Source organism: Serratia inhibens, assembly GCF_003591175.1.
GTDB classification, from domain to species: domain Bacteria; phylum Pseudomonadota; class Gammaproteobacteria; order Enterobacterales; family Enterobacteriaceae; genus Serratia; species Serratia inhibens.
In genome coordinates this window covers 458,610-516,280 of record NZ_QYYG01000002.1, presented here as the reverse complement: position 1 = coordinate 516,280, position 57,671 = coordinate 458,610, and the positions used below count along the sequence as shown (strand labels likewise).

General features: G+C 57.4%; 49 protein-coding genes (1 of these 49 only partly in view). 27 read left to right on the top strand and 22 right to left on the bottom strand.

Going from position 1 to position 57,671, the window contains the following annotated elements; all coding sequences use genetic code 11:
• Positions 1-35: 35 nt before the first annotated feature.
• Positions 36-608: an elongation factor P-like protein YeiP gene (gene yeiP, locus D4100_RS11480; RefSeq protein ID WP_006317872.1), complete on the bottom strand. Its 573-nt coding sequence runs from the start codon at positions 606-608 to the stop codon at positions 36-38.
• Between the two features lie 129 nt (positions 609-737).
• Positions 738-1,982 carry a tryptophan permease gene (gene mtr, locus D4100_RS11475; RefSeq protein ID WP_006317871.1) on the bottom strand — a complete coding sequence of 415 codons (1,245 nt, stop codon included), beginning with the start codon at positions 1,980-1,982 and terminating at the stop codon, positions 738-740.
• 283 nt (positions 1,983-2,265) lie between these two features.
• Here mtr and D4100_RS11470 point away from each other — a divergent pair, with 283 nt between their 5' ends.
• Positions 2,266-2,520, top strand: coding sequence for a YkgJ family cysteine cluster protein (locus D4100_RS11470; RefSeq protein WP_006317870.1), 255 nt, complete (start codon positions 2,266-2,268; stop codon positions 2,518-2,520).
• A gap of 6 nt (positions 2,521-2,526) precedes the next feature.
• Here the strand turns inward: D4100_RS11470 and setB are convergent, their stop codons facing one another.
• The 4 genes from setB to D4100_RS11450 form a co-directional block, all read right to left on the bottom strand.
• Positions 2,527-3,705 (bottom strand): sugar efflux transporter SetB, encoded by a 1,179-nt coding sequence (setB, locus tag D4100_RS11465; RefSeq protein ID WP_119804506.1) that lies wholly within the window; start codon positions 3,703-3,705, stop codon positions 2,527-2,529.
• Between the two features lie 164 nt (positions 3,706-3,869).
• Positions 3,870-6,350 (bottom strand): trimethylamine-N-oxide reductase TorA, encoded by a 2,481-nt coding sequence (gene torA, locus D4100_RS11460; protein ID WP_119804399.1) that lies wholly within the window; start codon positions 6,348-6,350, stop codon positions 3,870-3,872.
• 12 nt (positions 6,351-6,362) lie between these two features.
• Positions 6,363-7,523 carry a NapC/NirT family cytochrome c gene (locus D4100_RS11455; protein ID WP_006317867.1) on the bottom strand — a complete coding sequence of 387 codons (1,161 nt, stop codon included), beginning with the start codon at positions 7,521-7,523 and terminating at the stop codon, positions 6,363-6,365.
• A gap of 258 nt (positions 7,524-7,781) precedes the next feature.
• Positions 7,782-8,222: a nucleotide triphosphate diphosphatase NUDT15 gene (locus tag D4100_RS11450; RefSeq protein ID WP_119804398.1), complete on the bottom strand. Its 441-nt coding sequence runs from the start codon at positions 8,220-8,222 to the stop codon at positions 7,782-7,784.
• Positions 8,223-8,469: 247 nt separating this feature from the next.
• On the opposite strand from D4100_RS11450, the gene fruB reads away from it, so the two are divergent.
• From fruB to fruA, 3 genes are read left to right on the top strand one after another with little or no spacing between them, the layout of a single operon-like run.
• Complete coding sequence (gene fruB, locus D4100_RS11445) at positions 8,470-9,603, top strand: fused PTS fructose transporter subunit IIA/HPr protein (RefSeq protein ID WP_119804397.1); 1,134 nt, start codon at positions 8,470-8,472, stop codon at positions 9,601-9,603.
• Positions 9,600-10,541 carry a 1-phosphofructokinase gene (fruK, locus tag D4100_RS11440; protein WP_006317856.1) on the top strand — a complete coding sequence of 314 codons (942 nt, stop codon included), beginning with the start codon at positions 9,600-9,602 and terminating at the stop codon, positions 10,539-10,541. Before fruB ends, fruK begins: the two co-directional genes overlap by 4 nt.
• Positions 10,542-10,552: 11 nt before the next feature.
• Positions 10,553-12,241 (top strand): PTS fructose transporter subunit IIBC, encoded by a 1,689-nt coding sequence (fruA, locus tag D4100_RS11435; RefSeq protein WP_065506371.1) that lies wholly within the window; start codon positions 10,553-10,555, stop codon positions 12,239-12,241.
• 60 nt (positions 12,242-12,301) lie between these two features.
• Here the strand turns inward: fruA and nfo are convergent, their stop codons facing one another.
• Both nfo and D4100_RS11425 read right to left on the bottom strand, forming a co-directional pair.
• Positions 12,302-13,141, bottom strand: a complete 840-nt coding sequence (gene nfo, locus D4100_RS11430; RefSeq protein ID WP_006318074.1) for a deoxyribonuclease IV — start codon at positions 13,139-13,141, stop codon at positions 12,302-12,304.
• 108 nt (positions 13,142-13,249) lie between these two features.
• Positions 13,250-14,329, bottom strand: a complete 1,080-nt coding sequence (locus D4100_RS11425) for a YeiH family protein (protein WP_006318073.1) — start codon at positions 14,327-14,329, stop codon at positions 13,250-13,252.
• 317 nt (positions 14,330-14,646) lie between these two features.
• Here D4100_RS11425 and yieE point away from each other — a divergent pair, with 317 nt between their 5' ends.
• Both yieE and D4100_RS11415 read left to right on the top strand, forming a co-directional pair.
• Positions 14,647-15,519 carry a DNA-binding transcriptional regulator YeiE gene (gene yieE / locus D4100_RS11420; RefSeq protein ID WP_006318072.1) on the top strand — a complete coding sequence of 291 codons (873 nt, stop codon included), beginning with the start codon at positions 14,647-14,649 and terminating at the stop codon, positions 15,517-15,519.
• A gap of 216 nt (positions 15,520-15,735) precedes the next feature.
• Positions 15,736-17,214, top strand: a complete 1,479-nt coding sequence (locus tag D4100_RS11415; RefSeq protein ID WP_006318071.1) for an amino acid permease — start codon at positions 15,736-15,738, stop codon at positions 17,212-17,214.
• 92 nt (positions 17,215-17,306) lie between these two features.
• Here the strand turns inward: D4100_RS11415 and D4100_RS11410 are convergent, their stop codons facing one another.
• Complete coding sequence (locus D4100_RS11410) at positions 17,307-18,404, bottom strand: GGDEF domain-containing protein (protein WP_119804396.1); 1,098 nt, start codon at positions 18,402-18,404, stop codon at positions 17,307-17,309.
• A 357-nt stretch (positions 18,405-18,761) separates the two neighbouring features.
• Between D4100_RS11410 and D4100_RS11405 the strand changes: the two genes are divergently transcribed.
• Both D4100_RS11405 and D4100_RS11400 read left to right on the top strand, forming a co-directional pair.
• Entirely contained in the window at positions 18,762-19,844 is a 1,083-nt protein-coding gene (locus tag D4100_RS11405) for a FecCD family ABC transporter permease (RefSeq protein WP_006318069.1), read from the top strand.
• The gene (locus D4100_RS11400; protein ID WP_006318068.1) at positions 19,841-20,629 is read left to right on the top strand and encodes an ABC transporter ATP-binding protein; all 789 of its coding nucleotides are present in this window, start codon (positions 19,841-19,843) and stop codon (positions 20,627-20,629) included. The genes D4100_RS11405 and D4100_RS11400 overlap by 4 nt, the downstream gene beginning before the upstream one ends.
• A 118-nt stretch (positions 20,630-20,747) precedes the next feature.
• Here D4100_RS11400 and D4100_RS11395 read toward each other — a convergent pair whose 3' ends face one another.
• From D4100_RS11395 to puuR, 5 genes are all read right to left on the bottom strand, one after another.
• A complete protein-coding gene (locus D4100_RS11395) occupies positions 20,748-22,739 on the bottom strand; it encodes a ligand-gated channel protein (RefSeq protein WP_119804395.1) in 1,992 nt (663 codons plus the stop codon).
• A gap of 252 nt (positions 22,740-22,991) precedes the next feature.
• The gene (locus D4100_RS11390) at positions 22,992-23,987 is read right to left on the bottom strand and encodes an ABC transporter permease (protein WP_004947008.1); all 996 of its coding nucleotides are present in this window, start codon (positions 23,985-23,987) and stop codon (positions 22,992-22,994) included.
• Complete coding sequence (locus tag D4100_RS11385) at positions 23,984-25,495, bottom strand: sugar ABC transporter ATP-binding protein (protein WP_119804394.1); 1,512 nt, start codon at positions 25,493-25,495, stop codon at positions 23,984-23,986. The genes D4100_RS11390 and D4100_RS11385 overlap by 4 nt, the downstream gene beginning before the upstream one ends.
• Positions 25,496-25,617: 122 nt before the next feature.
• Entirely contained in the window at positions 25,618-26,898 is a 1,281-nt protein-coding gene (locus D4100_RS11380; protein WP_119804393.1) for an NAD(P)/FAD-dependent oxidoreductase, read from the bottom strand.
• 34 nt (positions 26,899-26,932) lie between these two features.
• On the bottom strand, positions 26,933-27,490 hold the full coding sequence (gene puuR / locus D4100_RS11375; RefSeq protein WP_006318064.1) for an HTH-type transcriptional regulator PuuR: 558 nt from the start codon (positions 27,488-27,490) through the stop codon (positions 26,933-26,935).
• 394 nt (positions 27,491-27,884) lie between these two features.
• On the opposite strand from puuR, the gene D4100_RS11370 reads away from it, so the two are divergent.
• A complete protein-coding gene (locus tag D4100_RS11370) occupies positions 27,885-29,303 on the top strand; it encodes a glutamine synthetase family protein (RefSeq protein WP_006318063.1) in 1,419 nt (472 codons plus the stop codon).
• A gap of 533 nt (positions 29,304-29,836) precedes the next feature.
• Positions 29,837-31,204: an APC family permease gene (locus tag D4100_RS11360; protein WP_006318060.1), complete on the top strand. Its 1,368-nt coding sequence runs from the start codon at positions 29,837-29,839 to the stop codon at positions 31,202-31,204.
• Between the two features lie 52 nt (positions 31,205-31,256).
• Here D4100_RS11360 and sbcB read toward each other — a convergent pair whose 3' ends face one another.
• The 3 genes from sbcB to D4100_RS11345 all read right to left on the bottom strand — a co-directional run bounded on the left by sbcB (position 31,257) and on the right by D4100_RS11345 (position 33,257).
• Positions 31,257-32,684, bottom strand: a complete 1,428-nt coding sequence (sbcB, locus tag D4100_RS11355; RefSeq protein ID WP_006318059.1) for an exodeoxyribonuclease I — start codon at positions 32,682-32,684, stop codon at positions 31,257-31,259.
• Positions 32,685-32,784: 100 nt separating this feature from the next.
• Positions 32,785-32,973, bottom strand: coding sequence for a DNA polymerase III subunit theta (locus D4100_RS11350; RefSeq protein WP_006318058.1), 189 nt, complete (start codon positions 32,971-32,973; stop codon positions 32,785-32,787).
• A gap of 74 nt (positions 32,974-33,047) precedes the next feature.
• A complete protein-coding gene (locus tag D4100_RS11345; protein ID WP_006318057.1) occupies positions 33,048-33,257 on the bottom strand; it encodes a hypothetical protein in 210 nt (69 codons plus the stop codon).
• Positions 33,258-33,514: 257 nt separating this feature from the next.
• On the opposite strand from D4100_RS11345, the gene D4100_RS11340 reads away from it, so the two are divergent.
• Positions 33,515-34,624, top strand: a complete 1,110-nt coding sequence (locus D4100_RS11340) for an SDR family oxidoreductase (protein ID WP_119804391.1) — start codon at positions 33,515-33,517, stop codon at positions 34,622-34,624.
• 58 nt (positions 34,625-34,682) lie between these two features.
• Here the strand turns inward: D4100_RS11340 and D4100_RS11335 are convergent, their stop codons facing one another.
• A complete protein-coding gene (locus D4100_RS11335; protein WP_043912249.1) occupies positions 34,683-35,429 on the bottom strand; it encodes a S24 family peptidase in 747 nt (248 codons plus the stop codon).
• A gap of 221 nt (positions 35,430-35,650) precedes the next feature.
• Here D4100_RS11335 and D4100_RS11330 point away from each other — a divergent pair, with 221 nt between their 5' ends.
• The 3 genes from D4100_RS11330 (at position 35,651) to tmaR (ending at position 38,061) form a co-directional block, all read left to right on the top strand.
• Positions 35,651-36,418 (top strand): N-acetylmuramoyl-L-alanine amidase, encoded by a 768-nt coding sequence (locus D4100_RS11330; protein ID WP_006318054.1) that lies wholly within the window; start codon positions 35,651-35,653, stop codon positions 36,416-36,418.
• Between the two features lie 96 nt (positions 36,419-36,514).
• On the top strand, positions 36,515-37,582 hold the full coding sequence (locus tag D4100_RS11325) for an FUSC family protein (RefSeq protein ID WP_006318053.1): 1,068 nt from the start codon (positions 36,515-36,517) through the stop codon (positions 37,580-37,582).
• A gap of 161 nt (positions 37,583-37,743) precedes the next feature.
• On the top strand, positions 37,744-38,061 hold the full coding sequence (tmaR, locus tag D4100_RS11320; RefSeq protein WP_006318052.1) for a PTS system regulator TmaR: 318 nt from the start codon (positions 37,744-37,746) through the stop codon (positions 38,059-38,061).
• Between the two features lie 97 nt (positions 38,062-38,158).
• On the opposite strand, the gene D4100_RS11315 is transcribed toward tmaR, so the two are convergent.
• Entirely contained in the window at positions 38,159-38,947 is a 789-nt protein-coding gene (locus tag D4100_RS11315; RefSeq protein ID WP_119804390.1) for an ABC transporter substrate-binding protein, read from the bottom strand.
• Between the two features lie 38 nt (positions 38,948-38,985).
• A complete protein-coding gene (locus tag D4100_RS11310) occupies positions 38,986-40,155 on the bottom strand; it encodes a M20 aminoacylase family protein (RefSeq protein WP_119804389.1) in 1,170 nt (389 codons plus the stop codon).
• Between the two features lie 139 nt (positions 40,156-40,294).
• Here D4100_RS11310 and D4100_RS11305 point away from each other — a divergent pair, with 139 nt between their 5' ends.
• Positions 40,295-41,248, top strand: a complete 954-nt coding sequence (locus tag D4100_RS11305) for a LysR family transcriptional regulator (protein WP_006318049.1) — start codon at positions 40,295-40,297, stop codon at positions 41,246-41,248.
• A gap of 125 nt (positions 41,249-41,373) precedes the next feature.
• Here D4100_RS11305 and D4100_RS11300 read toward each other — a convergent pair whose 3' ends face one another.
• On the bottom strand, positions 41,374-42,150 hold the full coding sequence (locus D4100_RS11300) for an NAD(P)-binding domain-containing protein (RefSeq protein WP_119804388.1): 777 nt from the start codon (positions 42,148-42,150) through the stop codon (positions 41,374-41,376).
• Positions 42,151-42,256: 106 nt separating this feature from the next.
• Positions 42,257-43,714, bottom strand: coding sequence for an efflux transporter outer membrane subunit (locus D4100_RS11295; protein ID WP_119804387.1), 1,458 nt, complete (start codon positions 43,712-43,714; stop codon positions 42,257-42,259).
• Between the two features lie 89 nt (positions 43,715-43,803).
• Here D4100_RS11295 and D4100_RS11290 point away from each other — a divergent pair, with 89 nt between their 5' ends.
• From D4100_RS11290 to D4100_RS11235, 12 genes are all read left to right on the top strand, one after another.
• The gene (locus D4100_RS11290) at positions 43,804-44,418 is read left to right on the top strand and encodes a TetR/AcrR family transcriptional regulator (RefSeq protein ID WP_006318021.1); all 615 of its coding nucleotides are present in this window, start codon (positions 43,804-43,806) and stop codon (positions 44,416-44,418) included.
• Positions 44,419-44,494: 76 nt separating this feature from the next.
• Positions 44,495-45,604 carry an efflux RND transporter periplasmic adaptor subunit gene (locus D4100_RS11285; protein WP_119804386.1) on the top strand — a complete coding sequence of 370 codons (1,110 nt, stop codon included), beginning with the start codon at positions 44,495-44,497 and terminating at the stop codon, positions 45,602-45,604.
• On the top strand, positions 45,601-48,690 hold the full coding sequence (locus D4100_RS11280) for an efflux RND transporter permease subunit (RefSeq protein WP_006318017.1): 3,090 nt from the start codon (positions 45,601-45,603) through the stop codon (positions 48,688-48,690). Before D4100_RS11285 ends, D4100_RS11280 begins: the two co-directional genes overlap by 4 nt.
• Positions 48,691-48,928: 238 nt before the next feature.
• Complete coding sequence (locus D4100_RS11275) at positions 48,929-50,167, top strand: multidrug effflux MFS transporter (protein ID WP_065506370.1); 1,239 nt, start codon at positions 48,929-48,931, stop codon at positions 50,165-50,167.
• A gap of 311 nt (positions 50,168-50,478) precedes the next feature.
• Entirely contained in the window at positions 50,479-51,573 is a 1,095-nt protein-coding gene (locus D4100_RS11270) for an ABC transporter ATP-binding protein (protein ID WP_119804385.1), read from the top strand.
• 4 nt (positions 51,574-51,577) lie between these two features.
• The gene (locus D4100_RS11265) at positions 51,578-52,228 is read left to right on the top strand and encodes an ABC transporter permease (RefSeq protein ID WP_119804384.1); all 651 of its coding nucleotides are present in this window, start codon (positions 51,578-51,580) and stop codon (positions 52,226-52,228) included.
• Positions 52,225-52,932: an ABC transporter permease gene (locus D4100_RS11260; RefSeq protein ID WP_004946936.1), complete on the top strand. Its 708-nt coding sequence runs from the start codon at positions 52,225-52,227 to the stop codon at positions 52,930-52,932. Before D4100_RS11265 ends, D4100_RS11260 begins: the two co-directional genes overlap by 4 nt.
• A 34-nt stretch (positions 52,933-52,966) precedes the next feature.
• On the top strand, positions 52,967-53,851 hold the full coding sequence (locus D4100_RS11255) for an ABC transporter substrate-binding protein (RefSeq protein WP_119804383.1): 885 nt from the start codon (positions 52,967-52,969) through the stop codon (positions 53,849-53,851).
• Positions 53,848-55,392 carry an HAL/PAL/TAL family ammonia-lyase gene (locus D4100_RS11250; protein ID WP_119804382.1) on the top strand — a complete coding sequence of 515 codons (1,545 nt, stop codon included), beginning with the start codon at positions 53,848-53,850 and terminating at the stop codon, positions 55,390-55,392. The genes D4100_RS11255 and D4100_RS11250 overlap by 4 nt, the downstream gene beginning before the upstream one ends.
• A complete protein-coding gene (locus D4100_RS11245; protein WP_119804381.1) occupies positions 55,389-56,591 on the top strand; it encodes a CaiB/BaiF CoA transferase family protein in 1,203 nt (400 codons plus the stop codon). The genes D4100_RS11250 and D4100_RS11245 overlap by 4 nt, the downstream gene beginning before the upstream one ends.
• 15 nt (positions 56,592-56,606) lie before the next feature.
• Positions 56,607-57,500, top strand: coding sequence for a 3-hydroxyacyl-CoA dehydrogenase family protein (locus D4100_RS11240; protein WP_006317081.1), 894 nt, complete (start codon positions 56,607-56,609; stop codon positions 57,498-57,500).
• On the top strand, positions 57,497-57,671 hold the beginning of the coding sequence (locus tag D4100_RS11235) for an enoyl-CoA hydratase-related protein (RefSeq protein ID WP_119804380.1). The gene runs 626 nt beyond the window's last position; only the first 175 of its 801 coding nucleotides appear in the window; the start codon lies at positions 57,497-57,499; the stop codon falls past the right edge of the window. The genes D4100_RS11240 and D4100_RS11235 overlap by 4 nt, the downstream gene beginning before the upstream one ends.

The following is a 57,671-nucleotide window of genomic DNA, read 5'->3' as shown; positions in this document are numbered from 1 at the left end:
GTAGCCAACAACGCTGCAGCGTGAAAGACGAAGGGCTAGTCTGCGCGGCTCATATAGCGACGCTCTGCAATATGAATGCGGATTTTGTCACCGGCGCTGAGGTATTCCGGCACATGAATGGTCAGGCCGGTCGCCATGGTGGCCGGCTTGTTGCGGGCGCTGGCGGAGGCGCCTTTGATGCCCGGCGCGGTGTCGACAATTTCCATATCCACGGTCTGCGGCAGTTCCAGCGCCAGCACCTGGCCTTCCAGCGTCAGCACCTGCATCCCCGGCAGGCCGGCTTCAGGAATAAACAGCAACTCGTCTTCGATCTGGTCTTTCTTGAAGATGTACGGGGTGAAATCCTCGTCATCCATGAACACGTATTCTTCCCCGTCGATATAAGAGAAGTTCACCTTGCGGCGCGACAGCGTGATGGTGTCCAGAATATCGTCGCCCTTAAAGCGCTCTTCTACCTTCAACCCGGTACGGACGTCGGAGAAGCGCATTTTATATAAAGTGCTGGCGCCGCGGGCGCTTGGGCTTTGCACATCGATGTCTTTCACCAGCAGCAGTTTGCCGTTGTAATTGATCGCCATGCCGCGCTTAATTTCGTTAGCCTTTGCCATATAAAGTAACCTGCAATGAAGAGTATTTGAGAAGTTGCGACAAGTTACTCGCGCCGCCGATTTCAGGCAAGCAGATCGCGCAAAAACAGTGACGGAAAGGGGATGACGAACGCCATCCCCTGAGCGGATTTACTGGAATACCGGCAGCAGGCCGAGCAACGCCAGCAAATGAGCGGAGGCGTTGATAACCCCGAACAGAATGATGAACAGGATCATGCCGTGGCCGCCAGGCGCGCGATACTGCGCCTGCGGGAAGCGGCGGCGGCTGGCGCGCGCCAACATCGCCGGCACGATCACCGCCCAGATGGTGGCCGCCAGCCCGGCGAAGCCGATGGCGTACAGGAAGCCGTTCGGGAACAGCAGGGCGGCCAGCGTTGGCGGCGCGAAAGTCACCAGCGCGGTTTTGCTGCGCCCGGTAGTGTCATCGCTGAATTTAAAGAAGTCCGCCAGATAATCGAACAGGCCAAGCGATACCCCAAGGAATGAACTGGCCAGCGCCATATAAGAGAAGGCGTTCAGCAACTGGCCAACGGCCTGGCTGCTGGAAACATTGCCCATTTGCTTGAGCAGGCTGCCGATATTGCCGCCCTCGGCAATCACCTGTTTGAAGGCGTCGCGGGCGATGTTGCCCTGAATCACATACTGCCACAGGATATAGATCGCCAGCGCCAACAGCGTGCCGTACACCAGGCTGCGCACCACCGCGCGGCTGTCTTTTTGGTAGTACTTCACCAACCCCGGCACGTTGCCGTGGTAGCCGAACGACGTCAGCAGATAGGGCAACGCCGCCAGTGCATAAGGCAGATAGCTGGCCTGGTCATCGCCGCGGTTGAACAGTACCGCCGGTTGTACGTGGGTGAACATATCGCCCACCGACATCACAAAGGTGATCACCATCCCGCCGATCAGAATGGTGCTCAGGCGATCGACGGCGCGGGTGGACAACCAAACGATAAACGCCACCACGATGGCAAACACCAATCCGGCGGTGGTTTGGCCGACGCCGACGATGCCTTCCAGCGTATGGGCGATGATCGAACCGCCGGCGGAAATGTAGGCGTAGGTCAGGATGTACAGCACAAAGGTAATGGAAATGCCGTTAATGGCGTTCCAGCCTTTGCCCAGCAGATCTTTGACGATGGTATGGAAGCTGGCGCCGCTTGGGTAATGCAGCGTGGCTTCCAGGATCATCAGGCCGGAAATCAGCATGCAGGCCCAGGTATAAATCAACAGCGCCACGGAGCCGCTGAACCACACGCCAGAAGTGACGATGGGAATGGAGAACATGCCGGCGCCGACGGCGGTGCCTGCAATGATCATCGCGCCGCCGAGTACCGAAGGGCGGGCTAGCTTCTGGATGGTGTCCGTGGACATTTTTGCTCCTGAGTGGCCGCATCGGCCGTGGGTTCTTTTGTACTAGCTCAATGGTACATGTGCGATTGGCGCATGTAAAGCCGTGAATATGCTTGTTTCATGCATTAATTGGCGTTAATTGGCCCATTTTTGGCGTATTTTTGGCCTGCGCGCAAATGGCCGGTTTGTGGCTATGGAGGTAGGGTGTAAAGATTCGCGAGCATAACCGGATTATGCTGGCGGCGGATGAGCCGTGCTGATATTGTCGCGCTTCAATTCCGCCAGCCCACCGGGAGACTCGCTGATGGACTGTCGTACCGACTGTGGCGCCTGTTGTATCGCGCCTTCAATATCCAGCCCCATTCCCGGCATGCCCAACGGCAAGCCCGCCAATACCCGCTGCATTCATCTGAGTGAGCAACTGCGTTGCGGCCTGTTTCACTCGCCGCTGCGGCCCAAGGTGTGCGGCAGCCTGCAGGCCAGCCGCGAGATGTGTCATGATCATCGCGACCAGGCATTGATCTATCTGATCAAGCTGGAAGCGGATACCGCGCCCTAAACACCGTTAAGCGTCTTTAAGTTTCCACAGGCACAGCACCGCGCCGACAACCATCGCCAGCGCGGAATAAAACACCGCGTGATAACTCCAGATCTCCGCCACCACGCCGGCGACAGAACCGGCAATAATCCAGCCCACGCGCGTGGTGTTGGTAAACAAGGTGGTGGCTGCACCCGCCTGTCCGGGCATCAAATCCTGGAAATAGAGCATGCCAATCCCCGCCAGCACGCCAATAAACGCCGCGTTAAGCAGTTGCAGGGCAATCAATTGCCAGCTGCCGGTGATAAACAACAGCCCGAAATAAAACAGCAGGCCCGCCACCACCGCGCAGCGCATCAAGAAGCGCTTGCCGAAGCGTTTGGCCACCATACCGGCAATCAGCATGGTCGGTATCTCCAGCCCGGCTGCCGTGCCCATCAGTATCCCGGCCAGCTTTTCCGACAGTTGCAGCTCGTGCACCATATACAGCGGCATATTAATCAAATACATGCCATTTGCGGTCCACATAAAGGTGCAGGCCATAAACAACAGCAGTGTATCGCGGCGGTTCTGGCGCGGCGCCTCCAGCGTGGCACGGGTTGTCACCTGCGTTTTGCGCATCGACGGCAGCATTTTCCATACCAGTACGCCGCACAGGATAAATGCAGCCGCTGCCGCCAAATACATCACCTTAAAGCCAAAACCCAATGCCAGCGCGAAGGCGATAGGTGGGCCTATTACCCAGGCGAGGGAAACCTGGGCGCGCAGAATCGAACTGAACATCACCGCCTCACGGCCGGTGCGATCGGCGTGTTCGCGTGCCAGGGCAAACATTTGCGGGTTGGCGGTGGAGCCGAAACTGGTCAGCATCACACCCACGATCAGCAACAGGTAATAATTGCGGTTCCAGGCGAACAGCACGCAACCCAGCGCGCCGAGCATGCAGCAGAGGAAAATCAGCGATTTGCGATCGCCTTTTTGATCGGAGCGGCGGGCGAGAAACTGGCTGACCAGAATGCCGATGACGGCGCTGCCGGTGAAAAACAGGCCCACCATCGAAGGTCGCGCCTGCACTTCCGTCGCCAGAAACAGGCTGAGCGTGGGCGTTTGTAAAGCACCGGCAATCCCGGTGAGAAAAGCCACGACGAGAAAGGCCAGCGAAGTGAGATCGGGCGAGCGTCGCGTTACCGCAGTAGATGTAGGCATAGAGATCAGCAAAGGGTCGGAATAAGGAGGTCGGGTGAATAATACGCCCATTTTTCAAGAAAGAACAAAAAAAACAAAAAGCGGTTTCATTCTGCTTAACAGTGAAAAGCGATTATCCGCATAAGCTTAAAAAAGGGCGACGTCGCCGCCGCCCTGTCTGGCGTTTACGCGCCGGCAGGCACGGCGTGTGCGGTGTTTTTCAGCACCGGGCCTTGATACTTCTCAATCTGCAACTGCGCCATTTGCCCGCAATTGCCCTGCGCGAGGCTGGAGGAACCCACGTCGAAGGTCAGGCAGTTGACGTTGCCGTTTTTGCACAGCGACCCCGGTTGGGCAGGATCGGCCGGATCGAACCAGGCGCCTTCGCTGATGCGCACCACGCCGGGGCGCACGTCTTCGCTGACCACTGCACCGACCAGGATCTGGCCGCGATCGTTAAATGCCCGCACCAAATCGCCATTGGCGATGCCACGCGGTTGGGCATCCTGCGGGTGGATCACAATAGCTTCCCGATCCGCTACCGCATATTTTTTGCGCAGCGGCGTGTTGTCGAGTTGCGAATGGAGTCGGTTGATCGGGTGCGCGGTATTCAGCGACAGCGGGTACTTCACCGCTTCCGGCCCGCGATACCATTCGTGAGGCGGCATCCAGGTCGGGATACCCGGGCAGTCCTGATACTTCATTTTGGCGATGGCGTCGGAGTAGATCTCGATTTTTCCGGACGGTGTGCCCAGCGGATTAAGCAGCGGATTTTCGCGGTAGTCGGCGAAGCGCACCCATTGGGTATTGGCCTCGGGCACCAGGAAACGCACATAGTTGTTGGACTGCCAGAACATGTCGAACGGCGGCAGGGCCACCCGGGCGGCGCGCGCCTGGGTTTTCATGTCGTCGTACATACCTTTGAGCCATTGGGTTTCATCTTTGCCTTCGGTAAAGGCATCCTGAACCCCCAGCCTGGCGGCCATCGCCGCGAAGATATCGAAATCGCTGCGCGACTCATGCTGCGGCGGCACGCACTGGTGCATCGGGAACACGTACAGCTGCGAGTAATCGCCGCCCATTTCCAGATCGTTGCGTTCATAGCTGGTGGTGGCAGGCAGCACGATATCGGCGTGCCTGGCGGTGGCGGTCCAGTAAGGTTCATTCACCACTATGGTATCCGGCCGCTGCCAGGCCTTGACCAGGTTATTGGTGTCCTGATGCTGGTGGAAGGTGTTGCCACCCGCCACGTACACCATTTTCACCTCAGGGTAGGTAACCTGCGCGCCATTGAAGTTAATGGTCTTGCCGGGGTTGGCCAGGCATTCGGCGATGCGCGCCACCGGAATTGGTGCAGGGGAGTTCTTCGGTGAGCTGCCGGCGGAAATACCGGCAATAATGCCGCCTTTCGCCGTCGGGCTGCCGCCGGAGGAGTAGTGATAGCTGAAACCAAAGCCGCCGCCCGACAGGCCAACCTGGCCGAGCATGGCCGCTACCGTGACCAACAACCAGTGTTGCTGTTCGCCATGATGCTGACGCTGAATGCCCCAGCCGCCCATGATCATGGTGCGGTTTTTTGCCATGTCACGCGCCAGTTGGCGCAGTACTTCGGCGTCTACGCCGCAAATGTCCGCAGCCCATTCGGCGGTTTTCGGCGTGCCGTCGCCTTCGCCCAGCAGATAGGCCTGGAACTTGTCAAAGCCGACGGTGTAGGTTTTCAGGAAATCCGGGTTATGCAGTTTCTCGGTCAGCAACGTATGGGCGATGCCGATCAGCATGGCGCTGTCCGTATAAGGACGTGGGGCGATCCACTGTGCGCCGACAAATTTGGCGCTGTCGTTGTGCACCGGATCGATGCTGATGACGCGAGTGCCTTTTTTCTTCAATGCCTCAAAACCGGTCTGGCCGTAGTGATCCGGCACGTTCCAGCTGTTTTTCAGCGTGATCATCGGGTTACAGCCCCACATCACCACCAGTTGACTGTTTTCAATCACGTTGGGCCAGGCGGTTTGCTGTTCGTAAACTTCCATCGAACCCACTACGTGCGACATGATCACCTGCGCCGCACCGGTAGAATAGTCGCCGGCATAGCCGAGGAAGCCGCCGGTCAGGTTCATCAGGCGTTGCAGCAGCGTGCGGCTGTTGTGCAACATGCCGACGCTTTTCCAGCCATAGGAACCGGCGTAGATGGACTGCGGGCCGTGGTCTTTCTGTAAACGGGTGATTTCGTTGCAGACCAGCTCAATCGCCTGGTCCCAACTGACGCGCACCCATTCGTCGCGCCCGCGCAGTTCAGTGCGGCTGCCGGGGCCGCCTTCCAGCCAGCTTTTACGCACCATCGGGTATTTGACGCGGTTTTCGGCATGCACCTGGAAGGGCGCCATGGTGATCAATTCGTTCGGATAAGGATCGTCTTTCACCGGCTGTACGCCGATCATTTTGCCGTCCTGCACTATGGCTTCGAAAGCACCCCAGTGTGCGCCGGTCAGAATGCCTTTTTGCGCCTGGCGCAATACCACAAATTGCGGTAGCGCCTGGCTGATGGCTTGCGCCAACGCAGATTTGGGCCACAGGCCCGCCAGCAGAGGTGCGGCGGCCAGCGCGGTGGCGCCGGTCAGGAAGCGGCGGCGGCTCATTTTTAACGCTTGTCGTTGATGGTTGCTCATTGCGCTTCTCCCTTAAAGCTTGGCTGGTGCGGCAGGCGTCATGTCGCTGGCGTGTTTTTGCACGTACTGCGTCAGAACGCGCAGTTGTTCCTGCGTCAGCGAGGTGCGTGGGGCCATGCCTTTAATCACGCCGATCCACTGGTTGGCATTGAAGCGATCGAGGGCGGTCAGGCCGTGACAGCCGGTGCAGTTGGCCGACATCATATCCGCCGTATAGCGCCAGATTTTTTGCTGATCGTCGATCAACTGCTTGCGTGGCAGCCAGACCTGCAGTGAAACCTGATGCCACACCAAACCGGTTTCGGTGTCGGTCAGTGTTTTGCCGGTTTTCAATAGCTTACGAGCATCTTCACCCAACAGCACGCTGAGGATGCGCTTGCCTTGTGCGGCATAAAACACTTCGCTCACACCGTCTTGTTGCCAGCCGGAGACGTTGGCCAGCACTTTGTCGCCGTCCTGTTTCACCACCTGAACTTCGGTGGAAGGCATCAGGTTACCGGCATTGTGGCTGTCGTCCGGCTTCAGGAAGAATGGCTCGGTGGCGATGGTGTACAGCCTGGTGGCGGTAGGCGAGGTTTCCGCCGCCGCCTTCGCCAGTTCGGCTGCCCCGGCCTGAGCTTCACCACTCATGTCCGGCAGGATATGCGCCACGCCTTTATGACAGTCGATGCAGGTTTCGCCCTGTTTGATGGCGACCGGGTGTTGAAGGCGCGCTTCAGGACGCTGGGCGGTGATGTCCATGGCGTCAAAGCTGTGGCATGAGCGGCAGGTGGCAGAGTCATTTGCTTTCAACGTTTTCCACACCGACTGGGCCATCGCCAGCTTGTGCGCCTCGTATTTTTCCGGTGTATCGATAGTGCCGACCATTTCGCCATAAATATCTTTGACCGCGCGGATTTTGGTCCACAGGTAATCGAGCGGCTCGTGCGGGACGTGGCAGTCGGCGCATTCGGCACGGATACCTTTGGTGTTCTGGAAGTGAACGCTGCCCTGATATTCAGCCAGCGGCTGTTGCATGGTGTGGCAGGAAACACAGAAGGTGGTGTCGCTGGTTTTATGGAACACAGTGGCGGTGCCCACCAATAGCGCCGCACCGAGGATAATGCCGAGCAGCAGCAGCCACAGCCATCCCCACCGGCGCTTGGTTGCCCAGCCCGTTAGCTTTTTGTTCATATTGGACCCACTTATAATTATGAAATACCAAGGAAAACCTTTCCCAAAAAGGTGTTGACCAAAGGTCAATTAACCGGATTAAGTATAAGGTTTATCGGTAAAAACATCTAACACTATAGGGTTATTTTTAGTGGGAAAAATGGTATTTTGGGGATATTTTAGCGTTATATTTTGTATTATATAACGCGTTTTTACAGGGGATTATGGCTTTGTAAGCACCATCACGGACAGGATATCAAAACCCTGAATGGGAAATGGTTATTTTGTCGGCAACAATGAGGCTGTCGGTAAATAGAATTGGCCGGTCAGCCACAGATGAATGGCGTTGCGGCTGGCTTCAAAATGCGGTTCCGGCAGCGCGTCAGGTAAGCACCAGCGCCATTCCGAGCATTTTTCCGGTTCTTTCAGTTCCGCCTCGCCACCAGGATGCTGCGTCAGTAAGCATACCGACACCGTGTGTTTCCCTTCGGCGTGCCAGGTCTGCAGATTGTTACTGATACCAATAAAACGCGGCAGGGCGATGATCAACCCGGTTTCTTCGGCGATCTCACGTTGTGCGCATTGTTCAAACGTCTCGCCGGCATCCAGATGTCCCCCGGGAATTGACCAGAAAGGGGCGTGTTTACCGCAGCGTTTTCCCAGCAATATCTCTCCCTGCGCATTAACGATAATGACGCCTACGCCCGCGACTACAGTCATGCTTCTCTCCGTCAGCAAAGTTTCAGCACAGTATGTCATTTTCGCGCCTCTGCGGATAACCCATAGGCCAAAGTGTGCGTAAGGTCAAAAATCTATCACATCAAAATTGAGAAAACTTGCTTTCAGTCGGGGCTGCTCACACACTGATTGAAACGTTTCAGCGTTATCGGCGCATTGATGGCGTGTCGGTGACGCTCCTTTTTCTCAATAAAGCTGAAACGATTCAATTCAGCAGGAGAGGAGAATCATGTTCCAGTTATCACCGCAAGACATTCACCTGGGCGCTGCCGCCGGCAGCAAGCAGGACGCTATCCGCCAGGTGGCCGCAGCGCTAACCGAGGCCGGCTGCGTCAGCGCCGCTTACGTAGACGGCATGCTGCAGCGTGAGCTGCAAACCTCCACCTACCTGGGCAACGGTATTGCCATTCCGCACGGCACTACCGATACCCGAGACCTGGTGCTGAATACCGGCGTACAGGTCTTCCAGTTCCCTCAGGGCATCGAATGGGGCGAAGGCCAAACTGCGTATGTGGTGATCGGCATTGCCGCCCGTTCCGATGAACACCTGGCGCTGCTGCGTCAGCTGACACACGTCCTGAGCGACGACAGCGTGGCCGAGCAGATGGCGAAAACCACGTCATCGGAAGAGCTGCGCAGCCTGCTGATGGGTGAAAAACAGGCGGCTGAATTCCAGTTCGACGCTTCCCTGATCGCACTCGACGTAGCCGCAGATAACCTGATGACGTTGCAAGCGCTGAACGCGGGCCGCTTGCAGAAAATCGGCGCGGTCAACGCACAGTTCGTCAGCGACGTCATTACCCGCCGGCCGTTGAATCTGGGGCAGGGCATCTGGCTGAGCGACAGCACCGAAGGCAATCTGACCAGCGCAGCGACCCTGAGCCGCCCGGCACAGGCGTTTGACGAAGACGGCGAACAAGTGGCGCTGTTGCTGACGCTGTCCGTGGCTGACCAGCAACCGCTGGCGGTGCTGAACTACCTGGGCGACCTGCTGTTGGCGAACAAAGCTGAACGCCTGCTGAACGCCGATGCCGCCACCGTGCTGGCATTGCTGACCAGCGAGGTGGAAGAAGAAAGCACCATGCTGAGCGCCGAGTACGTGATCCGCAATGAACACGGCCTGCATGCCCGTCCCGGCACCGCGCTGGTTAACGTGATCAAGCAGTTCAACAGTGAAATTACCGTCACTAACCTGGATGGCAGTGGCAAACCGGCCAACGGACGCAGCCTGATGAAGGTCGTGGCGTTGGGCGTGAAAAAAGGACATCACCTGCGCTTTACCGCCAAGGGTGAAGATGCTGAAGCGGCGCTGAAGGCGATCGGTGAAGCGATTAACGAAGGACTGGGCGAGGGCGCAGCATGACCAGAAGAGTAGCCACCATAACCCTGAATCCGGCTTACGATCTGGTGGGCTTTTGCCCGGAGATCGAGCGCGGGGAAGTGAACCTGGTGAAAACCGCTGGCCTGCACGCCGCCGGTAAAGGCATTAACGTCGCCAAAGTGCTGAAAGATCTGGGGATTGATGTAACGGTGGGCGGTTTCCTGGGGAAAGACAACCAGGACGGCTTCCAACTGTTGTTCAGCGATCTGGGCATCGCCAACCGCTTCCAGGTGGTGCCGGGCCGTACTCGCATTAACGTCAAGCTGACGGAAAAAGACGGCGAAGTGACCGATTTCAACTTCTCCGGTTTTGAGGTGACATCGCAGGATTGGGACCGTTTCGTGACCGATTCTCTGAGCTGGCTCGGCCAGTTCGACATGGTGGCGGTGAGCGGCAGCCTGCCGGCCGGCGTTGATCCCGATGCCTTTACCGACTGGATGATCCGCCTGCGCGCACAATGCCCGTGCATCATTTTCGACAGCAGCCGCGAAGCGCTGGTCGCCGGATTGAAAGCGGCGCCATGGCTGGTGAAGCCGAACCGCCGCGAGCTGGAAATTTGGGCCGGTCGCCCGTTGCCGAAGTTGGAGGACGTGGTTGAGGCCGCGCATGCGCTGCGCGATCAGGGCATTGCCCACGTAGTGATTTCTCTCGGTGCCGAAGGCGCGCTGTGGGTTAACGCCTCCGGTGCCTGGATTGCCAAGCCGCCGGCCTGCGAAGTCGTCAGCACCGTGGGCGCCGGTGATTCGATGGTTGGCGGCCTGATTTATGGCCTGCTGATGCGCGAATCCAGTGAACACACTCTGCGTTTGGCCACTGCCGTGGCTGCGCTGGCGGTAAGCCAGAGCAACGTTGGCGTGACCGACCGTCCACAGTTGGCCGCGATGATGGCGCGTGTCGATCTGAAACCTTTTAACCAATAGCAGGAGGCGTAATGAAAACGCTGCTGATGATAGACAGTTCGTTGGGGCAGGCCCGTGGCCACCTGGCGAAACGCATGCTCGGCGCTGCTGCGGCGAAAACCGGCCTGACGCTGGTTGAGTCGCCTGCCGAGGCCGAACTGGTGGTGGTTGCGGGGCAGACTGTGCCTGCCGACGCCGCGCTGAACGGCAAACGGGTTTATGTGGGCGATGTGGAGTTGGCGGTACGCGAGCCGGAAGCCTTCCTCGCACTGGCCAAAGCCGAGGCGAAAGCCTGGCAGGCGCCGGCTGCGGTTGCCGTGCCGGCAAAAGCGACCGGTCAAAAACGCATTGTGGCGATCACTGCTTGCCCAACCGGCGTGGCGCATACCTTTATGGCCGCTGAAGCCATTGAAAGCGAAGCTAAAAAACGCGGCTGGTGGGTGAAAGTGGAAACCCGTGGTTCCGTGGGTGCCGGCAATGCCATTACGCCTGAAGAAGTGGCGGCAGCCGATCTGGTGATTGTGGCGGCCGACATTGAAGTGGATCTGGACAAGTTCGCCGGCAAACCTATGTACCGCACCTCTACCGGTCTGGCGCTGAAGAAAACCGCGCAGGAACTGGACAAGGCGCAGGCCGAAGCCGAAATTTTCCAACCGCAGAAAAGCGGCGGTCCGGCCACGGCCGGCAAGAAGAAAGAGAGCGCAGGGCCGTATCGTCACCTGTTGACCGGCGTGTCGTATATGCTGCCGATGGTGGTGGCGGGCGGTTTGTGTATTGCGCTGTCGTTCGTGTTCGGTATCAAGGCGTTTGAAGTCAAGGGCACGCTGGCGGCTGCGTTGATGCAGATTGGCGGCGGTTCAGCCTTCGCGCTGATGGTGCCGGTGCTGGCCGGTTTTATCGCTTTCTCCATCGCTGACCGTCCGGGCCTGACGCCGGGTCTGATCGGCGGCATGCTGGCGGTGAGCACCGGTGCCGGTTTCCTCGGCGGTATCATTGCCGGTTTCCTGGCAGGTTACGTTGCCAAATTTATCAGTACCAAGCTGCGTCTGCCGCAGAGTATGGAAGCGCTGAAGCCGATTCTGATCATTCCGCTGGTCGCCAGCCTGGTCGTCGGTCTGATCATGATTTACATCGTCGGTACGCCGGTGGCGAAAATCATGGAAGGCCTGACCCACTGGCTGCAATCGCTGGGTACCGCCAACGCGGTGCTGCTGGGTGCGATCCTCGGTGCCATGATGTGTACCGATATGGGTGGCCCGGTTAACAAAGCGGCTTACGCCTTCGGCGTGGCGCTGCTGAGTTCTTCGGTGTATGCCCCGATGGCCGCCATTATGGCCGCCGGTATGGTGCCACCGTTGGCGATGGGCTTGGCGACGCTGCTGGCGCGCCGCAAGTTCGAGAAGTCCGAGCAGGAAGGCGGTAAAGCGGCGCTGGTGTTGGGCCTGTGCTTTATCTCTGAAGGCGCGATTCCGTTCGCCGCCCGCGACCCGATGCGTGTGTTGCCATGCTGCATCGCCGGCGGTGCGCTGACCGGTGCGCTGTCGATGGCCTTCGGCGCCAAGCTGATGGCACCGCACGGTGGCCTGTTCGTGCTGCTGATCCCGGGCGCTATCACGCCGGTGCTGCTGTATCTGGTGGCGATCATCGCCGGTACCTTGCTGGCGGGCGTGTCTTATGCGCTGCTGAAACGCGCTGACGTCCCTGCGGCCAACGCAGCTTAACGTTATCGCAGGCAATAAAAAAACCGGAGCATCATGCTCCGGTTTTTGCGTTTTTGGGGCCTACTGTTGCGCTTTCAGCCAGGCGATTTCTTCCGCCCAGATATCCGGGTTCACGGTTTCCAGAATCAGCGGGATATTGTCGAAGCGCGAGTCGCTCATGATGTAACTGAAGACCGTTTTGCCGATATTGCCTTCGCCCAGGCTATGATGGCGATCGACGCGGCTGCCGAACGCGCTCTTGGCGTCGTTCAGGTGCATGCCGCGCAGGTAGTTGAAGCCAACTACGTCACCCAGCGCTTTAAAGGTCTGCTCGCAGGTTTCCTCGGTGCGCAGATCGTAACCGGCGGCAAAGGCATGGCAGGTATCGATACACACGCCGACACGGCTTTTGTCTTCCACGCCGTCAATGATCGCCGCCAGATGCTCGAACCTGAACCCCAGATTGCTGCCCTGACCGGCGGTATTTTCAATCACTGCCGTCACGCCGACGGTTTTATCCAGCACTATGTTGATGGATTCGGCGATGAGCGCCAGGCATTTGTCTTCATCAATCTGCATCAGGTGGCTGCCGGGGTGGAAGTTCAGCAGCGTCAATCCGAGTTGTTCGCAGCGCTGCATTTCATCCAGAAACGCCTCGCGAGATTTTTCCAGCGCTTCGGCTACCGGGTGGCCGAGATTAATCAGATAGCTGTCGTGCGGCAGGATTTGCCCCGGGCCGTAACCGTACTGCGCGCAGGCGCTTTTGAATTTATCAATTACCTCTGCCGGCAGCGGTGCGGCCTTCCATTGACGCTGATTTTTGGTGAACAGGGCGAATGCGGTCGCCTCTAATTCGTGCGCGCGGATAACCGCCTGATCCACGCCGCCTGACGCGCTGACATGTGCACCGACAAACTTCATTTTCATTCTCCTGTGTAATCGGCGTCATTATGGCATTGATAGCGGCAGGATTGAATGGCGACAAAAAAGCCCGCGATCAATCGCGGGCCAGGGAAAGCTTAATGAGCATCAGAAGAAATGTTGCACCAGCAGGTTCATCGCACCGCCGCCGACAATCAGCCAGATAAACAGCAGGGTGGCCAGCAGAATGGGTTTGACGCCCGCTTCGCGCACCGCGCTGATGTGGGTGGTCAGCCCCAGCGCCGCCATCGCCATCGCCAGCATCCAGGTGTCGGCGGTAATCAGGTGTTTCACCCAGGTGGCCGGGATCAGGCTGAACGAGTTCAGCCCGGCGACGGCGATAAACAGCACCGCGAACCACGGAATGGTGATGGCAGATTTGTCCGCCTTGCTCCCGGCATCGCGGCTGCGGCTGATATAACCGGAAAGCAGCAGCAAGAACGGCGCCAGCATCATCACGCGGATCATTTTGGCGATCACTGCGGCGTTCTCGGCATCCGGCCCGACGGCATGCCCGGCGGCCACGACCTGCGCCACTTCATGAATGGTCGAGCCGGCGTAGATACCAAAGGTTTCCTGGCTCAGCGGCAGCCACCGGTAATGTTCATTCAACTGAAACAGCCACGGGTAGGCGAAGATCGCCAGCGTACCGAACACCACCACTGTGCTCACAGCGACCGCCACCTTGCTGGAGTCGGCCTTCAGCACCGGTTCGGTCGCCATCACCGCCGCTGCGCCGCAGATGCTGCTGCCGGCGCCGATCAACATCGCCGTCTGGCTGTCGATACCGAACACTTTTTTACCCAGCCAGCAGGCCAGCAGGAAGGTGGTGCTCAACGTCAGCGCATCGATGATGATGCCGGTAGCGCCGACGTCGGCAATTTGCTGAAACGTCAGGCGGAAGCCGTAAAGAATGATGCCCAACCGCAGCAGGCGCTGTTTGGCGAGCTGAACGCCGCTGTGGCAGCTCGGTTGCAGCCACGGATAAAGCGTATTACCCACCAGAATGCCGAACAGGATCGCCAGCGTCAGCGCACCCAATCCCAGGCCGGCAACCCACGGGATATCGCCTGCCCAGATGGCCAGCGCGGTGAGCGCGCCGGCCAGCAACAACCCCGGCGCCAGCCGAGGTAAAGCGTGCAGGGGAAAGTGTCGTGATGGAAAAGCAGGTGTGGTATCGGTCGCCATAAGTCAGCCCTTTTAATCGAATTCCTTGGGCACAAGACTACGTTTCGGCAGCATAAAAGTGAAATTGATTATATATTTATAACCTATCTGAATAAGTGGTAAACTTCTGCGTTTTTCAGGCTGTGGCCTTGTTGGTTACAACCTGAAAGCTATTGGGGAGAGAAAGTCGTGGGCGAGGTGCGCCGTCATGCCGATTTCTGCAAACGTGGTAATCTTAATGAATAGACAGCCTGTGCGTCGCTGCCGGACAGTGACGCAGATTTAGCATTAATTTCAGTGGCTTTAGGGTCAGGCCGCTTTTCAATACCGAGATAGTTATGCATATCACCTTACGTCAACTGGAAGTCTTTACCGAAGTGCTGAAAAGCGGTTCGACCACGCAGGCCTCGGTAGTCCTGGCGTTATCCCAATCGGCGGTCAGTGCCGCGCTGGCTGACCTGGAAGGGCAGTTGAGCGTGCAACTGTTCGATCGCGTCGGCAAGCGCCTGGTTATCAATGAACATGGCCGGCTGCTGTATCCGAAGGCGCTGGCGCTGCTGGAGCAGGCGGGGGAGATTGAACAGCTGTTCCGCCATGACGGCGGTGCGTTGCGCATCGCCGCCAGCAGCACCATCGGCAACTATATGCTGCCGGAAATGATCGCCCGTTACCGTCATGATTTCCCGGCTACGCCGCTGGAGCTGAACGTCGGCAACAGCCAGGACGTGATTGGGGCGGTGGCGGATTTTCGCGTCGATTTGGGGCTGATTGAGGGGCCTTGCCATATGCCGGCGCTGGTCACCCAGCCGTGGCTGGAGGATGAGTTGGTGGTGTTTGCCGCGCCGGAAAATCCGCTGGCCCGGCAGCCGCTGACGCTGGAACTGCTGGCCAATGCACCCTGGATCCTGCGTGAGCGCGGGTCGGGCACGCGGGAGGTACTGGATCACCTGTTGCTGGCGCACCTGCCGCACTTCCAACTGGTGATGGAGTTGGGCAACTCGGAGGCGATCAAACACGCGGTGCGCCACGGTATCGGCATCAGTTGCCTGTCGCGGCGGGTGATTGAAGAACAACTGGCGAGCGGGGTGCTGGTGGAGCTGAAAATTCCGCTGCCGCCGCTGATGCGCACCTTATATCTGATCCACCATCGGCAAAAGCACATCTCCAACGCCCTGCAGCGCTTCCTCAGTTATTGCACGTTGCCGGCCTGAGGCGGTGCACTGCGCCAATAACGTCTCTGCACGAGGAAATGAAGCATAAAAATCTGCACCCTGTCACATTAATGACAGTAAGTAATGAAAATTGGGCTGCCGCTAATAATTAGCGCTGAGTTATGAAGCTATCTTATATCAGCGCAATGTTACTAGTTCGCCGGTGGGTATTTGTTACAATCCGCCCTCATTTTTTGACGAGCAGATAGGGTAAGAATGGCTCAGCAGGATATAAAAACATCGGGGCAGCAAGCACCCGGATTGCGCCGCGAGCTGAAAGCGCGGCACTTAACCATGATCGCCATTGGCGGCTCTATCGGCACCGGCCTGTTCGTCGCCTCCGGCGCCACCGTCTCTCAGGCCGGCCCGGGCGGGGCTTTGCTGTCTTATGCGTTGATCGGTTTGATGGTCTACTTCCTGATGACCAGCCTGGGCGAACTGGCGGCCTTTATGCCGGTGTCCGGTTCGTTCTCCACCTATGGCGCCAAATACGTAGAAGAAGGCTTTGGTTTCGCGCTGGGCTGGAACTACTGGTACAACTGGGCGGTGACCATCGCCGTTGACCTGGTGGCTTCGCAGCTGGTGATGACCTACTGGTTCCCGGATGCGCCGGGCTGGATCTGGAGCGCGCTGTTCCTCAGCCTGATGTTCCTGTTGAACTACATTTCGGTCAAAGGGTTCGGTGAAGCGGAATACTGGTTCTCGCTGATCAAAGTCACCACCGTCATTATCTTTATCGGTATTGGCGTGCTGATGATTTTCGGCATCCTCAAGGGCGGCGAACACGCAGGCTGGCAGAACTGGACCATCGGCGATGCGCCGTTTGCCGGCGGTTTCTCGGCGATGATAGGCGTGGCTATGATCGTCGGCTTCTCGTTCCAGGGGACCGAGCTTATCGGTATCGCGGCCGGCGAATCGGAAAACCCGGGTAAAAACATCCCGCGCGCAGTGCGCCAGGTGTTCTGGCGTATCCTGCTGTTCTATATCTTCGCGATCCTGATTATCAGCCTGATCATTCCTTATACCGATCCAAGCCTGCTGCGTAACGGGGTGAAAGACATCAGCGTCAGCCCGTTCACGCTGGTATTCCAGCATGCCGGCCTGTTGTCGGCGGCGGCGGTAATGAACGCGGTGATCCTGACGGCGGTGTTGTCCGCCGGTAACTCCGGGATGTACGCCTCCACCCGCATGTTGTTTACTCTGGCATCGGAAGGCAAAGCGCCGCGCATCTTCGCCAAACTGTCGAAGGGCGGGGTGCCGCGCAATGCGCTGTATGCGACCACCGTGGTGGCGGGTCTGTGCTTCCTGAGCTCGATGTTCGGTAACCAGTCGGTTTATCTGTGGCTGCTGAACACCTCGGGCATGACCGGTTTTATCGCCTGGTTGGGGATTGCCATCAGCCACTACCGGTTCCGCCGGGGTTATATGATTCAGGGGCGTGACCTGAACGATCTGCCGTACCGTTCCGGCTTCTTCCCGCTGGGCCCGATCTTTGCGTTTGTCCTGTGCCTGATCATTACGTTGGGGCAGAACTACCAGGCGTTCCTGCAAGACCGGATCGACTGGTACGGCGTGACCGCCACTTATATCGGCCTTCCGTTGTTCCTGGTGGTCTGGTTCGGCTACAAGCTGGCGCGTGGCACCCGTGTCGTGAAGTACAGCGAGATGGAATTCCCGAAAATGGACGTGAAGTAACGTCTGCCGATGCCTGGTGAATGTCCGGTTGCAGTCAACAGCGCTGCAACCGGACAGGCAGTGGGTATGAAATGCGGCGCACTCTTGCCGCGTTATTCCTTCGTATTTATCGCCAGCGCTTGTTGCGCTGCCGCCATCAGGCTGTCCACCGTTTGAAAATCCTGGGTTAACGCCAGTACTCCGGCATTCAGTTGCAGCGTTACCTCACCGAAAACGCCAAAGACATACGGTGCCTCCAGCGGCGGCATGATGCGCGCCAGAAACTCCCCTTCGGAACCGTAAGGCAAATCGTGCACCAGGATCAGAAACTGGCCGCCGGTATAACGGCAGACAAAGTCGCTTGGACGGATCAGCATTTTCAGGCGCTCGCCGATGGTACGCAGCACGTCATCGCCGATCAACACGCCGTGGCTTTGATACAGTGCCGCCAGCGGGGTGAATTCAATAATAAACAGGTGCGAAAGCGGGTGTACCGTCGCCGAAGGCCGGCAGATGTCTTGCATCACGGCTTCGCCACCCGCGCGGTTGAGAAAACCGGTCAGATGATCGCGATGAGCCACCTTTTGTTTTTCTCCTGCCAGCGTGACGTACTGCACCAATTGGCGATGGTAGAGAGCGATCAGCCCATGCGCCAGCAGCAGCCACAGCGGGATGATATTTGCCAGTAAAAACAGATTTTGCACGCGCGACAGCGGCGCGGCCAGCAGGAAGGGCAGCGTCAGCAGCATGATTTCCAACAGGGCGAAGCGCGGTGCCGCGGCATGGCGCTGCATCAGCCAGAAGGCCAGCGCAGTAATCAGCAGGCCGGCGAACAGGATCAACACCATACGGCCAGAGAGCATGGCCAGCAGCGCAATGGCACCGACCAGCCCGGACCACAGCAGCACCGTCACCAGCATAGCGTTCGGCCAGACGGGCGGAGTGACGCGAGCCAGCCGCCAACGCATGCCGGTCAGCGCCAACAGCACCCCCAGAAGAGCGATGCCGACCGCCATATTGCTCAGCCAGGCGTAGGCCAGCAGCAGCACTGCCACACCGGCGGTGTTCAGCCAAGGGGTTCGGGAAGAAGGAACAAGCGTAAGCCGGAGCTGACGTTGAAACTGGGCGTCATCAGCCTGTTGTGGGCCTTGCACCAGCCAGTGGAGCAGGGCGGGTCTTTTAGGCGTTAACGTTGATGGTCGACTTCTCATGGCTGCCTCTTCAATAAGAGCCTAAACAGTAGGCCCCAAATATCCGGCCAGGCGTGGTTGGCGCGCCGTTTGCCGGTCAGGATTTGGATTCTAGGTGGTTTTGTCGCAATTTGTCACAGTGCTGCGTGGAGCGATGAAACTTTCGGAATTATTAACCCTGTCCGTCAGGCTGAAGTTATGAGCGGTGTTTAGCGAATAATCTTTAAAAATAAAGTGTTACATCTCAACATGGCGGGTGATAGCTATTGATATGATTGATAAGTATTATCGTTTGCTTTATTGTTGGCGGCTGCTTGCCAGGGTAACGCGGCCGTTTGCATGCCGCTATGGTCATCGTCGTAACAGGTATCCGAAATAATGAGCGTATCCACCGATCCCATGTCTGACGCCAAGGGGCAACCCGACGTCAACGTCATGGGGCGTTATCAACATATTCTGCGCCACCGTTTATTGATGATGGGGGTGTTGGCACTGGCGATTATTGGTTCGCTGCTGCTGGATTTTACCATGGGGCCATCCGGGCTCTCTCTGTCCTCCCTGTGGCAAACGCTGATTGACCCTGCGGCGGCAGATGCCGGAACGCGAGTGATCGTGTGGGATATCCGTCTGCCTTACGCGCTGATGGCGGTGGTGGTGGGGTTCGCGCTTGGTTTGGCCGGCGCAGAAATGCAGACCATCCTGAATAACCCGCTTGCCAGCCCATTCACCCTCGGCGTTTCTTCCGCAGCGGCTTTCGGTGCGGCGTTGGCCATCGTGCTGGGCATTGGCGTGCCGGGTATCCCGGACCAGTGGTTTATTTCCGCCAACGCCTTCATCTTCGCCCTGTTTGCCGCACTGATGCTGGACGGCATCACGCGCTGGACGCGGGTTGCTACCTCCGGCGTGGTGCTGTTCGGCATTGCACTGGTGTTCACCTTTAACGCGCTGGTTTCAATGATGCAGTTTATCGCCAGCGAAGACACGTTACAGGGCTTGGTGTTCTGGACCATGGGCAGCCTGGCGCGTGCTTCATGGGACAAGTTGGGCATCCTGCTCGGCGTGTTCGCCGTGCTGTTGCCGTTGTCGATGATGAGCTCCTGGAAGTTGACCGCGCTGCGGTTGGGTGAGGATCGGGCGGTGAGCTTCGGTATCGACGTGCGTCGTCTGCGCCTGACGACCCTGCTGCGTATCAGTATTCTTTCCGCGCTGGCGGTAGCCTTTGTCGGCCCTATCGGTTTTATCGGCCTGGTGGCGCCGCACATCGCCCGCATGATTTTCGGTGAGGATCACCGCTTCTATCTGCCGGCCAGCGCCTTGATTGGCGCGCTGGTGCTGTCGATGGCTTCGGTCGCCTCGAAAAACCTGATCCCGGGCATCATCATCCCGGTTGGCATAGTGACGTCACTGGTGGGCGTGCCGTTCTTCCTGAGCATTATTCTGCGTCATCGGGGGAATGTATGAGCCAGGGACTGCGTATTGAACATTTTTCCGCCGGTTATCCAAAGCGCCAGGTTATTCGCGATCTTGCCGTGCCGATGTTACCGCGCGGGCAAATCACCGTGCTGCTGGGGCCGAACGGCAGCGGCAAATCGACGCTGTTGCGCTCGCTGGCCGGGCTGAACCCGGCGCAGGGGCAATTGTGGCTGGATGACGTCGATTTGATGCAGATGCCCTTTGCCCGTCGTGCGGAAAAGGTGGTGTATCTGCCGCAGTCTTTGCCCGCCGGGGTACATCTGCACGTGCTGGAGTCGATCATCGTGGCGCAACGCGCTTCGGGCGGTCGCAGCAACGCCGGCAGCGAGGCGGAGGTTATGGCCCTGCTGGCACAGCTCGGTATCGCCCATTTGGCGTTGAGCTATCTCGATCAACTTTCCGGCGGCCAGAAACAGCTGGTGGGGTTGGCGCAATCGCTGATCCGCCAGCCTTCGCTGCTGCTGCTGGACGAACCGCTGAGCGCGCTCGATCTCAATTACCAATTCCACGTGATGGATTTGGTGCGTAAAGAGACGCGTAAACGCAATATCATCACGGTGGTGGTGGTGCATGACATCAATATTGCCCTGCGGCATGGCGACCACGTGCTGATGTTGCAGGACGGAGAATTGATTGCCGACGGTACGCCGGAAGAGGTGATTACGCCGCAGAGCCTGGCACGGGTCTACGGCGTGCGTGGGCGCATCGAGCGCTGTTCGCAGGGAACGCCGCAGGTGCTGATCGACGGTTTGGTTACTCAGCCGGTGATCTGACCGATTACTGCGTTTTGAAAGTAAGGCATTTTGAAAACAGAAAGGCCCGGTGTCATACAGATACCGGGCCTTTCTGTTTTAGCGTTTTGAGCGCGCAGCGTGCGCGCCCCTATTGGCATCAGAAGTTGTATGTCATGCCGACGGTGTAGCGGCGGCCGTCAAGCGTGGTGTTGTAATTGTCGTAATCGACAGTTTTGTCGAGAATGTTGTAAACCCCGCCGGTGACCATCAGGTTCTTATTCGCCTGATAGCTTAGACCCGCATCGACAAAGGTATACGAAGGCGTGCTCTTGGCCATCGAGGTGCGGCTCAGGTATTCCGATGTCTTGCTGCGGAAGTTGACGCGTGACCACAGGCTGACGTCATGCGTGGCCTGCCAGTCCAGTACGGTATTGAGCATGTGTTTCGGCATCTTGTTCAGCGGTTTGCCCTGATTATCGCCGCTTTTCTGTTCGGATGACGTAAAGGTGTAGTTGGTGTTCCACTTCCAGTCTTTGCCGATCTGCCAGCCGAAAGTGGCTTCTACACCGCGCATATTGGCTTTATCGACGTTGATGCGATCGCTGATAAAGTAATAAGCCGTGTCGCCAATCATGCATTGCGCATCGCCATTCCCGCTGTCGCAGCGGCGCACTTCGGTGATCTTGTCTTTGAAATCGGTGTTGAACAAGGTCACGCCGGCGTTCAGGTTCTTCTGGTTATCCCACATCACGCCGATCTCTTCGCTCAGGCTCTTCTCCGGCTGCAGATCCGGATTACCGATGATGATCGATCTACGCCCGCCGCCGGTAATTTGCCCCCAGTTGGCTGAAGATTGACGCAGATCCGGCGAGCGGTAGCCGGCGGATACGCCGCCTTTCAACGTCCACTGCTCTGTCAGGTGCCAGACGCCGTACATGCGTGGCGTCCAGTGGTTGCCGTAGTTCTGATCCTGGTCCATACGGATGCCGCTGGTCAGGCTGAAGTCGTTGGTCAGCGCCCATTCGTCTTCGGCAAACAGCGCCCAGCTCCAGCGGGTCAATTTGTTCAAACCGTCGGCCGCATCCAACTGGTTGCCCTGGTCGCTCAGTTTCTCGTAACGGTACTGGCCCCCCAGGCTTAACATATGATCACCGAGGTCAAACTGGGTCTGGGTATTGAAGATGGTGTTATACATCTTCATGTCACGGCCCGGATTATTCGTCTCTTCACGCTGAATGTAGCTGGTGGTATTGCCGAAATCGTAATAACCGTTGTGGGTCACGGCGTAGTTGGTACGGGTGTAGAGGCTATCGCTGGCGCTATTTGGCGTGCACTTGCCGTTACGGCAGTTCTCGGTCGCCATGGATTTGCCCGGCGTGCTGTTGCGGTCTTGCAAGGAGCGACCGATTTCGAAATCAAAATCATTCTGCTCGTTCGGCGTCAGGCTGAACACGGCGGTGCCGCTACGCATGCGCTGCTCATTATAGCCGTTAAGGATTTGGTCCTCGGCGCGGCGCGACAGCAGACCATTGACCCGCAGGCCGAGCAGGCCTTCAATCAACGGACCGGAGGCGTAGGCGTTGGTCTGGAAAATATCGCCGGAATCGCTGCGTTCCTGGAAGGTGGCGTCACCGTGCAGCGAGCCTTTCCACTCGGTTCTGGAGGTTTTGCGGGTGATGACGTTGATTACGCCGCCCATGGCGTCGGAGCCGTACAGCGAAGACATCGGCCCACGCACCACTTCTATGCGTTCAATTGCTTCCAGCGGCGGCAGCCAGCCTTGTTCGATACCTGAGTTGTCGCTGTTCGGGCGGGTGCCGCGGGTGTCCACGCGTTTGCCGTCCACCAGAATCAGGGTGTATTTGGAGGACATGCCACGGATGCTGATATCGCTGCTGCTGGCACCGCCGGTGACCACCACGCCCGGCACGTCTTTCAGGGCGTCGGTGATGTCTCGGTAGGCTTTGTCTTCAATCTGCTGGCGCGGAATCACCGAAATAGAGGCGGCTGAATCCTGGATTTTTTGCTGGAAACCGGAGGCGGTAACCACCATGGTGTCCTGGGCATCCTGCGGCGCTGCCAGTGCGCCGGTGCTGGCGAGTGAGGCGATAATCAGAGCGGTGAGTTTGTTATAGCGTGGCTTTTCCATGGGCAACCTTTCCTGGTTTGCTGTAATTCGACAAAGGCGTCGATTTAACGGGTTGAATAATAGATAGAAACGGCTCCCTGTCTTGGCAGGGGACATCATTCCGTCAGTATTTCGTCAGGCCATTGTAAGGATTTAAAACCGAATGTAAATGCAAATGATAATTCGTATCATTTGTATAATTAGAAAGGAGTAGGGAAGGATAACCGGATGAATTAAAGGGAAAATCGGCGCGGCAGGGCGCGCCGGGGAAAGTCAGCGTTTCTGGATGTAGGTGATGGCCAGCGCCAGAGCCAGTACCAGCCCTTTGATAATGTCCATCGCATAGTAGGGGACTGAAAGCATCACCAGCCCGTTTTGCAATACGCCGAGGATCACCGCGCCGACCAGCGTGCCGAGCGCGTTGGGTTTGCCGGAGCCGGCCAGAGAGAAACCGATGTAGGCGGCGGCGACGGCATCCATCAGATAACCGCCTCCGGCGTTAACCTGCGAAGAGCCGATACGTGACGCCAGCAATATGCCGCCAAGCGAGGCCAGCAGCGAGGAAATCACATACGCGGCGACCTTGTAACGTACCGTGCGGATCCCCGAAAGGCGTGCCGCCTCCGGGTTGCCGCCGATGGCGTACATACGGCGGCCGTGTTTGGTCAGCGACAGGAACAATTGCACCACAATAGTGACCGCCAGCATAATCAGCACAATCACCGGCACCTGGCCCAGTGCGGAGAAAATGTCCGGGATGAGCCCTTCGGCCATGTCGCCATTCGGCAACAGCATATTTTGGGTGATCGACCCGCCGTAGCTGTAGGTCATGGCAACGCCCTGGATCACAAACAGGCTGGCCAGCGTTGCCAGCATGTCAGGGATCTTCAGCACCACAATCAGGAAGGCGTTGAACAGGCCAACCAGCGTACAAATCAGCAGCGTCAGCACAATCGCGCCGGTGGTACCGAAGCCGTACCAAACGAACAACGACACCACCAGCGCGTTAGCCAGTGAGGCGGTGGAGCCGACGGAAAGATCGAAACCCCCCACCGACAGCGAGATAGACACCCCGATGGCGATCACCGTAACGATGGCGATGGAGCGCAGAATGTTGATGATATTGTTGGGATCGAGGAAGTTGTCCGACGCCAGCCCGAACAGGGCGATCAGCGCGACAACGGTGAGTAACATTCCCCATTTGTAGAGAAACTCAAACAGCTGATGACGCCAGGGCTGTGCATTGGGCAGGGATAATTCTTTACTCACGCTGGGGTTCCTCCGGTGGAATACAATAATAATGTTTCTTCATCAATATCGGCGGCGTTCAGCTCCGCCACTACCCGCCCGTCCCACAGGACGCAGATGCGATCGCACAGGCCGAGCAGCTCGGAGAACTCGCCGGAGGCGTAGATAATGCCTTTGCCGTCGCGCGCCAGGCCGTCGATCAGAGTGAACAGCTCCTGTTTGGCCTTGATATCCACGCCCTTGGTCGGTTCATCGAAAATCAGCACGTCGGCATCGCCGCGCAGCCATTTGCCGATGGCCACCTTTTGCTGGTTGCCGCCGGAAAGCCTTTTTAGCCGCTGCTGCGGGCCGGAGGCGCGAATGTTCAGACGCTGCATGATATCGCGCGCCCAGCGCAGCTCTTGTCGGCGGCTGAACAGGCTCCAGCGCGAGAAACTGTCGTCGGCGCTGACGCTCAGATTCATCGGGATGGCTTCGTCAATAAATATGCCTTCTTTGCGGCGTTCTTCCGGCACCAGCGCCAACCCCTGTTCAACGGACAGATGCGGTGCGCGCGGTGCCCAGGGCTTGCCGTGCAGTTCGCCGCGTTCCACCTGGGCCGGTGAGGCCCCGAACAGCGCCTTGCACAGTTCGGTTTTGCCCGCGCCGGCCAGCCCGGCGATACCCAAAATTTCCCCCTGATGCAGCCGCAGGGAGACGTCACGCAACTTGTGACGATCGTGCAGGCCCTCCACCTGCAGCAGCGGGCGTGAGCCGTGCGGTGGCCGCGGCGGCGGGAAGATGTCGTCCAGCCGGTGGCCAAGCATTTTCTCGACAATCTGCTCGCCGGCCAGCCCTTGCATGGCATCTTCGCTGACGTGGCGGCCATCGCGCAGCACTGTCAATCGATCGCAAATTTCACTCAATTCGTGAATGCGATGAGAGATAAACACAATGCCGATGCCTTCGGACTGCAAGCGGCGAACGACGCGGAACAGGCGCTCGCTTTCCGCGCGATCGAGCGGGGCGGTGGGTTCATCGAGTACCAGGAAGCGGCAGCGATGCGACAGCGCGCGTGCCAGCAGCACCTGTTGTTTTTCCGCCAGCGTGCATTCTGCCAGGCGCTGGCGCAGGTTGAGGGATAAATCCAGTTGCTGAAGCAGTTGCGCGGCCTGGCGGTACATCTGCGCCCAGTTGAGCAGATGGCCCGGCTCGTTCAGCCAGTCCAGCATGATGTTTTCCGCCACCGACAGCGTGGGGATCAACGCCACGTCCACCTCTTGCTGCACCACGTGGATGCCGTGTCGGCGGGCCTGCAGCGGCGAATGAATATCGACTTTTTGGCCGTCGATAAAGATCTCGCCGCGGTAATTTCCATGCGCGCCGGAGAGGATCGCCATCAGCGTTGATTTTCCCGCGCCGTTGGCACCGACCAGCGCATGCGTGGAGCCACCCTGCAGGGTGAAGTCGACGTTTTGCAGCGCATTGAATCCGGCAAAGGCGATCGAGATATTGCGCATCTCGAGGCGTGAGGGCGTTGCGGTTGGCATAGTGTGATTAAAAGACGTTTAGGTGTTTAGATGGCTAAAGGTCTTCTTTTGTAACACAGATTGCGATTTTGGCAACAAACTAAATGGCATAACTGAGACGAAAAAATTCCTGGAGAGACGCGCTAGAATCCCAAACGGTCCCGCAGCGCATAGTACGCCGCGCCAAGGGCGGTGAAGGGAACGCGGAATTGACGTCCGCCGAAAAAGGGCAGGTGCGGCAGCCGGGCGAAGGCGTCAAAACGTTCGGCATCGCCGCGCAGCACTTCGGCAATCAGCTTGCCCGCCAGGTGGGTGCAGGTGACGCCATGGCCGCTGTCGCCCTGCATGTAATAGACGTTATTCTCCAGCCGGCCGAACTGCGGCATGCGCGACAGCGTCAGCAGGAAATTGCCGCTCCAGCGGTAATCGATACGCACCTGTTTCAATTGCGGAAAGGTTTTTAATAGCTTGGGCAGGATCAAGGGATCGATATCGGCCGGATCGCGCGCGCCGTAAACCACGCCCCCGCCGTACAGCAGCCGGTTATCGGCGGTCAGGCGAAAGTAATCCAGCAGGTAATTGCAGTCTTCGACGCAAAAATTATTGGGCAGCAACGACAGCGCCATGTCTTTTGACAGCGGTTCGGTGGTGAGAATTTGCGAGCCGCACGGCATGCTCAGGCGGCTGAGGCGCGGCTCCAGTTTGTCGCCCAGATAGGCATTACCGGCAATAATCACAAAACCGGCGGTAACCGAACCCTGTGCCGTGTGCACCTTGGCCGGTTGGCGGTAATCAATGCGCGTGGCCGCCGACTGTTCGTACAATCGCCCGCCGTGACGGCGTATCGCGTCGGCTTCGCCCAATGCCAGATTGAGCGGGTGCAGGTGGCCGCCGTTAGGGTCCAACAAACCGCCCACGTAACGATCGCTGGCTATCTCGCGCCGGATGGCCTCTTGGTCCAGCAGTTCCAGCCGTGTATTGCCATAGCGCCGCCAGTTGGCCTGCTGGTGCTCCAGCGTACGCAGTTGTTTAGGGTTCAGCGCGGCGAAGATACCCCCGGGGCGGTAGTCGCAGGCGATGGCGTATTGTTCGATGCGGTTGCGGATAATCTCTGCGCCTTCGAACATCATGCCGCCAAGCATGGCTGCGGTATCGGCGCCGTAACGCGCCTCGATCACATCGATATCGCGACTGTAAGAGTTGACCACCTGACCGCCGTTGCGGCCGCTGGCACCCCAACCGACGCGAGCGGCCTCCAGCAGCACCACATCAAAACCGGCCTCAACCAGATGCAACGCCGACGACAGGCCGGTAAAACCGCCGCCAACGATGCAGACGTCGCAGCGGATATCTTCGTTCAGCGCCGGATAGGGCGCGAACGGATTGGCGGTGTCGGCATAATAGCTGGCAACGTGTTCCGTCATGACTTCTCCTTCATAACTTCTCCGCCAGAATCGGTCAGAAGGTGGTGGGCGTATGCGCGCTGACGATTCGGCAAACGCGCGCCGACGTATTGCTAAAACTGTGGGGAATGCCGGTGTTGATGGCATAACTCTGACCGGCGGTCAGGCAGTAAGTCTGGCCATTGATGGTCAGCATTATTTCGCCTTCCAGCAGAGTGCCGATCTCCTCGCCCTGATGTTTGATCTTCTCGCCGGTGGTGGTGCCGGGTTGATAGGTTTCCAGCATCATTGCCAGATTGCGCGCCGGATTACCGTTGTGCACCAGCTTCATCGACACGCCCTGACTGCCGATTTCGATCAGATCGTCCGCCTCGATCACCACTTTGGGCTCATTGGTGGCTTCCGGTTCGGCAAAAAAGGCGGACAGCGACAGCCCATACACCTTCAGCAGCTTTTGCAGCGTACTGATGGCCGGACTGACCTTGTCCTGTTCGATGGTGCTGATTGCGCTGTGGGTTAACCCGGACAGTTCGGCGACCCGGCGCTGCGACAAACCCAATTGCAGACGGATCTGTGACAGGCGCTTACCCGGCGCCAAGCTGACTTCGCTCATAGCGGTACTTCCTTCTGGTAGGGGCGACAGGCAGAAATGAACGGCAGAGTCGGGTGCCTGTCTGGGGGATATCGGCACAGCATGATATCGGTAGTTAAGGTGGCTTTGGAAAATATATTGCCCATCGTCTCCCCCGTTCTGGCGGACGAAATTCTGTATGTTAAAAGGCAGCTAACGCCTTTTCGGTCAATATTTTATCAATTTAGCAGCCGGTGGCGAATAATCAAACGGGATTGTAACATTTGCAAACCATTTGTGTTAAGGCTATGTTTCATATTATGGATGTTATTTTGAGCGCCAGTCAGGGCGCATTCTACAGAGAAATCAGACCATGTGTTGAACCGATCGGCAGACGGATGCGCAAGCGTCCTTAGAGCATAATGGCGGGTGATGTATGCAAACCAATATCGCAGCAGTTGAAAATTTTGCACAGCATAATGAAGAGAGGCGAAGTAGCGCGTTCCAACGTGAGGTTGCTCACTATCTGGAACGCCACCCCTCAACGCAGTATATCGATATTCTTCTCACAGACCTGAATGGTTCCTTCCGCGGTAAACGTATTCCCGTCTCCGGACTGAAAAAATTGGAAAAAGGCTGTTACTTCCCCGCCTCGGTATTTGCTATGGATATTTTGGGCAATGTGGTGGAAGAGGCAGGCCTGGGCCAGGAGCTGGGCGAGCCGGATCGCGTGTGCATGCCGGTAGCCGGATCGCTGACTCCGTCGGCGGCGGACCCGGACAATATCGGTCAGGTATTGCTGACCATGCTGGATGAAGATGGTACTCCCTTTGACGTTGAACCCCGTAATGTCCTGAATCGAGTGTGGCAGGCGTTGCGCCAGCGCGGCATGTTCCCGGTGGTAGCGGTAGAGTTGGAGTTCTATCTCATTGATCGACAGCGAGACTCTGAAGGCTATTTGCAGCCCCCTTGTTCGCCCGGCACCCAGGAGCGAAACATGCAAAGCCAGGTTTACTCGCTGGATAACCTGAACCATTTTGCCGAGGTGCTGAACGATATCGACACCCTGGCGCAGATGCAGGGGTTACCGGCGGACGGCGCGGTGGCGGAGGCGTCGCCCGGCCAGTTCGAGGTGAACCTGAACCATACCGATAACGTGCTGCTGGCCTGCGATCACGCGTTGTCGCTGAAACGCCTGGTGCGGCTGGTGGCGGAAAACCATCATCTGCACGCGACCTTTATGGCGAAACCCTATGAGGAATACGCCGGTAGCGGCATGCACGTGCATATCAGCATGCTGGATAGCGACGGCAAGAACCTGTTCACGGATGCGGATGGCGAAGACTCGCCGCTGTTGCACCGCGCACTGGCCGGCATGATCACCTTAATGCCGGCCTCCATGGCGCTGCTGGCACCGAACATTAACGCCTTCCGCCGTTTCCAACCGGGGATGTATGTGCCGACCCAGGCCTCCTGGGGCCACAATAACCGCACCGTCGCGCTGCGCATCCCCTGCAGCGAGCCGGAGAATCACCGGGTGGAATACCGCGTCGCCGGCGCCGATGCCAATCCCTATCTGGTGGTGGCGGCGATCCTGGCCGGGATTTTGTATGGGCTGGACAACGAACTGCCGCTGCCTGAGCCGGTGACCGGCAACGGGCTGGAGCAGGAAGGGCTGCCGTTCCCGATCCGCCAAAGCGATGCGTTGTATGAGTTTGAACACCAACATGAGCTGACCCAGTATCTGGGCGAGCGCTTTGCGCAGGTTTATCATGCCTGCAAGATGGATGAGCTGATGCAGTTTGAGCGGCTGGTGACGGAAACCGAGATTGACTGGATGTTGAAAAACGCCTGAGGCTGGGTAAACCGAATGTTAATCTTCTGGCGATAGGCGGATTAATAGCGGAATAATTCGCCTTGCAGGCGGGTTTTCCGCACGATCGCCAAAAGAATTTGTTTAAGAAGGTTGCGGGATCTTGTCATCCGGCTGCTTTCTGGTGCAAAATATCCTTAATGCAGATAGCCGACGTTTTAAAGCGTCGGTTATTTTTTTTGCATTTGTGTTCTAACAACTGTGCGTTTCATACACCAAGCGAGGCCGGACACCGATCCGGATAGATAAATAGTTTCGTGCGCGATCAAACAAAACTTTATGGTCGTGACTCATGAGGATAAGAAAGATGGGGCAATTTTTCACTTTAGCGCCGGTACCCGCCGGTTTCCGCTGCGGTCGCAGCGATTATGGAGCAGTCAAGGCCACCTTGACCCGTTATCCAGCTTCCAATCCCCTTCTTTTTGAATTCAGTCGCATGTTGCGAAGTTTCCCCGCAACCTTAAGTCTTGGCGTGTCTACGCTCCGCAAGGCAGAAGGTAAGGGGGGGCTGCGTCATGTCCGATAACATCATCAGCGCTGCTCCAGCCCAACGCGCGCAACTGCGTAAAACCCTGACTTTAGTTCCGGTAGTGATGATGGGGCTGGCTTACCTGCAGCCAATGACCATCTTCGATACCTTCGGCATCGTATCCGGCCTGACCGATGGTCACGTCGCCACTGCGTACGCCTTTGCTCTGCTGGCGGTCCTGTTTACCGCATTGAGCTACGGCAAACTGGTGCGGAAATTCCCGTCTGCCGGTTCTGCCTATACCTATGCTCAAAAAGCCATCAGCCCGCACGTCGGCTTTATGGTGGGTTGGTCATCGTTGCTGGACTACCTGTTCATGCCGATGATCAACATCCTGCTGGCCAAAATTTACCTGGAGGCCATCTTCCCGGGCGTGCCTTCATGGATTTTCGTGGCGGCGTTGGTCGCGCTGATGACCCTTTTCAACCTGCGCGGCATTAAGCTGGTAGCGAACCTGAACTCCATCATCGTGGTAGTGCAGGTGGCGATCATGATCGTGTTTCTTTGCCTGGTGGTGAACGGTATTTCCCACGGCGAAGGCGCAGGCACGCTGATCAGCAGCCGTCCGTTCTGGTCCGAGAATGCGCACGTGGTGCCGATGATTACCGGTGCGACCATTCTGTGCTTCTCGTTCCTCGGGTTTGACGGCATCAGTTCGCTGTCTGAAGAAACCAAAGACGCAGAGAAAGTGATCCCGAAAGCCATCTTCCTGACGGCGTTGATCGGCGGCATCATCTTCATTGTGGTGTCTTACTTCGTGCAGCTGTATTTCCCGGACATCTCGCGTTTCAAGGATCCTGACGCGTCACAGCCGGAAATCATGCTGTATGTGGCCGGCAAATTCTTCCAGTCGGTGATCCTGGTGTTCTCCTGCGTAACCGTACTGGCTTCCGGCATGGCATCGCACGCCGGTGTTTCACGCCTGATGTATGTGATGGGCCGCGACGGCGTATTCCCGGAGCGTTTCTTCGGTTATGTACACCCGAAATGGCGTACCCCGGCGCTGAACGTGCTGCTGGTCGGCGTAATTGCGCTGTCTGCGGTGTCATTTGATCTGGTGACGGCGACGGCGCTGATTAACTTCGGCGCGCTGGTGGCGTTCACCTTTGTGAACCTGTCGGTGATTTCGCAGTTCTATATCCGCGACAAGCTGAACCGTACCGTAAAAGACACCTTCAACTACCTGATTCTGCCGATGTTGGGCGCGCTGACCGTGGGTGCGTTGTGGCTCAATCTGGAAGCCAGCTCCATGACGCTGGGGTTGGTATGGGCGGCGATTGGTCTGATTTATCTGGCTTTCGTGACCCGCAGCTTCCGTCTGCCGGTGCCGCAGGCCAGTGAAGACGTGGCATAAACCTTAATCGGACATCATTAAAAAGGGCGCATTGCGCCCTTTGTTGTTTTTATTAGCCCACCAACTCTTTGCCGTATTCAAACAGCGCTTTCAGCAGCGCGGTCTTTTCTTTATCGCCCTCGTGCAGGTTATACAGCGACTCCAGTTGCAGCACGTAGCTCTGCACCCGCTCGGCGCTCAGCATTTCCTGGCGATGCTGCAACCAGCGGCGCTGCTCGGCGTCATCCAGCGTATTCGGATAGTTGCGGGCACGGAAGCGGAACAGCAGCTCTTTCATGCGCCCATCGCTGAAGGTCAGATCCAGTGCCGGCAGGTTCTGCGGTTTGGTTTGCTGGATGATCTTCATCGCCGCCTTGTCGGCATCGCTGAAGAAACCGTCGTACAGCCTGGCGTCCACGTCGTCGACGGCTTTGAAAGGCTCCGCATCGGCGAACAACGCTACCACTTTTTCGCGGACTTGCGGGTTTTGGCGCAGCAGTTGCAAATTTTGCAGGCAGGCCTGGCGGTCAATACCCAACCGTTCGGCGTTTTCCGGCAGCAGCGTCTTGGCGGGTGCCAGCACCGGGCATTTATTGATATGCACCAGCTTGAGCGGCACCGGGGATTGCCCGGCCGCCAGATCCTCACGGCGGGTATACAAGCGTTCACGCAGTTCGTCGGCGCTCAGCGTCAGCAGCGGGGTCATATCGCCGGCCAAATCGCACATAATCACCGCGTTCTTGTTGTCCGGGTGCCAGGCCAGCGGCGATACCCAACTGGTGTTGCCGCGCGCGGCGCCGAACATACCGGAAACGTGCACCAGCGGCGTCATTTCAGCGATATCGATCAAGGCGTTCAGTTTATGCTTGTTACGGTGTTGCAGCAGGAAGTCAAACAGCCGCGGTTGCGCCTGCTTCACCAGCTTGGCCATGGCGATGGTGGCGTAAACGTCCGACATGGCGTCATGGGCATGCTCGTGCTCGACGCCGTTGGCGCGAGTCAGATGCTCCAGACGGAAGCTGGGGAACCCGTCCTCGTTCTCCGGCCAAAGGATACCTTCCGGACGCAGCGCATAGCAGGCCCGCATCACGTCAAGCAAATCCCAACGAGAGTTGCCGTTTTGCCAACTGTAGGCATAGGGATCATAGAAGCTGCGATAGAAAATATTACGACTGACTTCGTCATCGAAGCGGATATTGTTGTAACCCAGAATACAGGTGCCCGGCACGCTGAATGCCTGGTGGATTTGGCGCGCGAAGTCGGCCTCGTTAATCCCTTTGGCCAGCGCCAACTGTGGCGTGATGCCGGTGATCATCACCGCTTCAGGATCGGGCAGGTAGTCGTCGGCCGGTTTGCAGTAGATGACCAACGGCTCTTCGATGATATTGAAATCCATATCGGTACGCACGCCGGCAAATTGCGCCGGGCGGTCCATCGATGGGCTTTTGCCGAAGGTCTCGTAGTCGTGAATGTAGAATGTGGCCGGTGCCTTGCTGCTCAAAATCGCATCTCTCACTTGGCGTAGGGAATATGCCCCTATTGTAACGGCGGGATGCACGATGCCAAGCGGTCGTTACCGTTAATCGCCCAAATGCGAAGGATTACGCATTGCGGTAGTAGTTCAGGCGTTGATGAAAGTAGGGGCGTAAGTGTTCGGGGACCTGCTCTTCGGCGCTGATTGCGTTGGAAGCAATGCCATAACGCTCGTTATATATGACGCTAAGTGCGAGTAAATCGGCTTCAATTTTTTCACGTTCCGCCTGCGGTAAGCTATCCAGCTTTCGACCCATATTCTTCTCCCTGTGAACCCAAGGGCATCATAGGATCCTTAGCTGCGCTTGTCCCTACCCCATTCAGGGGGGCCTCACAAGGCCGGCGAACGTGCCTGAAGGCTGTGATCAGACGCCGCATTGGCATGATAGCGATGAGAGGCTTGCGCCGTGAACGCCTCCAGACTTTGCTGGTGGTGGCGTTCGAAGAGTTGATTGACTGAAAAAATACTGCCGATCACCACCAGCCAGAAAACGCTGCACAGGACCAGAACGCCCAACCAGATTTTTTGGTTATAGCTCATAGAAACTCCTGACGATAAAAGAGAATGACATTGACCGGTAAATTAAATCAGAGCCTGTATCAATGGTCGATAAACGGCGGTGTTTAATATGCCTGTTTTTCATTGAATGTGTTACCAAATACCGCAACGATGTTTCAGGATATTCCTTAAGATAATATTAAGAAAAGATAAGTAAGCACCACTGAGTTCCATTTAATATTTGTTTAATTATCTCCGCATACAATCAGCAACATTCAATGCCAATGTGGGTACATATTATGAAAACGCTGCTATTGACCGGCGCTACCGGCTTTCTTGGTGGTGCGGTTCTTGAAAAGTTACTGAATGAAAATCAGGAGGCTAACTATCTTTTTCTCGTGCGGGCCGAAAATGCGCAGCAGGGATTGGACCGTATTCGGATGAATATGGAAAAGTTCAATGTTGATGCCGGTTTATTTTCTAAAATTACGATAGAAAATATATTGTTGGGTGATTTAAGTGAGCCTGAAGATTTTTTATCGGACATCCGCATTAATAAAGTAACGCACGTTATCAATTGTGCTGCAGTAGCCTCGTTTGGTAATAATCCGCTTATCTGGAAGGTTAACGTTGAAGGAACGCTGGCCTTTGCCGAGAGAATGGCGCAGGTGGAAGGATTAAAACGTTTTCTGCATGTGGGCACCGCAATGTCATGTGCGCCGGAGCCGGGTTCACTGGTGGCGGAAAGCGCGGAGTTTGAAGACACCGCCGAACATCTGGTGGAATATACTCGCTCCAAATCCACCATTGAACAGTTGATGCGTCAACGCTGCCCGCAACTGCCGCTGGTGATCGCCCGTCCTTCGATTGTGGTGGGGCATACCCGTCTTGGCTGCCAACCTTCCAGCAGTATTTTTTGGGTGTTCAGCATGGCGCTGATGTTGCGCCAATTTATGTGTTCGTTGCAGGACAATATTGATGTGATCCCGGTGGATTACTGTGCCGATGCGATGGTGATGCTGCTGAACAGAGAAACGCTGGATAATGACGTTTATCACATCTCTGCCGGTGAAGAGTGCAGCGTCAGTTTTGCGGATATCGATCGCGCTATGGCCGTTGCGCTGGAGAAAGCGCCGGTCGGCGATGCCTACGCCCAGGTCAATTACGACGTTCTGGTGAAGATGCGCAGGCAACTGAAAGATATTTTCGGGCCATGCAACGAGCGGCTAATGTTGAAGGCGATGCGTTTGTACGGATCCTTTGCCATGCTCAACGTTCGTTTCAGCAATGACAAAATCCTCAAACTGGGTATGCCTAAACCGCCGCGTTTTACCGATTACATCGGCAACTGCGTACAGTCGACCCGGGGTTTGTCCATTCAGCAGCAAATGGTGGTGGATTTCAAATAATGCCAGGGCGAGTTACTCGCCTGGCTGCCCGCTGAAATCCACAGGGATATTTTTGCCCTTACCAGGATGAAGACGACCAGAAAACGCGGCCCAGCACCACCAGTTGGTCTTTGCGTTGCGTATAACTCAGGTGCTCATCCTGGTATTCTTCCCGGTTCAGGGAACGAATGGTCACGCCGCCGTCAGGCTGCTCGATCAAGACCTTCACCCGCAACAGGTTACCGTGGCGGATAGCGTAGGTTTTACCTTCGCGAATGCGGGTGTCATCCGTGTTGATGCCCACTACGTCGCCGTCCTGCAGGCGTGGCTCCATGCTGGAGCCGGAAATGCGGATGATCCGCGCGGCATTCACCGCCACCCCCATCTTGTGCAGATAATAGCGGCGGAAGATCAGCGAGAACTCTTCACGGTCGACGATTTCATAGCAACCATCACCGGCTGAGAAATCGATATCCAGCAGGGGAATTTCCACAAACTCTTCCTTGTCTTGTTCGGTATCTTCCCACACCACCGGTTTCAGACGGGCAGGTTGAAAATCCGACTCTGCCGCCACGTTATCGAAAGGACGCACCAGCTGTTTTTCATGGAAAACGTCAAACCAGCCCTTGGGCAGGTTCAGTTTGGCTTCGATCCGCCTGGCGAGGTTGTCGCCCAGGTTGCGGGAGGACTTTTCACCGGTGATTTGGCTGAGCGTTGGCGCGGAGGATTCAACCAGTATCGCAAACTCATTCTGGTTAACGCCTTTCCGGGCGTAGCGGGCCATCAGGTCGCGCAAATTATTGCGTCTTATTTCTTTGGTTTCCATCATCGGATGATTGCACTCTTTAGCAAAAAGGTAAATATCGTTTTTGCTAAAAATCACTTGCGTTTAATTTAGCAATTAGCTAAATCTAAAAGAGTGGACGGCGTCCACGCAAAGAGTGTAGAGGTGCAGCATGCAGCGCCCGCATTGATTGGGCGAATATGTTTGTCCCCTACATGGCGATAATTTGATAATGAAGACCAACAGAGAAGAAGGAATCTACGATGTTCAGTATTGATTACAATAGCTACCGTTCGGTGGCCGGTTTTGGCCACCGCGTGCGTTTTCTGGTGTTGCATTATACGGCGCAGAATTTTGCCGATTCGGTGCAATCGCTGACCGGTAAATCGGTCAGCGCCCATTACCTGGTGCCGGATCCGGAAGATCAAACCTATCAGGCGGCCGGCTTTAGCGGCGTGCGCATTTTCAATCTGGTAGATGAAGATGAACGGGCCTGGCATGCCGGGGTAAGCAAATGGGGTAACCGCAATAATCTCAACGATACGGCGATTGGCATCGAGATCGTGAATCTGGCGAGCGGCGATGGCGAAGACATTACTTTCCCGCCGTTTAACCCACAGCAGATCGCGGCGGTAACGCAGCTGGCGCAAAATATTCTGCAGCGCTATCCGGATATCACGCCGATCAACGTGGTGGCGCATTCGGACATAGCGCCGGGCCGCAAGAGCGATCCCGGCCCGCAATTCCCGTGGCATCAGCTGTATCAGGCCGGCGTTGGCGCCTGGTATGACGAAGCGGTTAAACGGCAGCACCAGCGTGAGTATCACTGCCAGGGCGTTCCCGCGCAGCGAGAACTGCTGGCGCTGTTCGCCAAATACGGTTACGACACCTCAGCAGCGACCAACGCCGAAGGCTATCGCCAACTGGTGCGCGCCTTCCAGCTGCATTTCCGCCAGCAGCGGTACGACGGCGTAATGGATGTGGAAACCGCCGCCATTCTGCGTGCGCTGGTGGATAAATATGCCGCTTAAGGTTTTGCGGGTGAGGGACGCCTCATCCGCCTTTTCTCCACCTGCTTTCCTCCGCTAAACTAAGTTTCTTCCTCGTCATCGGTAACGGGATGCATTGTGCGCCTCGACAGAAAAATATCGTCTTTTGAACGGCTGACCTACCGGCATTACCGCGTTGTACATGGTTTGCGCATCGGGCTGGCATTTATCCTGACCTTCCTGCTGATCCGCCTGCTGGAGGTGCCGGAAGGTACCTGGCCGCTCATCACCCTGGTGGTGGTGATGGGGCCGATTTCGTTTTGGGGCAATGTGTTGCAGCGGGCGTTGCAGCGCATCGCAGGCACGGTATTTGGCGCAGCCTCCGGCCTGATTGCCCTGTATCTTGAACTCTACTCGCTGCCGCTAATGCTGGCGTGGTGTGGGGTGGTGATGTTTTTCTGCGGTTATCTGACGCTCGGCAAACGGCCTTATATGGCCTTGCTGGTGGGGATCACGTTGGCGGTAGTCTGTGGCGCGGGCGCCGGTGATATGCATACCGCGCTGTGGCGTAGCGGCGACGTGATTTTTGGTTCGCTTTTGGCGCTGCTGTTCAGCAGCATTTACCCGCAGCGCGCTTATATCCTGTGGCGAATGCAGCTGGCGGATTGCCTGCAGAATGCCGGCAAAATCTACGGCGCTTATCTCTCGCCCAACATGATTGAGCGGCCACGGCTGGAACCGCAGTTGAAAGATCTGCTGAACCAGGTGGTCAGGCTGCGTGGCCTGATCGCCCCCAGCAGCAAAGAAACCCGCATCCCCACAACGGTATTTGAAGCGGTGCAAACGCTGAGCCGCAATCTGGTGTGTACGCTTGAGTTGCTGGCGGATGCTTACTGGGCCTCGCGCGAAACCCATTTTATTATGCTGAACGCCAAAACGCTGCGCAGCGCGCAACTGTTGACGCTGCGTTCGCTCGAGTCGCTGGCGGAAATGATGCACAACGGGCCGCAGGAGCATCAGCAGGCGGCGGTGGGGCAATTAAGCGAAATTGCCGCTGAACTGAAAACCCTGATGCAGGAGATCAGCATCGGCCAGCACGGCGAGGCGCCTATCTACGGCTATGTATGGCTGAGCATGGAGCTGACGCAGCAGTTGGAAGAACTGGGCGATCTGCTCAAGGTGTGTACTGTCGCCGGGCATGAATAGGGGGTCAGATCATGAAGCGGGCGCTTCGGGTTTTTGTCAGGCCGCTAAAGTGGGTAAGATAAGGCAATGAGAGTTGTGCCGGACCGCCACAAACCTGTATCTTGGTGTCATTGTGGCCGTAAGCAAATGAATCTGTGTATTACTAAAGCAAGGGTATGAAGATGGATAATGCAAATAAGCCGAGTTTCCAGGACGTTCTGGAGTTTGTGCGTATGTTCCGCCGTAAAAATAAGCTGCAGCGCGAAATTATCGACAACGAGAAGAAAGTTCGTGACAACCAGAAGCGTGTGCTGCTGCTCGACAACCTGAGTGAGTACATCAAGCCAGGCATGAGCATTGAAGACGTTCAGGGCATCATCGCCAACATGCGCAGCGACTATGAAGATCGCGTTGATGACTACATCATCAAAAATGCCGATCTGTCTAAAGAGCGCCGTGATTTGTCCAAAAAGCTGAAGGCTATGGGCGAAGTGAAGTAACAGGTTTTATCGGGCCAGGCATTCGCCTGGCCCTTTTAGTTTCCCCGTCAGTCTCTGTTATCGCGCCGAACCCGGCACCCTGCGCCATTTTTGCGCGTTATTGGCCCGTTCCGTAGGCGTCAAAATCAAAATATTTATCGTTCACTTTCTTGTAAGTGCCGTTGGCAATGATGGTTTTCAGCGCCGAATTGAACGCCTCGCGCAGTGCGGTATCCTCTTTGCGCAGCCCAATGCCGTCGCCGATGCCGAAATACTTGCTGTCGCTGAGTTCGGCACCGACAAACGAAAAGTCTTTTCCCGCCGGAGTATGGAAGAACTCGCCGGCGCTGACGCTGGCCAACAGCGAAGCATCCAAACGGCCATTGATCAGATCTTCATTAGCTTCCTGCTGGCTCTGATAGGACACCACGTTGACGCCGGCCGGGCGCCACAGGGCGATGGCGTAAGTTTCCTGGCTGGAACCCTGTTGCACGCCAATCGATTTTCCTTTCAGCGAAGCCGCCGTGGGTTGCAGAACGCTGCCTTTGCGGGCCACCAGGCGCGCCGGGGCGTTGGAAACCTTGTTTGAAAACGCAATCTGCGTCTGCCGTTGCGGCGTGATGGTCATCGACGAGGCTATGGCATCGAACTTTTTCGCCAGCAGGCCCGGGATCATCCCGTCCCAACTGCTTTCGACCCAGACGCATTTGGCCTGCATTTGATCGCACATCGCCTGCGCGATATCGACGCCGAAACCGGTCAGCACACCCTGCGGGGTTTTATATTCCAGCGGTGGATAGGTCGGATCTACGCCCAACTTAATCACTTTCCCGCTAAACTCCCCGCCAAAGGCCGTGAAACTTAACGCCAGTGGCAGCACTAAAACCAGACTCATCGTTGTCTTCATTTCATTTTCCTCAGCGTTGTGGCGATCAAGACGGGGCATTAAGCCAAAAAGCGCTCAACCAGCTTGACCCAGTAAGTGGCGCCGATGGGCAGGCACTCATCGTTGAAATCGTAACCGGCGTTATGCAGCGCATTTCCGGGCGTACTTTCCCCGTTGCCGATCGAGATATAGCTGCCGGGGCATTTTTCCAGCATAAAGGCGAAGTCTTCGCTGGCGGTAATGGGCCGCATTTGGCGGATAACCCGGCTTTCGCCGGCCCATTCCTCCGCGACCGAACGCGCCAGTTCGGTTTCTGCCACATGATTCACCAACACCGGATAGCCGTGCCGGTAGTCGATGTCGGCTGTGGCGCCAAAGCTGGCGGCCTGCGCCGTGACCAGCGCGGTAATGCGGCTTTCCAACCGTTGGCGCACACCGGCATCCAGTGCGCGCACGCTTAGCGTCATTTGGGCGCTGGCAGGGATCACGTTGGCGGCCTTGCCGGCGTTGATCGCGCCAACCGTGACGATCGCCGTCTCCTGCGGGTCGATATTGCGCGAGACGATGGTTTGCAGGCTCATCACTATGGCGGCGCAGACTACCACCGGATCGACCGTGTGTTGCGGCACTGCGCCGTGGCCGCCCTGGCCGTGCAGGGTAATGGTGACCGTATCGGCAGAGCACATGAAGGGGCCGCTGGCAAAACCCAGTTGGCCGACCGGGAGGCCGGGAACGTTATGCATGCCGAACACGGCATCACAAGGGAAGCGTTCGAACAATCCGTCCTCAATCATCACTCGGGCGCCGCCGCCACCTTCTTCCGCCGGTTGGAAAATCAGGTGCAGGGTGCCGGTAAACGAAGGGTGCTGTGCCAGATAGCGCGCGGCCGCCAGCAGCATGGTGGTGTGGCCGTCATGACCGCAGGCGTGCATCACGCCGCTGTGGGTGCTGGCATAGGGCAATCCGGTGATTTCTTCAATGGGCAGTGCGTCCATGTCGGCACGCAAGCCGAGCGATTTCCCCGAGCCGCGTTGCAAAGTGGCGACAACGCCGGTTTGTCCTATATGGCGCGTAACCCGATAACCCCACTCGGCCAGCAGCTTTGCCACCAGATCGCTGGTGGCGAATTCATTGAATCCCAATTCGGGGTGAGCGTGGATATGGCGGCGAATGGCGACCATTTCGTGCTTAACAGCGGCTATTTCAGGTAAAACAAGCGGGTTTGGCATCGCCGTCTCCAGAGTGAATGTCCGATTTTCGGCGGGTCGACAGCCGGAAAGCAGGGTGTCTTCGAGACTAGCAAACAACCTTTTTGCCGGGGAGCCGCCGTTCGGTTATGCTGACAATCTTTGGTTGTCAGGGGGCGCGATGAAACTGCATCAGCTACAAGCATTGGTCGCCAGCGCCGACAGCGGCAGCATTCGCGGTGCCGCACGGCAACTGGGGCTTTCACAGGCGGCGGTCACGCGGGCCTTGCGCGAACTGGAACAGGAGCAGGAACTGCCGTTGCTGATCCGCACGCCGGCCGGGTTAGGCTTTACCCCTTACGGCAAAACGCTGTTGGCCCACGCCCGGTTGGTGCTGAACCAGCTTGAACAGGCCAACATGGAGATGGCGGGCCTGCGCGGGCTGGCGGAAGATCAGGTAAAAGCGGCGATAACGCCCTGGTTGATGCTGACGGTGTTGCCGCCGGCGGTAGTGGCCTTTCGCAAAAAGATGCCCAAGGTCAAGCTGGAGCTGTTTGAAAGCCTGATGGCTAACGCACAATCGCAACTGCGGGAGGGCACGATGGATTTCGCCATCACGCCGCTGCCGGCCTTAATGGCGCCGCAGGAGTTTCATTGCGAACCGCTGTTGGACTACGAAACGGCGGTGATGGTACGGCACGGGCACCCGTTGAGCAAAAGCACCTCTATCCACCAACTGCTGGAGCAGGACTGGGTGCTGAATTACACGCCGGAAAACTATGACGATTTGGTCCGCCAACTGTTCAGTCGTCATGGCGCCCAACTTGATCCCCATCGTATTATTCACGCCCATTCCCTTGGCATGTCGCAGGCGATGGTGGAGTCGGCGGACATGTGTACCTGGTGTCCGGCGCTGCTGGCCGGGTTGCCGCAGCTTGCCGGGCGCCTGACGCCACTGGCATTGCAGGAAAGCTGCGACCCGGTGCGGTTGAATATCGTCACCCGGCGTAACAGCATCCTGAGCGCGGCAGCTCACGCCCTGATTGACGCTCTGGTGCGCCAGTTGCGTCTGCAAACCCGTTCGGCGCGACAGGAAGACCGCCGGATCTTTGAACGGGTACGGATCCTGATTTAAGCCTGCGACCAGGCATATCTATAGATTGTCTACGATGCGCGGCAAATAGGGCGGAAAGACCGCGTCAGGGAAAAATAACTGGCGTGATGGGCAACATTTCGTGGAACGTCCAAAACCCACCTGCTTTAATCCGGCGGGTGGGTTTTCCGTACGGTCGATAACACCGTTTCTGATGCAACGCGCCAGGGATTGAGCGCCTGCATTTTGGCCAGCACTTCCAGCCCCTGCAGGGTTAAGTGTTCAGAAGAGGCCATACCGTTACCCAGATCGCCCAGGGCGATGGCGGTATTATGGCTTGCATATTCAGCGCAGTCTTTCAACCCGCCGAGTACCAGCCGGCGAGCAACCTCATCCGCCATGCCTTGCTCGGCAAGCCAGCATTGCAAACCTTCGGCGAAGAAGTAGAACCACCCGTTCATGCAAAGGCTTACCGTCGCCAAGTCAAAGTCCGATTCGTCGGGCAGCACGGTCAGTTGGCCTAATCGGGAAAACAGGTCCTGAATCTCTTTGTCAGAGGCCGTCAGGATCACGTTCGATTGGTTGATTTCAGCAGCGAAAGTCAGCATCAATCTGACGCAGTCAGCGTGCCTGAACAGATCTCGCAGGCTCTGAGAGTGAACCCCCGGGACCAAAGAAACCAACGTTTGCGAGCTGCGCAGCTGCACCTGGTTTGCGATTTCATTCATGGCATGGCAGTCCACGCCGGTAATAATAACGTCAGCTTCATCGACGACATCCTGGTAATGATCCAGAGTCCAGCAGGGAAGCTCTCTCTCCAGCCTGCGCGCCCGCTCATTATTGCCAGAGACAAGAAATATCTGTGCCTCAGGAACGGCGAGAAACATTCCCCTGACCAGTTTTTCGGTCAGATCGTCAACGTCCAGAATCCCCATCCTTTTCATTAACAACGCTCCGGTGATTAGTCTCTGTTCTGTAGCCGCATTTGCGGTGCGGAGAAGTCACGACAGTGCAATTACCGCACTTGTTGCGGACGAGGATTCTTAGCATTCATTGCGTCATTGCACTGGCTTCGGGAGGCTGCCAACCGCCCCCGAGCGCCCTGAACGCGGCGACTGCCGCGCGCGCCGATTCCGTTTGGGCCTGCGCCCTGGCATCGGAGGCCTGCAGCAAGGTTTCATCGTTGCGCAGGACGTCAATCAGGCTGGCTGTCCCTTGCCGGTAGGCGACGAAAGACGATTGCCTGGCGCTGGCCAGGGCCGTTTCCCCCCCGGTCAGTATCGCTGCTTGCGTTTCACGATTGATCAGTGCGGAGAAGGCGTTTTCGACGTCTTCGGTGGCGCGCAGCACCGACAGGCGGTAAGCTGCGAGCGATTCGGCCTCCTGGCCTTTCGCCTGATCGATCTGCGCGTTGATGCGGCCGAAATCAAAGAGCCGCCAACGCAGCCCCAATACGCCGGCCGATTGGCTGGCGCCGCTGGAGAGCAGGTTGCCGCTTGCCACCGCCGTCGCGCTGCCGAGTAATGCGCTGAGCGAAAACTTCGGATAGTACTCGCTGACGGCCACCCCGATACGCGCGCTGGACGCGGCAAGGTGGCGTTCGGCCACGATAATGTCGGGTCGACGGCGCAGCAGATCGGCAGGGGTGCCCGTAGAGGCGATCTGCGGAGCCTGCGGAATGGCGCCCGGCGTGGTCAGTTGAGCGCGATGAGTGCCGGGCGGGGTTCCGAGCATGACGTCCAGTGCGTTCATGGCGGCGTCGAGCCCGGTCTTGAGAACCGGTACCGTTGCCTGAACCTGCGCAAGGGCTCCTTCGGTCTGGCGGACCTGGTACTCGGCGGCCAGCCCTTTGCTGTGAAGGAGCTGCACTTTTTCCAGCAGCTCTTGTTGCGTACTGACCTGCTTGTTTGCGATTGCCAGCCGGGTTTGCAAGCCGCGCAGGGTGATATAGATATCGGCAGTCTGGGCGGCGATGGCAAGGCGTGTCGCGGCGACGCCCGCCTCGGAGGCTTGATAGTCAGCCAGTGCGGCTTGGCGACCGCGCCGCAGGCCACCGAAGATGTCGATCTCCCAGCTTGCGTTGAGGTCGGCTTCATAGGAATTGCCGTAGCGATTATAATCGGGTGTTGAGCTGAGAACCTGACCCAGCGGGGTTTCGACCGACTGATAGGCGCGAGCGGCCTGTCCGCTGATGTTACCCGACGGCAGCAACGCCGCTGTCGCCGCGCCAAGTCCGGCGCGGGCCTGAGCCATACGGGCGCTTGCCTGGGCCAGATCGAGATTTTGCGCGAGTGCGCTTGAAACGAGGTCACTCAATAAGGGATCGTCAAAGCCTTCCCACCAGACCGTAAAACTGGCTGGCCGGGCGGCGCTTCTCTGTTGGACGGCGGATTGAGCCTGATAACGATCCGAAAGGGGAGCGTCCGGGCGGTGGTAATCCGGTCCAACCGCGCAGCCCGCCAGTAAGCCGGCGCTCACAAACAGAGCAAGAGTACGGAGGGGAAACATGAGGATTCCTTGAATCGAAGCAGAATGGTGACTACATTACCAAATGGTCACTTGTTGTCAATCAGTGCTCATCGAGCTAAGCTAGAAAAATGACTAAACACATGAATGCACTTTCCCCGCGTGGTCCATTGGACCACAGCGTTCGCGATCAGATCGTGGAAGCCGCCACAGAGCACTTCGGGCACTTTGGCTATGAGAAAACCACCGTGTCCGATTTGGCCAAGGCGATTGGTTTTTCCAAGGCCTACATTTATAAGTTTTTCGATTCCAAGCAGGCAATTGGTGAGGTGATCTGCGCCAATCGGCTGGCCATGATCATGGATATCGTCAATTCGGCGCTCGCAGATGCACCGACGGCCTCGGAAAGGTTAAGGCGTCTTTTCAAAGCGTTGACGGAAGCAGGCAGCGATCTGTTTTTTCACGATCGCAAGCTTTACGACATCGCTGCCGTCGCCGCCCGCGATCGCTGGCCTTCGGTGGCGGCGTATGAAGAGCGTCTATGCCAGGTGATCCAGCACATCCTGCTTGAGGGGCGGCAATCGGGGGAGTTCGAGCGCAAAACGCCTCTGGATGAAGCGACACAGGCGATCTCCCTGGTCATGCGGCCCTACATCTGCCCTCTCCAACTGCAAAATAACCTGGAGAATGCGGCGGCGGCGGCGGTGCTGCTCTCGGCGTTGATACTGCGCAGCATGGCGCCTTAAAATTTGTGACCATTGACATTATTGGTCACTAGTCCGAGAATGCGGTTACTGTCCTGTTCATTAATTAAGGGAACCCATGCCTCGGCTAAAATCCGCCCCCCTTGCTGTTTGCCTGTTATCTTTCGCCCTGGTGGCGTGCGGCGACGCTGCCAGCGTCGACGATCCACGTAGCCAACCTCCTCTGGTGAGGGCGGCTACCGTGAAGAGCGCCGTCGATGCCTCCCGCGCCTTCACCGGCGTCGTTGTCGCCCGTGTTCAAAGCGATCTCGGTTTCCGGGTGCAGGGTAAAATCCTTGAACGTCTGGTCGATACCGGCCAAAGCGTCAAACGCGGTCAGCCGCTGATGCGTCTGGATCCCGTCGACCTTGGCCTGCAGGCGCAAGCCCAACAGCAGGCGGTCGCCGCCGCACGGGCGCGCGCCAGACAGGCCAGCGACGACGAAGCCCGTTATCGCGGCCTGGTTGCCTCAGGGGCCATATCGGCTTCGGCTTACGATCAGATCAAGGCCGCTGCCGATACGGCCAAAGCGGAGCTCAGCGCTGCGCAGGCACAGGCTGACGTGGCGCGCAATGCGACGGGTTATGCCGTCTTGCTGGCCGACGCAGACGGCGTGGTGGTGGACACCCTGGCCGAGCCGGGGCAGGTCGTCAGTGCAGGGCAGCCGGTGGTGCGGCTGGCGCGGGCGGGGCAGCGAGAAGCCATCGTACATTTGCCTGAAACGCTGCGCCCGGCTATCGGGAGCGAGGCCCTGGCGACGTTATACGGCAAGGATACGGCAGCGATTCCCGCGAAATTGCGTCTGCTCTCCGATGCGGCCGATCCTCTGACGCGTACCTTTGAAGCGAGGTATGTGCTCGAAGGGGCGCTGGCGAGCGCACCGCTGGGTGCCACCGTGACACTCGCCATTGCTGAAGGCAGGCTCACCGAGCAGGTACTGCAGGTGCCTATCGCCGCCCTCTATGATCCGGGCAAAGGGCCGGGCGTCTGGGGCATTTCCGACCAGCCCGCCAAAGTGTCGTGGCGACCGGTTCAGGTGCTTGGCCTGGACGACGATGCCGCCAGAGTGACCGGCAGCCTCAAGCCCGGTGAACGGGTGGTGGCCCTGGGGGCGCATTTGCTGCACGACGGTGAGGCAGTCCGTCTGATTGATCAGCGCGATGCCCGCGTCGCCGGGAGCCGACCATGAGCGAAGGGCGGTTCAACCTTTCTGCGCTCGCCGTGCGCGAGCGCTCAATCACTTTATTCCTGATCATCCTGATTACCCTGGCCGGCATTCTCTCGTTCTTCGAACTGGGGCGTGCGGAAGATCCGCCGTTCACGGTCAAGCAGATGACGATCATTTCTGCCTGGCCGGGCGCCACCGCGCAGGAAATGCAGGATCAGGTGGCCGAGCCGCTTGAAAAGCGCATGCAGGAGCTTAAATGGTACGATCGCAGCGAGACTTACACGCGGCCCGGCCTGGCTTTTACCATGATGTCGCTGCAAGACAGCACGCCGCCTTCACAGGTGCAGGAAGAATTCTATCAGGCGCGCAAGAAACTCGGTGACGAGGCCAAGAATCTGCCGGCGGGCGTAATCGGCCCGATGGTCAACGATGAATTCTCGGACGTGACCTTTGCGCTCTTTGCATTGAAAGCCAAGGGCGAGCCGCAGCGCCTGCTGGTGCGCGATGCCGAATCGTTGCGCCAGCGTTTATTGCACGTGCCGGGGGTAAAAAAGGTCAATATCATCGGGGAGCAGGCTGAGCGTATCTTCGTCTCTTTCTCGCATGACCGGCTGGCCACGCTGGGCATCTCCCCGCAGGACATTTTCTCCGCGCTCAACAACCAGAACGTGCTTACGCCGGCCGGTTCGATTGAAACCCATGGGCCGCAGGTCTTTTTGCGCCTGGACGGTGCCTTCGACAAGCTGGAGAAGATCCGCGATACGCCGATTGTGGTTCAGGGAAAGACGTTAAAACTCTCGGACGTGGCGAAGGTTGAACGTGGCTACGAAGATCCTGCCACCTTCCTGGTTCGCAATCAGGGTGAGCCGGCGCTGTTGCTGGGTATCGTGATGCGTGAGGGCTGGAATGGGCTGGATCTGGGCAAGGCGCTGGATGCGGAGACGGCCAAAATCAATGAAGGCATGCCGTTGGGCATGACATTGGCGAAAGTCACCGATCAGTCGGTGAACATCGGCTCATCCGTTGACGAGTTCATGATCAAGTTCTTCGTCGCGTTGCTCGTGGTGATGGTGGTCTGTTTCGTCAGCATGGGCTGGCGCGTGGGCGTGGTGGTTGCGGCGGCGGTGCCGCTGACGCTGGCTATTGTCTTCGTGGTGATGGAGGCCACCGGCAAGAACTTTGACCGCATCACCCTCGGCTCGCTGATCCTGGCTCTCGGGTTGCTGGTGGATGACGCCATCATCGCCATCGAAATGATGGTGGTGAAGATGGAAGAGGGCTACGATCGCATCAAAGCCTCGGCCTATGCCTGGAGCCACACGGCGGCCCCGATGCTGGCCGGTACGCTGGTGACGGCCGTCGGCTTTATGCCCAACGGTTTTGCGCAGTCCACCGCCGGCGAGTACACCAGCAACATGTTCTGGATCGTGGGCATCGCCCTGATTGCTTCCTGGGTGGTGGCGGTGGTGTTTACGCCTTATCTGGGCGTGAAGATGCTGCCGAAAATCAAAACGGTCGAGGGTGGGCACGCGGCCATCTACAACACCCGCAATTATAACCGCTTTCGTCGATTGCTGACGCGCGTCATCGCCCGGAAATGGGCCGTGGCGGGCACGGTTATTGCCGTGTTTACCCTGGCCATTCTCGGCATGGGGCTGGTGAAAAAACAGTTCTTCCCGACCTCTGACCGCCCGGAAGTGCTGGTGGAAGTGCAGATGCCTTATGGCACCGCCATTGAACAGACCAGCATCGCAACGGCGAAGATCGAGGCTTGGCTGAAAAAGCAAAATGAGGCAAAAATCGTCACATCCTATATCGGGCAGGGTTCACCGCGTTTTTATCTGGCGATGGCGCCGGAGCTGCCCGACTCGTCATTCGCGAAGGTTGTCGTGCTGACGGACAGTCCGGAAGCGCGTGAGGCGCTCAAATTCCGTCTTCGCCAGGCGGTGGCCGATGGGCTGGCACCCGAAGCGCGTGTCCGGGTCACGCAACTGGTATTTGGCCCGTACTCACCATTTCCCGTTGCCTATCGCGTGATGGGGCCGGACCCCGACCTATTGCGCGCGATCGCCGATCAGGTAGAAGCGGTAATGCAGGCCAGCCCGATGATGAGGACCGTCAACTCCGACTGGGGTCCGCCGGTGCCGACGCTGCATTTCACGCTCGATCAGGACCGCTTGCAGGCGGTGGGGTTGACGTCAACCGCGGTCGCTCAACAACTTCAGTTCTTGCTCTCGGGTGTGCCGATCACCTCTGTGCGTGAAGATATCCGTTCGGTGCAGGTGATGGGCCGTGCCGCGGGGGATATCCGGCTTGACCCGGAAAAAATCGCCGGCTTTACCTTGGTGGGGTCTGCCGGTCAGCGCATTCCGCTGTCGCAAATAGGGGATGTCGATGTGCGCATGGAAGATCCCGTTCTCCGTCGGCGCGATCGTACCCCGACCATTACGGTGCGGGGCGACATAGCCGAAAACCTGCAACCGCCGGATGTGTCCACGGCGATCACGAAAGCGTTGCAGCCGGTTATCGACCAACTCCCGGCCGGGTACCGCATCGAACAGGCGGGTTCGATTGAAGAATCGGGCAAAGCGACCAAGGCGATGGCACCGCTGTTCCCCATCATGATCGCCATGACGCTGCTGATCATCATCCTGCAAGTGCGTTCGATGTCGGCGATGGTGATGGTATTCCTCACCGCGCCGCTGGGGCTGATTGGGGTGGTGCCAACGCTGCTGCTGTTCAACCAGCCGTTTGGCATCAATGCGCTTGTGGGATTGATCGCGTTGTCGGGCATCCTGATGCGTAATACCTTGATCCTGATAGGGCAGATCCATCACAACGTGCAGGAAGGGCTGGATCCGTTCCATGCGGTGGTCGAAGCGACGGTTCAGCGCGCCCGACCGGTGTTGCTCACGGCGATGGCGGCCATTCTGGCGTTTATCCCGCTGACCCACTCGGTGTTCTGGGGCACCCTGGCTTACACCCTGATTGGCGGGACCTTTGGCGGAACCATAGTAACGCTGGTATTCCTGCCGGCGATGTATGCCATCTGGTTCAAGATACGCCCGGACAATAAACCGCAAACCGACAAGCAGGCATTGGCGTAAATCATAACGGAGGTGAGCGTCATTCCGACTTCGACGCGCGCCGAATAACCTGCCGACACGTTATGGCCGCACGGCCTGACGTGTCGGCGTCGCTGGACGTTGACTGAAAATGAGAGGGCCCGATGATGAAGGGTGAAGGTGAAATGCGAATCTTGGCCACGGGCGTCGGCATCGTTGAGCCAAGTTCCCCCGGTTCTGAATGTGTTTTCGTGCCGGCGATTTTCGTTGAAGGATTACCATGAGTACAGAAAGCACTCCCACTGAAATGACAGCGGATATCTCTTTGTCCGAAGGTCCACGACTAACGGGTAGAATCGTCGCATTACTGGCCGGCCTTTCTGCCATTAGCACACTGTCCACCAATATTATCCTCCCCGCGTTTCCGGATATTGGAGAGCAGCTTGGGGTATCGGCTCGCGAACTTGGCCTGACGCTCTCCAGCTTTTTCATCACCTTCGCACTGGCTCAGTTGGTCGTCGGCCCATTGGCTGACAGATACGGACGCAAGAAGCTGGTGTTGGGGGGGCTCTCACTATTCATCGTAGGTACGGTGGTGGGCGGTCTCGCCAGCTCGCTTGAAACGCTGATTGTCGGACGTATCATCCAGGCGCTGGGCGTATGCGCGGCAGCGGTTTTAGCACGCGCCATTGCGCGTGATTTGTTTGAAGGCGAAACACTGGCGCGCGCGTTGTCGCTGACCATGATCGCAACGGCTGCCGCACCGGGTTTCTCGCCGTTGGCGGGGAGCGTGCTGACTATGACGTTGGGCTGGCGAGCGACCTTCATACTGGTAGGCATTGCCGCTTTCGTTGTCGCCATATTCTATGCCAACGTGCTGGGGGAGACTCATCCCGCCGAGCGTCGTGCCCCGCACTCGATTCCGAGTGTTATATTCGCTTACTGCCGGCTGGTAATTGATGGGAAATTTATACTTCCGGCACTGTCCATGAGCCTGTTGATGAGCGGATTGTTTGCGTCTTTCGGCGCCGCCCCCGCCATTCTGATGAACGGGATAGGCCTGTCGTCGCTACAGGCCGGGCTGTATTTTGCCGCTACCGTGTTCGTGGTCTTTGCCGCAGGGATGGCGGCGCCGCGACTGGCCCGTCGCTATGGCCCGCAAATCATTACCTCGGGAGGCATTCTCACCGCGTTATTGGGTGGGAGCCTGCTGCTGATTGGGCCGGAAGCGCCTGGTCTGGGTTGGTATACCCTGTCCATGATTATGTTCCTCTGGGGCATGGGGCTGGCCAATCCGTTGGGAACGGCAATCACAATGGGGCCGTTCGGGAAACAGGCTGGCCTGGCATCCGCATTACTTGGTTTTCTTACAATGGGGGCGGCTGCAATCACAACCTGGCTCGGCTCGGTGCTGACGTTCCCCGCCGTCACCACGCTGGGGGGCATACAGGCAACGGCCTGTCTGATCGCACTGTTATTGTTTCTGCTGCGGGGAAAATTAACGGCACCGTCTTCGTAAAAACCAGTCATTTTTGGCAAGCCTGCATCGACAAGGATCCTCAAGGGTAATCCGGGTGCAGTGCCTCTCTCTACCCCTGAAAGCACCTTAATGGTGCAAGTGGTTTTTTTTTGGGGCAAGAGATGCCCTCTTTTGTTCATTTTTTTCCTCTCGGCACAGCCCATCCCCCTAAAACCGCCGGTATCACCCTGCTTTGGTAAGTTGGCATCCTGCTTGCTAGCTTGTACATACAGGTTAGTACATGTCAGGTCTGCGAATAGATGAAAGGCAGGCGACGGTTAACAACAGTCCGTAATGGGGCAGGAAACGTAATGATTTCATTTGAGAGCATAAGCAAATTTTACCCCGATGGTACGGTGGCCGTAGACAGGCTGTCGTTCAGTGCGCCGACAGGCAAAATCACCATGCTGGTCGGGCCTTCGGGCTGCGGAAAAACCACGTCACTGCGCATGATCAACCGGTTAATCGAGCCTTCTTCGGGGAGTATTTTGCTCAACGGACAACCGACGGCAGGGATGGACCTGGTCAAACTGCGCCGCAAGATTGGTTATGTGATCCAGAATGCCGGTCTGTTTCCGCATAAAACGGTGCAGGACAACATCGCCGTCACTGCGCTGCTTAACGGGGCAACGCGTACGGCGGCGCGTAAAAAGTCATTGGAACTTCTGGAACTGGTCGGACTGTCGCTGGCGATGGCGGAACGTTATCCGTGGCAGTTGTCCGGCGGCCAGCAGCAGCGGGTCGGCGTCGCCCGCGCACTGGCTTCCGATCCTGAATTCATGCTGATGGATGAACCTTTCAGCGCCGTCGATCCGGTGGTTCGTGAACAGTTGCAGGAGGAGTTTTTACGTTTACAGCGTGAAATCGGCAAGACGATCATCATGGTTACCCATGATATTGACGAGGCGATGAAATTAGGCGATCAGGTGGCGGTTTTTCGTCCCGGAGGGCGTCTGGCGCAAATCGCCTCGCCGGTCAAATTATTGAATGAACCTGAAGATGCTTTCGTCGCCGATTTTATCGGACGCGACCGCGGATACCGTAAGCTTTCTTTTGAGGTGATCCCTGAAGATATTGCGTTGGCTAAAGAGAAAGTCATTGCGCCGGGAATGTCGGTCAGCGAAGCCCGCTTAGTGGCAGGGCATGATTCCTGGGTGCTGGTGGTGGAAAATGATTGCCCGGTCGGCTGGTATGATGTGCAGCAAAACAAAACCACGGTAGAGGCGGAAGACATTAATCTTGGCAGCACCTTTGCGCCAAGAAATGGCACGCTGCGGCAGTTAATGGATTCTGTATTAAGTTCCCCCTGTCAGCGCGGCATTGTTGTCGATGAACAACAACGCTTTATCGGCACGGCGAATATCGAACAGGTATTTTCGCTTTCTCACTCCCGTGCCGAGAGGTAATGCCATGCGCTTTGACTGGTTGTTTCAGCAGCGGGAAAATATAGCGACGTTACTCGGCTGGCACGTTTATCTGTCCATCATTCCTGTCTTGATCGGGCTGGCACTGGCCATTCCGGTGGGCGGTTTACTTCACCGTTGCGGAAAGTTTAAGGACGGCATTCTTAATCTGTTGGGGCTGCTTTATACCATTCCCTCGCTGGCCTTGTTTGTCTTGTTACCGGGGCTGCTCGGCACCAAAATTCTGGATGCCGTCAATGTCGTTGTGGCGTTGACGCTATATGCCTTCGCGCTGTTGATTCGCACGGTTTGCGACGGGCTGGATTCTGTCCCGCAAGAAACGCAGCAGGCCGCCGTGGCTATGGGGTATCGGCCGCTACAGCGATTTCTGAGTGTCGAACTGCCGCTGGCGGTGCCGGTGATCGCCGCCGGCATGCGCGTGGTGGTGGTGTCGAATGTCAGTATTGTTTCCATCTCGGCGCTGGTCGGGATGCCGCAGCTGGGGGCGTTATTTACCCAGGGTTTCCAACTGCATTTTCTGACGCCGATTATCGCCGGTATTTTCCTGTGCATCGCGCTGGCGCTGCTGCTGGATAATCTGGTGCTGCGCACCGGCAATAAAATCACCGCCTGGCAACCGAAAAGGAATGCGAAATGATTAACTGGTTGCTCGACCCAGCTCATTGGCTCAATGACGATGGACTGCTGATATTGATTTTCCAGCATCTGGTTTACAGCGTCGAAGCCTTGTTTGTTGCGGTGATTATCGCGTTTCCGGTGGGGTGTTATGTCGGGCATACCGGCAAAGGCGCGACGTTATTAATCGGCAGCGCGAATGCCATGCGTGCGCTGCCATCTTTCGGGTTGATCATCTTACTGGTCATTCTTTTCGGGCCGGTATTTGAATCCGATCTGGCCTTTATTGTGCCTTGCCTGATAGTCCTTATTATTCTGGCATTGCCGCCGATCATGATGGGTGTTTATTCCGGTATTCGGGCAATTAATCCGGCAATTATTGACGCAGCCATAGGTATGGGGTATTCGCCGTGGAAATTACTGCTCACCGTTGAGATCCCCTGTGCGCTGGCGTTGATATTATCCGGTATCCGGAGCTCGGCATTACAAATCGTTTCGACCGCCACCATTGCGGCTTATGTTTCTCTCGGCGGGTTAGGGCGTCTTATTATTGATGGTCGCGCGCAGAACGATTATCCGCAGATGGTTGCGGGGGCTTTTATGGTGGGAATATTAGCGTTGCTGGTCGATGTATTTTTCTCTTTTTTAATTCGTTTCACGGTATCACCAGGAATACGGCAGCGTGAACGCCGCCGTAAAAAAACACTGCCTTTATCGAATAGCTGAATCATCTACTCACTCATTCCGGAGTCTGATAAAAATGAAATTGAAAAATCTGCTTGCCGTTGCCCTGTTTTCTGCCGCCGTGGTGCATGCACCTGTGGCCCTCTCTGCTGATGCCGGTGGAACCATTATCATCGGTTCCGCAGACTTCCCGGAAAGCCAACTGCTTGCCACTATTTACGAGCAGGCGCTGGCCGCTAAAAACGTCAAAGTGGAAACCAAACTCAATATCGGCAGCCGTGAGGTGTACATGCCTGCGCTGCTCGACGGTTCCATCAACCTGATCCCGGAATACAGCGGTGCCACGCTGAGTTACCTCGACGAAAAAACACAGGCTCACTCTTCCGAAGATGTGGCGGCGGCGCTGGCCAAAGCGTTGCCGGAAAAAATCAAGATGCTGGATATTTCGGCCGCGCAGGACCGCGATGTACTGGCAGTAACGGAAAAAACCGCGAAAAAATACAACCTGAAAGACATCAGCGATCTGGCTCCGATCGCCAAAACGCTGGTACTGGGCGGCCCGGCAGAATGGAAAACCCGTCGTGAGGGCGTGAGAGGGTTGAGCGAAGTGTACGGATTAACCTTCAAAAACTTTAAGGTACTTGATGTTGCCGGCCCGCTGACGCTGTCTGCGCTGACCAACAATCAGATCCAGGTTGCAGATATGACCTCAACCGATCCGGCCATTAAAACCAAAAACCTGGTGGCGCTGGAAGATTCCAAGCATTTGTTCCCTGCGCAAAATATCGTGCCGTTGATTGCGAAAGACAAAGCCAGCGATGTGGTCGAAACCACGCTCAAAGCCGTGTCCGCACAGCTGACGACCAGCGATTTGATCGTGATGAACGGCAAACTGGCGAATTTCGAAAGCGTCGATGCGGTAGCGAAAGAATGGCTGACTCAGCACGGTCTGAATAAATGAGGGCACAAACGGTCACCTTAGGCACGGCTGAAACGTCGATCCGCGACATCGTCGATATTGCTTACGGCGCACAGGTGTTGCTCTCACCGCCAGCGTTAGATGGCATGCAGATTGTGCACGAGAAAATCAGACAGGCGATAGTCGAAAATAAAGTGATTTATGGGTTGACCACCGGCGTGGGCGATCTGGTCACGCAGCGGTTATCGCCGGAGCAAATCTCGGATGTACAACTCAATATGCTGAAAAGTCATGCTTGCGGGGTGGGACCAGAACTGGCACAGCATGAAGTGCGCGCGATGATGGCGGCGATGATCAAATCCCTGTTGCAGGGGTTCAGCGGCGTCAGCCCTGCATTAGTGCTGACCATGGCGGATATGCTCAATAAGGGCGTGATCCCGTGGTCGCCCGGTAAGGGGTCGGTCGGGTATCTGATTGCCACGGCACACATCGGACTGTCGGTGTTTGGCTACGGAAAATCGTACTATCAGGGCGAGCTGTTGCCTGCCCGCGAAGCGCTGAAGCGGGCGGGCATTGCCCTGCGCATTCCCGGCCCGCGCGAAGGCCATGCGCTGGTCAGCGGCACCTACGAAATTACGGCGCTCGGATGTCTGGCAGCGGACGCTTTCCGGGAACTCATCCCGGTGGCGGACGCCGCCGGAGGCATGAGCCTTGAGGTGCTCAAAGGGAATATCCGTGGTTATGACGCCCGCTTGCATGCCCTGAGGCCGCATGACGGGCAGCAGGAAACCGCGCGAATTTTACGCTGCCTGCTGCGCGACAGCGAGATCCTGGACAGATACCGCGATTTCCGCGTTCAGGATGCCCTGAGCCTGCGCTGCATCCCGCAAATGCATGGCGCGGTGCGTGATGTGCTGAGTTATTGCCAGAAAACTCTGACCACCGAAGTCAATTCTGTCACCGACAATCCGGTGTTTATGGTTGAAGAGGGCGAGCTGAATGTGCTGCCGGGCGGCAACGGGCATGGCGCCCCGGTTGCGTTGTGTCTCGATGCGCTGGCGATCGCCATTGCCCAGCTCAGTACCGGTTCGCAGGCGCGTTCCGACCGGCTGACCAACAGCCATCTCAGCGGCTTACCGGCCTTTTTAGTGGCGGACGGTGGGGCGCACTCAGGAATGATGATCCCGCCTTACGCCGCGGCCGCGCTGGCAGGGGAAAACCGAGCCTTGGCGGCACCGGCCAGCGTGCATACCGTGTCCACCTGCGCGGGACAGGAAGATCACATTTCTATGGGCGTCACGGCGGCGCGTAATGCCATCGATGCCGTCGAAAATGCCATCGATATCGTGGCGATAGAAATATTGTGCGCCACGCAGGCGGTGGAGTTTCACCGGCCGTTGCGGGCGTCCACGGGTACCGAAAGGGTGCTTTCGTTGGTGCGTCAGCAGGTGGCGTTCAGACAAAGTGATGAGGAAATGTATCCGGATATGCTGGCCATCCGCCAGCTCATTAGACAGGGCGATATTTACCGCGCACTGACGCCACTGATTTTTGCAGACACCGCTGAGGGAGAAACCGCATGAGTGCATCAGCTGCATCCCGGCCACTTGAAGGGATCAAAGTGCTTGACCTGTCCCGTGTGCTGGCTGGGCCTTATTGTGCTTCGTTGCTCAATGATCTGGGCGCGGAAGTGATCAAAATTGAAATGCCGGGAAAAGGTGACGATTCGCGTGATTTCACTCCGCATGTCAACGGAGAAAGTACCTATTTCATGCTGCTCAATCACGGCAAAAAAAGCCTGACGCTGAACCTGAAATCCCCGCAAGGGCGGGCAATGCTGGAGCAGTTGATTGAAGGTGCGGATGTGCTGGTGGAAAACTTTCGCCCCGGTGTGACCGCACGTTTAGGCATTGATTATGAAGCGGTGAAGAAGATCAATCCAAAGCTGATTTACGCCAGTATTTCCGGCTTTGGTCAGCAGGGGCCGTTAGCGCACAAAGCGGCTTACGACCACGTTATTCAGGCTATGGGCGGCATTATGCAGGTCACCGGCTGGGCGAATGGCGAACCAACGCGGGTGGGCGATGCCATCGGTGATGTAGTATCCGGCCTCTACTGCTCGTGGGGGATTCTGGCGGCCTTGTTGCAACGGGGCATTACCGGCCTCGGCCAGCACGTGGATGTCGCCATGCTGGATGCAATGGTGTCGATGCAAATGGTGTCGCTGACGCAGCTTCTCGGCGGCATGCCGCTGGCCGGACGGCTGGGCAATGCGCACCCGATCAGCGCACCGATGGACAGCTACCGCGCGGCCGACGGTTATCTGGTGATCGCCGTCGCCAATGACAGCCTGTTCCGTCGTCTGGCCGACACCCTTGGCATGCCGGAAATATTGCAGGATGCGCGCTTTGCGACGGATCCGCAGCGCCTGAAACATCAGTACGAATTACGCGTGCTGATTGAAAAATGGCTGCACCCCAAAACCGTGGTGGAGGCGCTAGATCTGCTCGATACCGGCGGTATTCCCGCCGCGCCGGTCTGGGGACTGGATCAACTGCTGCAAAGCCCGCATGCTGCGGCGCGCGGATTATTGCATCAGGTCATGCATCCGGTCGCCGGTGAAATCAGCATTTTGCCGCAGCCGGTGAAGCTCAGCGGCATGAGCCAGTTACCCGATTTAATGCCGCCGCAGCTTGGCGAGCACACCCGTACAATTCTCAGCGCTCAACTGGGGCTGTCTGCGCAGGAACTGGACACACTTTCGCAAAAGGGCGTCATTTAACCGGAGGCAGAAAACATGGAATTAACGCAGGTTGCCGTGATTGGCGCAGGCACCATGGGCGCGCGGATCGCCGCGGTATTTGCCGCCAGCGGTTTCAGGGTGGCGCTTTATTCACGTACCGAAAACTCGCTGCATAACGCGGCGAAGCTGATTGAAAGCATCGGAGCCGGGCTGGCGTCTTCCGTTACCTTCACCACGTCACTGGCGCAATGCCTGCAAGACGCGAAGATTGTTTCGGAAAATATCGCCGAAGTACTGGCGCTCAAACAGCAGATTTTTCAGGAGATTGAAAAGCATGTCAGCGATGAGTGTCTGCTGACCACTAACACGTCCAGCGTGCCTATCGGACAGATTGCCAGCGTGCTGGCGGTGCCGTCGCGCTTTATTGGCCTGCATTGGTTTAATCCGGCGGATGTGATGCCGATGGTGGAAATCGTCTGCGGGCCGCAAACCCAGGAGAGCACGCGCCAGCAGGCCGCTGCGCTTTGTCAGCAACTGGGCAAACAGACCGTGACCATTCATAAAGAAGCCCCCGGATTTATCGTCAACCGGCTGCAGTACGCCATGTTGCGTGAGGCGTTGCATCTGGTGACGGCCGGAATTGCCAGTATCGAAGACGTGGATTTTGCGGTGCAAAGCACGCTGGCACCGCGCTGGTCGGCGATGGGGCCGCTCAAGCTCATGGATTTTGCCGGGCTGGATACGGTGAAAAATGTCGCCGCGATATTACTGCCGGATTTGTCCAGCGACGATGTGCTGCCGCCGTGGTTGTTGGCGCAAATTGAGCAGGGCAATCTGGGTACCAAAACCGGTGCGGGGTTTTATCCGTGGACGGCGCAGGAGATTGCCGAAGGTCTTGCGTACCGTAACGACACGATCCGCGCCATCGGCGGGATGCAAAAACCATGAGTGAACCTCTTCATTGTCAAGGTCATGGCGACGAACTTATTGGCTGCGAACGCCATCAGAGCGTGGCGCATATCACCCTGAACCGGCCGGAAAAACTCAACGCGCTAAGTGCAGAAATGCTGACGCAGTTGCTGGAAAAAATGCGCGAACTGGATGGCGATAAACAGATCC

Excerpts from the sequence above, each read along its gene's own strand:
- yeiP (WP_006317872.1), bottom strand. The coding sequence starts at position 608 with ATGGCAAAGGCTAACGAAATTAAGCGCGGCATGGCGATCAATTACAAC.
- mtr (WP_006317871.1), bottom strand. The coding sequence starts at position 1,982 with ATGTCCACGGACACCATCCAGAAGCTAGCCCGCCCTTCGGTACTCGGC.
- D4100_RS11470 (WP_006317870.1), top strand. The coding sequence starts at position 2,266 with ATGGACTGTCGTACCGACTGTGGCGCCTGTTGTATCGCGCCTTCAATA.
- setB (WP_119804506.1), bottom strand. The coding sequence starts at position 3,705 with ATGCCTACATCTACTGCGGTAACGCGACGCTCGCCCGATCTCACTTCG.
- torA (WP_119804399.1), bottom strand. The coding sequence starts at position 6,350 with ATGAGCAACCATCAACGACAAGCGTTAAAAATGAGCCGCCGCCGCTTC.
- D4100_RS11455 (WP_006317867.1), bottom strand. The coding sequence starts at position 7,523 with ATGAACAAAAAGCTAACGGGCTGGGCAACCAAGCGCCGGTGGGGATGG.
- D4100_RS11450 (WP_119804398.1), bottom strand. The coding sequence starts at position 8,222 with ATGACTGTAGTCGCGGGCGTAGGCGTCATTATCGTTAATGCGCAGGGA.
- fruB (WP_119804397.1), top strand. The coding sequence starts at position 8,470 with ATGTTCCAGTTATCACCGCAAGACATTCACCTGGGCGCTGCCGCCGGC.
- fruK (WP_006317856.1), top strand. The coding sequence starts at position 9,600 with ATGACCAGAAGAGTAGCCACCATAACCCTGAATCCGGCTTACGATCTG.
- fruA (WP_065506371.1), top strand. The coding sequence starts at position 10,553 with ATGAAAACGCTGCTGATGATAGACAGTTCGTTGGGGCAGGCCCGTGGC.
- nfo (WP_006318074.1), bottom strand. The coding sequence starts at position 13,141 with ATGAAGTTTGTCGGTGCACATGTCAGCGCGTCAGGCGGCGTGGATCAG.
- D4100_RS11425 (WP_006318073.1), bottom strand. The coding sequence starts at position 14,329 with ATGGCGACCGATACCACACCTGCTTTTCCATCACGACACTTTCCCCTG.
- yieE (WP_006318072.1), top strand. The coding sequence starts at position 14,647 with ATGCATATCACCTTACGTCAACTGGAAGTCTTTACCGAAGTGCTGAAA.
- D4100_RS11415 (WP_006318071.1), top strand. The coding sequence starts at position 15,736 with ATGGCTCAGCAGGATATAAAAACATCGGGGCAGCAAGCACCCGGATTG.
- D4100_RS11410 (WP_119804396.1), bottom strand. The coding sequence starts at position 18,404 with ATGAGAAGTCGACCATCAACGTTAACGCCTAAAAGACCCGCCCTGCTC.
- D4100_RS11405 (WP_006318069.1), top strand. The coding sequence starts at position 18,762 with ATGAGCGTATCCACCGATCCCATGTCTGACGCCAAGGGGCAACCCGAC.
- D4100_RS11400 (WP_006318068.1), top strand. The coding sequence starts at position 19,841 with ATGAGCCAGGGACTGCGTATTGAACATTTTTCCGCCGGTTATCCAAAG.
- D4100_RS11395 (WP_119804395.1), bottom strand. The coding sequence starts at position 22,739 with ATGGAAAAGCCACGCTATAACAAACTCACCGCTCTGATTATCGCCTCA.
- D4100_RS11385 (WP_119804394.1), bottom strand. The coding sequence starts at position 25,495 with ATGCCAACCGCAACGCCCTCACGCCTCGAGATGCGCAATATCTCGATC.
- D4100_RS11380 (WP_119804393.1), bottom strand. The coding sequence starts at position 26,898 with ATGACGGAACACGTTGCCAGCTATTATGCCGACACCGCCAATCCGTTC.
- puuR (WP_006318064.1), bottom strand. The coding sequence starts at position 27,490 with ATGAGCGAAGTCAGCTTGGCGCCGGGTAAGCGCCTGTCACAGATCCGT.
- D4100_RS11370 (WP_006318063.1), top strand. The coding sequence starts at position 27,885 with ATGCAAACCAATATCGCAGCAGTTGAAAATTTTGCACAGCATAATGAA.
- D4100_RS11360 (WP_006318060.1), top strand. The coding sequence starts at position 29,837 with ATGTCCGATAACATCATCAGCGCTGCTCCAGCCCAACGCGCGCAACTG.
- D4100_RS11350 (WP_006318058.1), bottom strand. The coding sequence starts at position 32,973 with ATGGGTCGAAAGCTGGATAGCTTACCGCAGGCGGAACGTGAAAAAATT.
- D4100_RS11345 (WP_006318057.1), bottom strand. The coding sequence starts at position 33,257 with ATGAGCTATAACCAAAAAATCTGGTTGGGCGTTCTGGTCCTGTGCAGC.
- D4100_RS11340 (WP_119804391.1), top strand. The coding sequence starts at position 33,515 with ATGAAAACGCTGCTATTGACCGGCGCTACCGGCTTTCTTGGTGGTGCG.
- D4100_RS11335 (WP_043912249.1), bottom strand. The coding sequence starts at position 35,429 with ATGGAAACCAAAGAAATAAGACGCAATAATTTGCGCGACCTGATGGCC.
- D4100_RS11330 (WP_006318054.1), top strand. The coding sequence starts at position 35,651 with ATGTTCAGTATTGATTACAATAGCTACCGTTCGGTGGCCGGTTTTGGC.
- tmaR (WP_006318052.1), top strand. The coding sequence starts at position 37,744 with ATGGATAATGCAAATAAGCCGAGTTTCCAGGACGTTCTGGAGTTTGTG.
- D4100_RS11315 (WP_119804390.1), bottom strand. The coding sequence starts at position 38,947 with ATGAAGACAACGATGAGTCTGGTTTTAGTGCTGCCACTGGCGTTAAGT.
- D4100_RS11310 (WP_119804389.1), bottom strand. The coding sequence starts at position 40,155 with ATGCCAAACCCGCTTGTTTTACCTGAAATAGCCGCTGTTAAGCACGAA.
- D4100_RS11305 (WP_006318049.1), top strand. The coding sequence starts at position 40,295 with ATGAAACTGCATCAGCTACAAGCATTGGTCGCCAGCGCCGACAGCGGC.
- D4100_RS11300 (WP_119804388.1), bottom strand. The coding sequence starts at position 42,150 with ATGAAAAGGATGGGGATTCTGGACGTTGACGATCTGACCGAAAAACTG.
- D4100_RS11295 (WP_119804387.1), bottom strand. The coding sequence starts at position 43,714 with ATGTTTCCCCTCCGTACTCTTGCTCTGTTTGTGAGCGCCGGCTTACTG.
- D4100_RS11290 (WP_006318021.1), top strand. The coding sequence starts at position 43,804 with ATGACTAAACACATGAATGCACTTTCCCCGCGTGGTCCATTGGACCAC.
- D4100_RS11285 (WP_119804386.1), top strand. The coding sequence starts at position 44,495 with ATGCCTCGGCTAAAATCCGCCCCCCTTGCTGTTTGCCTGTTATCTTTC.
- D4100_RS11280 (WP_006318017.1), top strand. The coding sequence starts at position 45,601 with ATGAGCGAAGGGCGGTTCAACCTTTCTGCGCTCGCCGTGCGCGAGCGC.
- D4100_RS11275 (WP_065506370.1), top strand. The coding sequence starts at position 48,929 with ATGAGTACAGAAAGCACTCCCACTGAAATGACAGCGGATATCTCTTTG.
- D4100_RS11270 (WP_119804385.1), top strand. The coding sequence starts at position 50,479 with ATGATTTCATTTGAGAGCATAAGCAAATTTTACCCCGATGGTACGGTG.
- D4100_RS11265 (WP_119804384.1), top strand. The coding sequence starts at position 51,578 with ATGCGCTTTGACTGGTTGTTTCAGCAGCGGGAAAATATAGCGACGTTA.
- D4100_RS11260 (WP_004946936.1), top strand. The coding sequence starts at position 52,225 with ATGATTAACTGGTTGCTCGACCCAGCTCATTGGCTCAATGACGATGGA.
- D4100_RS11255 (WP_119804383.1), top strand. The coding sequence starts at position 52,967 with ATGAAATTGAAAAATCTGCTTGCCGTTGCCCTGTTTTCTGCCGCCGTG.
- D4100_RS11250 (WP_119804382.1), top strand. The coding sequence starts at position 53,848 with ATGAGGGCACAAACGGTCACCTTAGGCACGGCTGAAACGTCGATCCGC.
- D4100_RS11245 (WP_119804381.1), top strand. The coding sequence starts at position 55,389 with ATGAGTGCATCAGCTGCATCCCGGCCACTTGAAGGGATCAAAGTGCTT.
- D4100_RS11240 (WP_006317081.1), top strand. The coding sequence starts at position 56,607 with ATGGAATTAACGCAGGTTGCCGTGATTGGCGCAGGCACCATGGGCGCG.